The following is a 48,036-nucleotide window of genomic DNA, read 5'->3' on the forward strand; positions in this document are numbered from 1 at the left end:
ATGCTACATATGCTAAATAGAGTTTGTTGGATAGAGATGAAAGTAAATCATCGAAATTTTTTTTTATTTTATTTCGTAGATCTTGGTGCGTAAGTTTCTTTTCTTTTCTTTTGATACTCTCTAATATTGCTAATGCAAAAGAAGCTTCGATTTTTGAGCAGTATGGCATACCGGAACACCTACCTAAGTATGGTATTAGTACTTTATCTCAAGGTGATCATATTGTTGAGCACGTTCGTAAAGTCACTTCAATTAATGAGGAGGCTTCATCTTCATCTTTTTATTTAGTGCAAACAACAGATTTAAAGGGAAATATTGATTTGAGGATTAAATATTTTCAGGATCAAATTTCTCAAATCGATGGTGAACCTTCACTCTCAGAAGATGGTGGAGCGATAGACTCCATTGAATATTTGACTAAAACAGAATATCGACTTCGCGCCTACTCAGATAGTTACGATCGGTCTTCGGTTACCGTTGAAGAATTAGATGAACGTCGTGCAATTGTACGTTTTAACTATTCTAAGTATCAACTACCTCAAGATGTCGCCTATTTTCGTTTCATGCGAGTTGAGATAAGTGTTGAAGATCGCAAGCCTGTTAAAATGGTGATCACTAATTCGCAACCATTTACCTATGGTACTTATAGAATTGAGGATTATAGACAAGAAATCTTAATCAGTGAGCGTTACAATGGTCAATTTTACGTTAAAAGCAAAACCATTGTGGCAAACGGAGTAACTAGAAAAAAAGAAAAGCTTACTCTGTCATTGCTCATGACTCCCGTCGCTTTTTATGACGATGTAGATGGTGTCGAAGTTCTAGATAGTGAAAAGCTTGAAGAAGCATCAGATCCTCGTATTCGAGAAGAAAAGGTCGAGGTCAGTAGTTTTTTCCCACTGATGGGAGACTTAGTCCGTAGACAAGGTATTGATATTCCTCTTCCATACGGTTTTTCTGTCGCTTATCGCAATCAAGATATGGATCTTGGCTTTCAATCTTTTAATTTAGGTCTCGGAGCATTAGGCCTTCAGAATTTAGATAAGGACTTTGAACCGACAGAGACCTTCGCCAAAGTTAATGCTGAGAGTTTTAGTATAAGGGGAGATGTCTATATTTTGCCTTTCTGGAATGTTTACGCTTTAGCTGGAAAGATTAAAGTTAAGGCAACCATTGATGCGCAATATACATCGGAGAGTTTAAACGAAGTTAAAGATAGTTTAAACGGCATCGATCCTGGATTAGGTGATGCCTTATGTAGTGCGCTAAGCAATGAAGGACTCCCTCTGTGTAGCCCTGGTCGATTGAAGCTTCCTTTAAGTCTTGACTATGATCTGTTAGGTGTGGGTACTACACTAGCCGTCGGGTATAAAGAATTTTTCGCCACGCTTAATATGACCGCATCTCAAACACGATTAGAGGGCTCTTCGAGCTGGGGTGATACTCTGTTTGTTGCTCAACCAATGGTTGGTTATCAGCTTGTTGATTATAGAGCTCAGTTATTAATTGGTGCTGAATATCAAGGCTTAGATTCTACGTTAGCCGGTAATCTAGGTTATGTAGATGCGTTACAAGGTGAGTTCACTTATGACGTTGATGTTTCTCTAAATCAATGGGCTTATTTGATTGGTTTTAATAAGCAAATAGGTAAACACTATAATATCACAGCCCTTTATAATAAAGGTGAAACAAGAGAAGCATATACAGTTAGTTTGGGCTATCGATGGTAAATGATTGTGTTAATACTAAGCTGAAATATGGGGAGTATCCGTAGCTCAATTTATTTAACATTAATCTAACAATGTGGCCATGAAACATCTTAGTTTCTTATGGCCATTTTTTTGTTCGGGTAGCATTCTGATTTAAAGGCTCTCCGCCACTTGAAACGCAACACCTCACCCGCGAGAAGAGATGCATCAAGCACTTGCGTATTTTCATCCAAGCACATCGAAGTTGATTATAATCGAACAAGAAGGACAGTGCTCTTGGATATCTAAGCCCAGTTAACTTTAAAAAACAATATGTCGCTTATGCGTATTTCGGTGATTGCGATCGGCTGTTTCCCCCCGTGTCAGCATATGTCTAGATGAAAATCAACTTTGTGAGAGTCCGAAAGCATTTCAGCTTACTGTAAAGGATCGTGAGGCTATTCGACCTCATATGATTAATAGTGTTATTGCATAGGCGTTTTGTCTAGGGTAGTCCAGTTCATAAGCAAAGGTTCGAGGTCGTTGACTTCACAACCAAGTCTACTAGTCACAAACTTAATTAAGTGAGTATCAAGGTGATCTCAGGTCGCTTGACAGGTAAGTCACAATCTTAATCACAGATTTCCATGAAATTTGCTGTTTGGAATCAGTCCTTGTGGTCACAAACTTAATTATAAGACGACACCAGCTAACCAACAATCCACATATAGACTTTCTATTATCGTTGTTGAATATCTAAGTTTTGGTTCTATTTGTAACGCCAGTAATAAACTTATCTACTTCCGCATAGAACTTGGCCGGATCGTTTTGCACCCAGTGGTTTGCGCCCTCAAATGAAACGTTGTCTAACGTACTAATAAACTCTTTCGCACGCTCACAACCCTCTAGGCTGTCAGCACCCCAAAAATATACTTTAGGTATGGATAAGTTTTCGAAAATTTGTCCCCAGCCAACCACGCCACGGATATCTTGAGTCGCATGTTGTCCGTAGATTTCACTGGCGGTTTGACCAAGAACCTCTGGCTCACATCTTCTAACTGACGAAAGATACTTAACACCTGCTCCGTGTCCCCAAGCCATGGGAAAACGTTTTGAGAAACCTTCTCCTTTCACCCAGTTCGCAAACTCGTCAGTGCTTAGTTCAGAATATGTATCTGCAATAATCTGGGATAGGATGATGCTTTCTTCGTGCAGTCCGCCTTCAGCATTAATGAAACCACGCACGATGCCTCTCGTGTCGTATTCACAAATCAACGTCGATGTATCGCCTCCCCAAGAGTGCCCAAGTAGAAAGCAACCATGGATGCTCAATAAGTCGAGTGCTTTCAATATTCGATTTGCTTGAGTTTCTGTTGAGTGGGATATATTCGAAGCAGGAGAATAGCCATAACCACACAGGTCGAACATGACTAAGTTGTAATTCGGTAGCCAGTCAAACACATCGGCAAAACATAAATGCGACTCACCCAACCCATGAATCAACACCAGTGTTTCCTGAGACTCTTTGATATCAGTCGACAAGCAATAAAGCTGATCACCATCGATCTCTAACCACTTTTCTATCAACACATTATCCTCACACTTCTAATCGCAGACTTTGGATTTATCTTAACGAATCCAACACGATAAGAAAGGTTAATTTGGTTAAGTTTTATAAACTTATTGACCTTACTGTAAGGGGAAGGTTTAAGGTCAACTCACGAGCTCAATATAACTAGGAAACGATTATGGGATGTTGCAATAAAGCGCCAAAAGGTGGAGCCCCTCTTGGCTTACTTTTAAAAGTCACGCTTGGAATTGGGTTATTTGTGTTTCTGCTGGCATTGTGGCAATAGGAGAGTTATCCAGCACTAGATTTGAAGCTAAGACGTGGCGGTATATATCAGAGCAACTTGAACTCAATAAATCCAATGCTTGACCCTATACGGTAAGGTGTTTATATTGTCGCCCGCCCAACGGGCACATCCTAAAATACACACCGGCCATCCTGCCATCATTCGTGTATTTATATTGGTGTTGTGAACTTCCATGCTAACGAAATTTCGTCCTTTTACTCGTGAATCGGGTGCGCTTATGCATCTTTCGATTCCAATCATTTTGACTCAAATAGCTACCCAAGCCATGGGATTTGTCGATACGACAATGGCTGGCCAAGTAAGCCCTGCCGATCTCGCCGCTATTGCACTTGGCACTAGCCTTTGGATCCCAGTGTTACTGCTACTGCGTGGCGTGATTATGGCGTTAACGCCTGTTGTCGCTTACCACCGCGGCGCACGTGACTTTCAAAGTATCTCTGTTGAATTCTTCCAGATGGTTTGGTTGGCATTAATTTCTAGCGTATTACTCATCGCTTATTTGGTGAGTGCAAAACCGATCTTAGAATGGATTGGTGTAGCCGCTGAGATCATTCCAATTGGCAGTGACTATGCGTTCGCCCTAGCCTTTGGTGTACCGGGTATTGCTCTGTTCTACACCTTAAACGGCTTCTGTGAGGGTATGAACAACACCAAAGTGCCAATGATCATTTCTGTGGTTGGTTTGTTGGTAAATATTCCGGTCAACTACGTGCTTATCTACGGTAAGTTTGGTTTCCCTGAAATGGGCGCTGTAGGTTGTGGCTGGGCAACAAGTTTGGTGTATTGGCTGATGTCGGGAATGCTGTATTCCTACATTAAAGGTCATCACCACTACAAAACTATTATCAGCTTTGCAGACGCTAAGCCAAAAACCAAAGAGATGCTTCACCTTCTAAGATTAGGCTTGCCTATCGGGATGAACATTGCGGTGTGTGGCAGTATCTTTGCGGTAATCGCTCTGATGATTGGTCGTATTGGTGCAGAAAACGTGGCAGCAGCACAAATTGCACTTAACATCTCGAGCCTAACTTACGTGATTCCTATGAGTATCTCATTTGGCATTACGATTCGTGTTGGACACGCATTAGGTGAGAAAGATGAACTAGGCGCAATTGAGCGCAGTAAAGTCGGTATCTTGGTTGCTGCGTTGATTTCATTGCTTTCAGTAGCGATGTTCCTGCTGTTCCCAGAATGGATCATTAGACTTTACACCACTGACCCAGCGATAAGCGCAACAGCAGCAGTATTGTTGACCTTTACTGCGATGTACCAGTTCAGCGATGCATTACAAACGTCTGCTAACGGTGCACTGCGTGGTTATAAAGATACCAAGATCCCAATGATCTTAGCCATCGCTTCATACTGGGGCTTAGCGTTACCACTGGGTATGGTGTTGGGCTTAACAGACCACATTGTTCCAGCAATGGGTGAAGAAGGCTTTTGGATTGGTATTCTAACGGGCTTGAGTGTTTCAGCAGCTCTGATGCTACTTCGCTTACGATACGTGATTAAGAAGCGTGACTTGCCGCCAGCAGATGCAGCAATAGCAAACTAAGAAAAATCATCAAACTAATACAAAAAAAGCGCGTTATTGCTACTCGGCAATAACGCGCTTTTTTATTCTGTCTCTAAAATCTAATGATGAGTTCGCTTAACAGTTGTTGTTCACAATACGGACTGTACACTCACATCCTTCATCAGGACATTGGCTGCCATTTGTTCGGCCAAAAGAGTCATAAAGCACAAAGCAACCTTGGCGCGTCTCTAGATCCGCATCCGTTATGTTCGTGCTATCTAATTCAGCTTGGGTAAAGTCGTAGTCATACCCGATCACAGTGTGTCGATTACCAAAATCAGAGGTTAAGCTGTCATCATCTGATAAGGTCATAAAGTCGATCATCGTTAATTTGTCGCCCGACTCGCCTCTGCTCTCTGGGCAAAGGGTTCCCCAGTCGACCTCAACACTACCGATACCAAAATCGATTACATAGTTGCTCTGATCACCTGGGTTTGATGCATCGGGATTAAGCCCAGCGATAATAGCTTTAGAGGTTACTTGTGTGATCACCCCTTCCATTGCACCCGCAACACCTTCAAGCACCGCTTCTCTCGCTGATTCTTGGATATTAAGAAACCTCGGCGCTGCCGTTACAGCAATAATACCGATTATCACGATCACAACGATTAGTTCCATTAACGTAAAGCCGTTTTTCTTCATAACACCCGCATCTTTTGATAACTTAAATATTCAATAATCCAATGAATTACCTATAACTATACACCTCAAATAGGACTCATAACACTCCACGGCTATCGCTTTTTATAACGCTGGTTGTGGTATTTGTTCCCTTTAGAGGCTGAAAAGATAACTGGAAGCGCTGTCTCATAAGGTGTCAGCGGGTTTAAATTCGAACAAATACGTGGGGAAACTGAAAGTATCGATGGAAGAAGGTTTAATTGATTTATTTGAACTGAGGCACGCTGCGTATAACCAAAGTTAGACCATTTTTTGAGTCGGCCTCTCTGTTTCTCCGACTAAGAAAACAAGAAACAAAATAGAACCCATAAAAAACGCGCTACTACCATGGGTAATAGCGCGTATCTATAAATCGTTGTACGACTATCGCAACATTAGTTCACTGCTTTAACGTAAGGAAGTACTCGGAATCTATCACGTACTTTTTGGCTTGGAATATAATGGCGGAAAGCTAAGTTAAACACACCAGAGTCGTTCGCTGTTTTGATGTTGTTTACTGCATCATCACCACAACCAAAGCTTACTGTGTAAGTGCCGTCTGCATTTTTCTCAGCCGTGTTTGAGCTAACGTTCGCCACTTCACCAAACATGAAACCTTGCTTGTTGTAGACCGTTACCGACCAAAACGCTTGGTTCTTAGGATCATCAAAGGTTGCCTGATGACAAGTGTCTGCTGGGAAGTTACCAGAGACTTCGTAAATATTGTCATCTAACTGCGCGCCACCCCAACCGATAGCCGCACCCACTGCGTACTTCTCTTTGGTAAACATCTCTTTTGAAGCATCTTCAGGGCTGGTAAACATACCAAACGTCGCCTGAGCACCATCGCGTTTCAGTAGTTTCGGCATTTCCATTTTAAGGTTTTTCTCTACCTCATCGAATGATTTCTCATCCACTTGCATTGCCATAAATTTGCCGTCTGCTTTTGCATCAATGCTCATCTGATCTTGGATTTTATGAACTTCATCTTTGGTGAACGTCGCATCAGTACGAACGATGACATACACGTGGTCTCCACTATGAGTAGAAAGATCAAACGTACCAGAACCGTATTGCATTGGCTGAATGCGGTGGTCTTCTGTAATCACTTCCATCGACATGTATTTGCCTTCAGGAATCTCAGGTAGCGTAATCGTCGCGCCTTGCGAAACGTTAATCACAGCCATTGAGTAGTAAGTGTCTCGGTTCATTCGAACCACAGGCTGTTTATCGGTTGGCGTGAGTTCGCGTTTGTGTAGGAATTTATTAACGCCAACAAGCTCTTGGTTTTTCAAATATTGGCGTGACGTTTCGTACACCGCGTAATTGTCGACGGTAGTCACTTCACCATCGGCATTGAAGAACTCTGTCAGAGTTGAAACTTCTTCAGCTGCGTAAGAAGAAAGAGAAACTGCGCTTAAACCTAAAACTACTAATGCTAATTTTTTCATTGTTGACCTCTAATAAATCGATAACGCTAAATCAATACATAGTCCATTTGTTTTTGTTCAAACAGTTAGTTCGTTAACCGCTCAACTTGTGAACAATGTTATCAAGGCAGCATAAATTCACAAATGACATCGCCGTATAAGAGATATGCATGAAAGTTATGTCACCACTATCGATTTATTCTTAAGATGAACGATTACCTTCAACAGGCTCACTGCTTAACAATAGACAGGTAGGGTAATTAATCCAGTTTAGGGCTGTCGTTGAAATTGGCTGAGCGCAAACCAACTGATGATTAGAAATAATAAAGCTGGAAAGGAAGACGTCATGTTATGAATCACAGGCGCTGAAGTATCTAAACCAGATCCATATGAAAACTGGAGGTCGGTTATTGCTCTAGCTGGTTATTGCTTAGGCCAGCTCTAAAGTCCGTAGCCTTAATCAACTGTCACAAACAACGTCTTCAATCACCGACACGACTAAGTTCTTGAACCATTGATGGGCTGGGCTAGTAACAGTTCTTTTATGCTCAATTAAAAACAGCTCGAACATTAACTCGGGAACATTATCTAGAGAGAATATCGGCACTATCTTGTCGCCTATTCCCTCTAGTTCCGTCAATTTGTGGGTCGCAACCAAAATTGTATTCGAACTCTGCATCACTTCCACTAACGTAAGAAGCTGTCCGCTTTTAAAAGCAATGTCTCTTTGCATTCCATTCTTAGCTAAAAAAGAGTCTACAGGGTGTTGCAGTCCGTAATTCGAGCGAATATCGAGCGTGAGATCGACAAAACGAGATTCGAGGCACTGCTCAAGCGTGACATTTTCAGCTTGGGCTAAAGGGTGATTTTCTGAAACATAAAATACCGGATAGATCTGGCCAAGACTCACATATGGGAATTCGATTGGATTGCTCGGGGCTTCGATATGAATAGTAAAATCTACATCTCGTGATAACAGTTGACTAGTAGGCGTTTTTGCAATCGGATATTCGATAAGACTGGCGTTTGGAGCATCGTGCATGAACCGTTCAGCAAGGGGCACAGAAAGCATACGACTCATTAATGGCGGCACAGAAACAACAAAGGTTTGAACACATTCAGCAGGATCAAACGCAGATTTCGTTACTAGGCTTCTCATCGCCAATAGCAACTCGTCTAAAGGTGCTTGCAGTTCTAGCGCTTTTTGCGTGGGCACTAAGCCATTAGACTCTCGATAAAACAGTGGGTCATCAAACAACTCTCGCAAGCGACTTAACGTACGACTCATCGCAGGTTGAGACAGATACAAAGTATTAGCAGCTCGCGTTACGTTCCTCTCTTTGATTAAAACACTTAACGACACTAATAAGTTTAGATCCAGCCGAGAAAGCTGTTGTTCGATAGTCATCATAAGACATGCATTCGAGTAATATCACTCGTTAAATAATTGCACCATTGTGACTAACAAACAAGTCTCTGTTTAAACGATGGCATTTATATCCAACTAAAAAGGCGAACCTATTGGCTCGCCTTAATCATTTTGTTCGCCAGAATCGTTTAGTCGTTACGAATGGGTGATAACAACTCGGGGTTAACCACCAAGTTTCTCACACCGTGGGCGTGATCTTCGTTAAAGTCATTGCCTTCACACCAGCTACCTACTGTCGCGATATTTACTTTCGCGACTTGTGGTCTAACGCTCCATGTTACTTGGAAAGGTGAACCTTGCTCATTATAACCAGGACCCGTTGTAGAGCCTGCGTATTGGATCGCTGAGCCCGTATCTTGTGGGATGTTTGGTGCTTGGTGTAAGCCGTTCACTTTTGAATGTTTAGCGAGCGCTTCAAAGTCGGGTGCTTTGTCGTCATTCACTAATACGTAAACTTGGGTTTCTACACGCAGTTGCGGGTTGGTAATCGCATCGTTAAAACAAGCACCCAGTGTTTCACCCGGTTCAACTTGCGCCGTTGAATAAACATAGTGAACTTCAATGGTGTCACCCGAATGCAAAGAACCATGCTCGCTCGGACAAACCTTGCCCTCAAATGGTTTCAGCTCAGCAGAACTCAGCTTGCCTGTGTATTTAAAGCCACTCTGGAATCCCTTACCATCACCGTTACCAGCGTATTGAGTAAACTCTCCACCTTTATGCTCAGCATTTTTATGGAAGTGAATATTACATAAGTTCATCGCTGTTGAATCAGGGGCATCCGAGAACAGCCTAGTATTTTTACCTTCTAATGAACCCAAATCTCGTGGAGCTTGCGGTCCAAAACCTTGTCCTTGGGTATTTTCAGAAAGCTTCGCTCTTTGTTCTGCGATAACTCCATCTGATACAGACTCATGGTTCGCGTCTGATGCATTTGCATGAGCTGACAACATCACCAATGCGGCACTTAAAAACACACTCTTATTCTTCATTTTTCTTCCCTAGAATATTGATAACTAAACCCAAACCGACTTAACAGCAAACATCTTACTATGCTCATAAGTGAATATAAGACTTGTCTTTGTAAGATTAGATTTCATTGCTTACTTTGGGATGAGTATTAGAACCCTTGATGCATATAACAAGTCAAACAGGGTAAATTCGGCGCGTCCCTTCCAGAACTAATAATTTCCGACTTTGTTGACCGTCGTCTGACTCAAACGCTCAGATAAGTGAGCACGATTCTTAGGAAGAACGGTGGCCAGATTTAGAAGATCAAAAAAGGCGAACCACTTGGATCGTCTTCACGTCTCATTTTATCTATTGGTTTGCTTTCTTGGTTGACGGTTTAACCGTTACCGGTGGCAAATATCCCAAACGTCATGACGTTCAATGCATCTGTCACGCCCTCTAGTGATTTAATCACCGTCTTAGTCGGTTTATTATGACGAATAAAATAGCTTCCGATGCCTTTTTCACCGCCACTCTTAGCATCGCTTTCCGTTGTTTCTGTCGCTTCTATTTGAGAAGGCTCCACTGATTCTGGCTCTGCATTGGCGTGAGCTATCGTGTCTTTATTTGAATCAAGGTTAGTGAGTGGTTGATGATTAACGATTGAATCATGGGAAGAATCAACGCTGGTCTCAGCGTTTGTATCCTTTGAAGTCTCGAGATTACTCTCTCCCTCTATACTTTTCGACATAGCGTCTTCGTTGCTCAATGTCTCGTCGTCTAGCTGATGATTACTCGTTGAAGAACAGGCTGTTAAGAAGAACAGGCTAACGATGAATATGAGTAATTTTCTCATCATAATGATAAAGCACGAATTAATAAAACATTGTTCGATTGTATTTTATTTGGCTGACGACATCCAGTGATAAGCGGAGTAAACACGAACAGTCACGGTCTTGAAGAGTAAACAAAAGCGTACGGGTTTAGTGCTTAAGAATAATAATTCGAGAGCTCAATTAGGTTGCCCGCCGCTTATCATCTGAAAGGTGGTGTCAGTTAGGCTTGGGGATTCACACGCTATAAGCTTAATCTTTACTGGAACACAGTTCAGAGATTCGGTCACACATGGCTTGGTTGACTGCGAAGTGGGTGTTGAGGAATGCTAGTTGGGCAAGTGCCGATTCAGCGGTGCGCTCGTAGCCTTGGGTAAAGGTTGGTAGCAATTGGGCAAACTTAGGGAAGCGTGCTTCTAGCCTTCTATCCGACATAAATTCATCAACGAATTCAGGCTCAGACTGTTCAGTTTGATCCACAAGATCGATCAAACGATCGAGTGCGTAAGATTGAACGAACCGACTGCCCGACAGCTTTTCGCCTCGGTTATAACGAGACATACCCACATAAAGATTGGTTAGAGCCTCACCAATGATCCAATCTTGGGAATTAGTGTCTGTCTCCCCTTTTATTGGTGAAACACAACACTGTGTATCAAATTCATGTTGCTGCCAAACAATACGCCCTTCAGCAAACGGAATGTGCGCTAACTCGTGGGGTTCAAACACTGCAAACTCACAAAAGATTCCGTCAGCGTACAGAACTTTATAGCCATCGACGGTATTTCTCACTGCGTAGTCGATTGAGTGAATATCAGATAGCCAATGCAAACTGTCTAAGAAATACTGCTTGTGCCCTGTTTGCACTATTGCGAAAAAATCGACATCTGAATACTGATCAAGTCGTTCTGTTTCAATACCTACTGAGCCCAATCCCAGCAAAGCATGAGCCTTACCCGATGCTTCCAAAGACTCCCCAATCGCATCTAAACGCTGGAGTAATTTTTCTGGTGTGTTTATGTGTCTTGTCTGTATCACTTTGTCCGTCTGCATTGCTCAATCCCTATCAAGTTGAATGCCACTCAACCTAACTGATAGTTAGAACATCTAAGAAGCTTAATTTATAAAATGTGTGTTTTGGATAACGATCTGCGCAAGTTATTGTTTGAATTAAGGTGGGATTTAGAGGTGAGAAAGAGTGTGTACAAGCTATAAACAACACTCTTCTATCATGACTTATCTTTTTAGCAGCTCATATTTGCAACAACGTTGACGCCATGCTCACGAAGTTTGCTTTTCTTCCAAGATCTCGCGTCTGCCGACATATGAACAGAGACCGTAAAACCCAATTTGGCACTCATGATACCGATCGACATGCCTAGATTACCTGTGGAGCCTACCGCAATGCTGTATTGTTGGAAGAAGTCACGGAATTCAGGTTCGAGCAACTTACTGTAGTCATCGCTCTCACACAGTAACCCGGCTTCAATCGCAAGCTTCTCGGCATGCGCTAGTACTTCATAATACCACCGCGAGCTTTGATTGAGCCTGAAATTGGCAAATGGCTGTCTTTCTTCATCATCAAACGCCCTTTTATAGACTGCTGATAATGCGCTTCCAATACTGATTTCATAGATGGAATGTCAATAAGCTCAGACTCGATGATGCCATTGGTCGCTTGAGTTTCAGGAAACGCCTTGGCTAGATAGGGAGCAAACCTTTGTAGCCTCATGCTCGCATCGTGAATATCTTGTTCGCCTAATCCCACATAAAGCAAACCGCGCTCCAGAGTCGTCACATTTGGGTTAAACCAAACCACTTCTTCCAATGCAATCAATTGTTGAAGCAGTGGGAAGTCCGAGATGAGCTTGTCGATATTTAATACAGTCATGGGTGACTTTTCTGGCTAAGCGCGTACTGCGCAGGTTCAATCATTAGTAAACCTATTTAAACGGTATTTGTGTAATCATTCAATGATCTGTAGGCTAGCCTGTCTTCTCATAAGCAAACAGTAGAACAACCTTTGAGCGCCTCTCTTCGTAATAGCATTTTCGTGATGTTAGGGATTCTATTCCTAGCACTTAACCTTCGTGGGCCTTTTACGAGCTTGGCTCCTGTGCTTTCTCAGGTTATGGAAGGCCTCAACCTTACGTCATCGGCTGCTGGCTTCTTAACAGCTTTGCCACTGTTAACTTTTGCCTTATTCTCACCATTAGTCACCAAGATATCCCAACGAATTGGTCTAGAACCAAGCTTGCTCTTAGGCTTAGTTTTGATCACTACGGGTATTACACTGCGCTCTTTTGGAGCAATTCCAACGTTATACATCGGCACAGTAATGATTGGACTTGGTATCGCGATTGGTAACGTGTTGTTGCCCGTTGTAGTGAAAATTAGCTTCCCTACTCGTATTGCGACAGTCACTTCTTTGTACATTTTTACGATGGGCATCGGTTCGACGTTAGGCTCAAGTTTGATGGTGCCGTTTTCAAATCTAACCTTATTTACGATCACGGGTTGGCAATTAGCACTGTTAATGAACCTAATATTCCCAATATTAGCTTTGATGATCTGGTTGCCTAAAATCAGAAAACGCTCACCTTCAGCCAACAATAACAAGCAACAAGACAAACCTCTGCCGATGAAACAGATGATTAAAAGCGGCGTAGCGTGGCAAGTAACGTTAGCGCTTGGGCTTAACTCATTTACCTTCTACTCTTTGGCTGGCTGGTTGCCACAGATATTGAACGATCTTGGCTACAGCGAAATCGACGCGGGCTACATTTATGGATTTCTGCAATTTTCGACTATGGTTCCGGGGCTGCTGTTACTGCCGTTCTTAGCCAAAAGTGACAATCAACAATGGCTCATCACTCTATGTGCATCGAGTGTATTTGTTGGATTGATTGGTCTTCTGTATTTGCCTGAGTTTGCGATCTTTTGGGTGGGACTGTTCGGATTAGCCAACTGCTCGACATTTATTATCGCGCTCTCTTTTGTTGGCTTGCGTACATCGAATAGCAGCCAAGCCGCATCATTGTCGGGTATGGCTCAGGGAATCGGTTATGCGTTGGCAGCCACTGGTCCAACGCTGGTGGGTAAGCTTCATGCTCAGACAGATTCTTGGAGTGTGCCGATTCTGTTGATCGCATCTGTTGCCTTTGCGTGCACGATTTTCGCGGCATTGGCAGCACGAGATAAGAAAGTGAGCGTTTAAGCCAAACATAATGACTATGGCGTCGCGACTCTATGGCTGACGACGGTTTTGATGTATTCACTTGGCGACAAACCAAATTTGCCTTTAAAGCGCTGACTAAAACGCCCTTCCGATTGGTAACCGCAAGACTGAGCCAACATCGCCACATTCTGCTGTCCGTTTTGCATCAGATAAAGCGCGTGACTCAAGCGAACTTCAGCCAGTACCTCACGATATTGCATGCCTTCCAGTTTGAGCTTCCGAATCAATGTCCCTCGGCTCATCGCAAATCGCTCCGCCACCGACTCTAATGGATGTTTCTCATCTGGTGAATGTGCAAGGTAATGGCTGAGCTTTTGGCTAAACGAGACATTGGCACTGACAAACAATAGATGCAACACCCCTTTTTCAGCTAATTGCTGGTACAAGCCCTGCAACCAAAACTGTTGAGTCTCTTTGCTCATGCTCTGTGTATCAAAAGAGAACAGAGCATTGAGTGAGTCTTGTAAGTTTCGATCCGCTTTTACTGTAGGCAGTCCCAGATCATTCGACCGTTCCTCACTTAAATCAAGCATCGCCTGAGAAGGTTGGAATTGAAAGCTGAACACTCGCGACAAGAAGCGCCCTTTGTGGGGCATGTTCTCAAAACTTAGTGAAGCTGATGCCTCACACAACAACAGCTCAGAATGTGAGAGCTCTGCCGCTGAATCTTTCCAAAACAGGCGCTTACTGCCTGTAATAATCTGAATGATACTAGGGGATAGAATCCTCACATTACGCAGTTTTTGTAACTGCTCTGCACGAAAGATCGTCACTTGATATTGATGATTCATCTCATCCCCTTGTTTACTTATTATGTACGTGTATAAGCTTTAACGTACATAAGCTATTAACGTGTATAAGTTGCGGTCAGTTTAGCTTTGTCTAAAGCCATGCTGTTCAACGTGAATCCAACCACAGCCGACGGCGTATTTTCGTCGAGGTTAAGTTTGTCCGTTGGTAATGCCCAAACCGTGAACTGGTAACGGTGCATACCATCTTTTTCTGGAGGACAAACGCCACCGTAGCCAACTGTACCGTAATCAATGCGACCTTCTTTGCCACCGACTTTGGAGATGTCGACACCGCGAGGTAGCTCGTTCACAGTTGCAGGGATATCAAACGCAACCCAATGCCAGAAGCCACTTTCAGTCGGTGCATCTGGATCATAAGCTGTGATAGCAAAGCTTTTGGTACCTGCTGGTGCATCTTTCCACATCAATTGTGGTGATTGATTATCGCCGTCACAACCCCAACTAGAGTATTCAAAAGTCTTTGCCATTGGGTGACCTTCTTGAATATCGTTGCTGGTTAATTCGAACGCATGAGCAGAGCCTGTAGCCAAAATACTGATTGCCAATACTGATTTGATGATGAGTTTCATGATGGTTCCTCTTATTAGGTGTGAGCCCAGTATAGTCCCCTCATTTCGGCCAATAATGACAGTAAGTACACAATTATCTATTTTATTTCAAATAAATGATACTTACTGTATTTGTACTTTATTATTTAAAAGCATGACCCACTCGACAATTTGTTGTTAAAAGAACACTTGTTGACATTCAGGTTACAAATCGCGCCCAAAACTCTTTAGACTCGCCCCACGACTTTTAACGAGAATGATTGGATGCGCAGGTTTACATTAGCTCTTTGCTTGATCTTTTGGCTCCCAACCCTAGTCTATGCCCAAAGTTTGCAAGATAAGTGGCCAACTCTGTATCAACTGAGCTGGCAATCATCCCCACTCTTAGTATCTCAACAAGAGTTGGCTCAGTATCCGAAAGTTCTGCTCCATGAAAATAGCCGCTATCCTGATTTCAACCAATTCAGTTGGGACGACATCGCAGCGTTAGCGTCAATACAAGATCACTGCCAAGCGATTGAAAGCAGTAACCCTTCATTACATGAAGCCATCGAGTTCGAGCTCGCTCTGTGTCAGCAACAAACATTGGATTCGATTTGGTTTGCAGCACACTCCAAACGTCACCCTGCCGGTGGCAGCTTTGCTGGTCGTTATTTAGCCGCTTACCCAGATGTGACCGAGCAGATACGCCCATTTTTGAGTCTTACCAACCCTCAGCACCCTTTATATAACAAACTAGAAAGCCTAAGTGCACAAGGCAGAGAAGCACTGCTCAATGGATACCGCGCTTGGCAACAAGATGATGTGCTTTGGTTAAGTGGCGAACAAGGCTGGAAAGCTATTCCCTTAGATGTTTGGCAACCTATCGCAGAGCAACAAGAGGTATCTTTGGCAGGTGAAACCTGTACTTTTCGTTACAGTAACGTGTGCTTAAACGAGCCTAGCAATGACAATCTGATCATGAAAACGTTGATCTTTACATTGCTGCTAACGTTGCTTTCCGGGCTCGCTAGAGTCTTATACCTAAGAACAAAACAACGAAAAGAGAGGCAGTTCGTTTTACAGCTTCTTACTCATGAACTGCGCACGCCTATTACTAGCCTAGGCTTAACCGTCGAAATGTTTAGAAATCGCTACGATGACTTTTCTGATGAAACTCAAAGTGCGGTTTGGCGTTTAATATCTGACTATCAAAGGCTTTCTCAGCTCACCGAAAACAGCAAAGTGTACCTAAGTTCGGATCAGTCAGAGCCTTTGTTGAAGCAAAACGCTTCATTAGAAGAGTGGCTCGATCATGTCTGTGAAAAGCACAATATTTCTTATCAATGTGAAGCGCGTGAAGTTGAACTGAACCTTCCCTATTACTGGCTAACCATCTGCTTGGATAATCTAATCAAGAATGCCAAACAACATGGTAAAGGTGAGGTTTTGGTAAAGGTCGAACTCGGTGACAAGCTGACGATTGAGGTACAAGACGAGGGGCACTTCCCTTCACCGATACAACGGCTCATGTCTGGTGTCACGCCAAGTGAAACGCACGAACTGGATAACATGGGCATTGGCCTGACTATTGTCGAGCACTTGATGAAGCAAGCGAATGGCCGCCTCATTATTCTTCGTAACCCAACCCGATGTATTTTGGAAATTGCTTATGAACACCCTACTGCTGATTGAAGACGACCAACTGCTTGGACAAGGCCTCGTCAGCATCTTTGAATCCAATGGTTACCCATGCCTTTGGGCGAAGGATTCAGAGAATGCCAGTAAGAAATGGTTTCGAGCCGATCTTGTGATACTGGATCGACAGCTTGAAGATGGGGACAGCTTGCAACACCTTCCAAACTGGTTGCTCCTCAAAGCGCTGCCTGTGATTGTGTTGACCGCTAAAGTAGAAGTTCAACAACGTGTTGAAGGTTTAATGGCGGGTGCCAAAGACTATGTGACTAAACCATTTTCGAACGACGAATTACTCGCTCGAGTCATTACCTAGCTACGTCCGTTAGGTGTGAGCCTCTTAACTTACGCAAATATCCAAATCAACTTGTCGGAACGGATCGCTTATCTGGATGAAAGCCCTGTAACACTAAAACCTAAAGAGTTTCAGCTATTGGTACTGTTTGTTCAGAACCAAAGTCGTGTGTTTCACCGAGATGAATTACTCAATAAGATTTGGGGATATCAGGCTTTTCCTAGTACCCGAACTATTGATAATCACATACTGCGCTTACGCCAGAAGCTGCCAACATTGAATATAGAAACACATCGTGGCGTTGATTACCGCTTGGCCGGGGAATCATAATGAAAGTTACTTCGTTAACCGCACTGATCTACACATTGCCGCTCGCAAGTCATGCGGCATGGTTTACCGACACGCCATTGCAGCACACCTATCAATCTCTACTTGATGACCAACCTCAAGTTGCGTGGCAAGAGCTGCAAATCGCACTCGATCACAAATCACTCGATAGTGAGCTTTGGCTGCCAGTCAAACAAGAGATCCTGAGCCAGACTCAATGTGGAACCTTACTCAAACAAAGTGCTGAGCCAAAACACCACATCCAAGTCAGCTTCATTCGACGCTATGGCCTGTCGTCGCACGGTTATCAAATCAAAGTCGCTTCAGAACAACTCAGTGAAGACATGAAAACCCAAACACAACCTATCTCTCTGGTCTCCCCTAAAGGTAAAGTCCTTCTCGATGGACAACTCGCTTCCAATAATGAGTATCAAGAGATTGAAACCAATGAAATGTTCATCAAACCCGAATCTGGTGTTTATCAACTAAAGATAGGTTCAAATCACTACCCTATTATTGTCGCTTTAAATAACAGTAATCGATGGCTGACGCTCGAAAGTAAACTCAGCGAACCACATATCGTGCTCTCGCCTCCAAAGGTGATCGACAACTGCCCCGACGCTAACGTGAGTTGGCAATGGTTTGATGAAAACTACAACCTGCTGGGTTACAAAGTGCCAATCAAAACAGCGCAAGCACCCGTTCCCACAGAAAGTCCACTTGGAACCAAAGCCAAGCACTTGAGTGCTTCGGTTGAAATGTTTGAATACCAAGGCGCTATTGAAGTCCAATATGTGCAGCGCGTCGCCGTGCCTTTCTAATGGAAAACCACTAAAGCCAAACAGAAAATAGAGACATATAGGTGACAAAGCACTAGCGCTACTTAGGTGTAATAACCGTAGTTACCCTTTACGGAATCTAAATATGCTCAGCGTACGTCACCCACTCAATCTTTCTAATTTTGCCATTGTGGCTTTAACAACAGCTTGTCTGTTTTCATCCAACGCACAAGCGAGCCAAATAACGCTCACCAGTAACAACAATACCGTCGCTACCTCATCGAATACTTTAGAGGTCGATTGGAACGGCTTAAGCGTTAACAGTGCTGCTCTCACCGTTGATAGCCAACCACAGAAAGCGACCAATCTGGTCATTGGCTTTTCCGATAAAGCTGACTCAGCAAAAATCGCCACTTGGACCTTAGTACCCAGTGGAATAAACGTTAAGGCAGAGCTTAATCAAGACCAGCTCACTTTTCAGTTCAGCTTACCTTCAAATATACAGGTGAAACGAAACAAACCCATCGAATTGGCGTGGTTTGATCTTGCCGAACAACAAACTCAGACACTATTTCTTCCGTTTAGTGAAGGTATGCGCGTGCCTACTGACAACAAGCTTTGGGCAAGTTATCTCGTCGGTAACCATTCTGGAAGTAACACTACTCAAGACTTGAAGATGCCTTTTGGACAGTACAGCAAAACAATCATTTCATTAGCTATCAAATGGTTAATGCAACCAACAATCAACTGCTCTTTTCAGATGCATCCTCTAATGCTTCCTCAAATACAAAAACCAATTTCGAATACGTAAAACAGCGTGCTCAAGACATTATGAGATTCGGCAACTTCAACAGCTTGTTCTTAGATGTTGATGCAACCGCCATGGCACGTGAAGATTACCGCGTCTCTATAGACAGTAATGGCAATGGCAATACAAACGAATCAGACATGCTTTCTGCGTTCAACAACCGAATGAAGTGGCTTAGCGAGCAACCTTCGTTAGTATTAGGCTCTGAAGACGGCAACAGCCTAACAACAAAAGGCATCGCGTTTGCACACGGCTTAGAAACGGTTGGTTTTGGATGGACAGACAAAGACATGAAAGAGAACCGCCAATCTCCCTATTACTTAGGTCGTTGGTACCCAGACCACAAGCCTGACTTCTTCTTTAAGCCGGCCGAGGTTAAAGAGCCCTACAAGTCGCTACTGTTTTCGCCACAATATCGAATTCCACTTTACCAAGCCGTTTTCCATGATGAAGTAATCAGTACGCACCATTGGCATTCAGACAGCCTCAAGTTCACTAATGTACAAGCAGAACGTGACTTAACCGCCATGCTATACAACACACCACCGATGGTTCACTTGACCAGAGATGAAGCTTTATCAAGTTCAAGCCAGAGAATCAAAGCACTCAAACACTATCAAGATGGCTTTGAACCAATGCACGAACAGTTATGGGATAAACAGTTGGTCGATTTCGAATGGTTAGTTAAGAACGGCGATGTTAAACAAACGAAGTTCAGTGACGGAAGTAAGATCATTGCCAATTTTTCAGATCAAACCTTTCATCAGAGAGGCCTTAAAGTCTCGCCGAGCGCTATAAAAGCCGTATTGAGCAACGGACAAACGTTAGAGTGGAAATCAGAGCCTAACTAGTTTGAACGTGCCGTTTTTAAGCCTCACCTTATTCACTATTACGGGTTAGCAGGTAGTGTTGTTAACGAGCAAAAATCCACACCTTTGACACTCAGGTACCAATCCCAATCGACACCTAATTCTCTCTATTTTTGTACAAGAAAATTGGGTGCCGACCACAATTTCAAACACAGATGTTTTCACATAAATCTCAAAAGTGATATCAATGCTTATATTGAATGATAATAATACAAAAGAGATATTTTTGATGAAAAAGACCCTACTCACTTGCTGTGCCCTTCTTGCCTTTTCTTCTTCGGCAATCGCTAATGTTCAGTTTTCGAATCCAGAAGGAGCTTTAGGCGAACCTTCTAATTACTCTCAATACCAAAATGTTTTGTCAGTTTCTGAACTTCAAATTTCAGATCCAAACGGAAAGAAAGGCAACAAAGACTATTTTGCGCTCGATAATAACTACGACGGCATTGTGAACAACAACTTCTATGTCGACAAAGAAAGTGAAGCGCTAGTCTTTACCATGAAGAATGACCACCTGCGTAATGAGCTACGCGTTCAGGAAAACTTCCGCACAGACTTAGCAAATGAAACATACACATTAAGTTCGGAAGTGGAGATCATAAACCCTGAAGAGTCGATGAAGAACTCAGACTCTAAGCAAGACGAGATTACATTCCTACAAGTACATAACAAAGGCTTAGATGACCTTGGTACTCACAATGTCCCTCACCCTTTGCTTCGTGTTGTATGGAAACGTGACAATAATGGTATTGAAGGGCATTTCTGGGCAATCATTAAAAACAACGCTGTAATTTGTAAAGGATCGTTCGGCAAGAAAAACCAAGACAAGGAAATGTGCAAATCAGACGTAGCATATTCTCAGTATGATTTAGGCAAAGCACCACAAGGCAAACCAACAGCATTTGATTTAATCGTGGGTGATAAGAAACTTATTGTTGACGTAAACGGTGAACGTAAAGTTGAGCAGGATATTGACTACTGGCGTCACCTATTAAGCTACTTCAAAGCTGGCGTATATAACCAATTTACGAATGGACAAAGTGAAGCTCACTTCTACAAGCTAGAGTACACAGAGAAAAAGAGCTAGTTCGGTACTTAGCCTACAACTACATTAGCAATCAGAAAAAAACGAACTTGTTAACAAGTTCGTTTTTCTCTTTTCAATGTTATTGGTCATTGTCAATGAATTACAACTAATCAACAGTTAGGCAGCCGATTCCTTCTGTTGCTCCCAATACAATATGCCTTTATTTCGTTATTTGATTGGCTCTATTTTGAAAAGCAGTCAGTAGATAGTCGATAAAGACCTTCTTACGTTTCGGCATCAACTGCCTGTCTGCATACACTAGGCTTACTGAAACTTCCGGCATCTCATATTCAGGTAACAGACGAATCAGCTTACCTGTCTTAAAGTGTTCCCGACAAATGAATTCAGGAAGCACCGCCAAGCCGAGCCCATCCACACACGCTGTTAGGCATGCCGTGATGGTATTCACCCGCAACTGACACGGTAGATCGATCAAAATCGACTCTCCGCCTTCTAATTGTAAATGCCACTTGGGTAGACGCGCGGCCTTGTTCACCACCTCAATCATTCTGAATGGCGGTTCAAGATCATCGGGTGAAGAGACGTCATCGAACTGCTCTAAATACTCAGGGCTGGCTGCCAATACACGCTTTGATGTTGTGAGGTAGCGAGAAACCAAGCTCGAGTCCACTAGCTCACCAATTTGTGCGTAAAGATCGATCCCCTCCGCAATGATGTCGACTTCTCGATTCGACAGTTCTAAGTTCAAAGTCACGTTTGGGTGCTCTTTTAGGAAGCTGTGGATGTATTTAGCTAATACTTGATGCCCCAATTCGACAGGCAACACAACATTTAACTGCCCTCGGATCAAATCCTGATTGGCTGAAACCTCTAGCTCAGCTTGGTTCATGATCTCTTGCATCTGCATGCTCGACTGATAAAAGCGCTCACCCTCTGGCGTTAAGACTAAACTTCGTGTCGAACGAGTGATCAACCTCACACCTAGATGCTGTTCCAGCTCGTCTAGCTTTCGGCTGACGGTCGACTTGGTCATGTTCAATGCTTCAGCTGCGTGCGTGAAACTCCCACAATCAACAACTTGTGTAAAAACAGTCACAGCATTTAAGTCCATCGTACTTCTCCCAAAGCGCCATTAGTTAGATTTTTGCAACAGTGTTTCCCTTTTTTCCTATCTTATCAATCAATCGAATTCATTTACAATTCGTTACATCTAAATAAAAACAAAATGAGAAAGAAAAAATGACAGAGAACAACAACGCTTCGCAAACAGTAAGCACAAAAAAACGTAAAAAAGCTCCGCTTATTGCTACTGCGATCATGCTGTCATTGGGTTTAGCCGGTGCTGGATACTGGTACGGCTATGGCCAGTACTTTGAATCTACCGACAATGCCTACCTACAAGGCGACATCACGAATATTAGCCCTAAGGTCTCTGGCTATATTGTTAAGTCTTATGTGAGTGATAACCAATCGGTTAAAGAAGGTGATTTGCTGGTTCAAATCGATGACCGTGATTACCAGTCAGCACTCGCTCAAGCAAACGCCCATTTAAGCGTCGTGCAATCAGACGTCAAAAATCTAGTGGCACAACAAACGTTACAACGTAGCAAGATCAATCAAGCAGAAAGCCGCGTTGATTCTGCACAAGCTGAATACGAACGCGCGATTCAACAAGTGGTACGTTCTCGTAGCTTACTAAAGCGTAACTACGCGTCTCAAGATGAAGTCGATAGCATGGTTGCACAACAAAAAGTAACTCAGGCAGATTTAGAAGAAGCAAAAGCAAACCTCGTTGCAACCAATGACCAATTAACCGTTATCGCTAGTGAGATTGAGCAAGCAAATGCATCCGTGACCGAAGCTCAAGCCCAGAGAGATCAAGCACAGCTTAACCTTGATTACACCAAAATTTACGCGCCAGCAGATGGCGTGATTGGTAAACGCAGCGTACGTGAAGGCTTGCTGATTCAAGCAGGCGCACCACTGATGAGCTTGGTACCAAACAACCAAGTGTGGATTGAAGCCAACTTCAAAGAGACACAGCTAAGTGGTATTCACAAAGGTCAGACGGTTGAAGTAGAGCTGGATGCGTTCCCGGGGCAGCCTCTTGAAGGTGTGGTAGACAGTTTCTCCCCTGCGACTGGCGCTAAATTTGCGCTCCTACCACCAGAAAACGCGACCGGTAACTTCACTAAAATCGTTCAACGTGTACCGGTTAAAATTACTATTCCAGATCAGCAAGAGTTGAAAGGTCGACTGCTTCCTGGTTTGTCTGTGGTAGCGACCATCGATAAACGAGGCTAGACCATGAGTAACGCTGGTGTTGTCACCCAAACAAATGATGATGACGAGGTTTCGAGACGCCATTGGATCGCCCTATTTGGCGGCTTGATTGGCGCGTTTATGGCGATCTTGGATATTCAGATCACCAACTCGTCTCTCAAAGATATTCAAGGTGCGCTATCAGCCACCTTGGATGAAAGCTCGTGGATCTCTACGTCTTACCTAGTCGCAGAGATGATCGCTATCCCACTCAGTGGTTGGCTTTCTAAAGCGCTCGGTAAACGCCGTTATATCACGTGGACGACAGCCATTTTCACCATTTCATCTTTGTTGTGTTCGTTCTCTTGGAACATGACCTCGATGATCGTTTTCCGCGCGATGCAAGGCTTCAGTGGTGGTGCTCTAATCCCGCTTGCTTTCTCGCTGGTGATTCAGTTATTGCCGGTCAACAAGCGTGCTGTGGGTATGGCACTGTTTGGTGTAACCGCGACCTTTGCTCCATCGATTGGCCCTACCTTTGGTGGCTGGCTGACGGAGAACTTCTCGTGGCACTATATTTTCTACATCAATATTCCGCCAGCTTTGCTTGTGATCACCATGATCCGATATGGCTTGGACGATGAAAAGCTCGACCTTGGCACGCTGAAAAAAGCCGATTGGTTTGGTATCGCCACCATGGCATTAGGGCTAGGTTGTTTGGAAGTGGTGTTAGAAGAAGGTAACCGTGAAGAGTGGTTCAGTTCGAGCTTTATTATTGGCTTGAGTATCGTGTCGGCGGTGAGTTTGGTTTACTTCGTGATAAACGAACTCCAACACAAGAAGCCATTGGTTAACCTGCGGCTATTGCGGGATGGGCAATTTGCGATGTCTTGTATCGCCTATTTGATTCTAGGAATGGCATTGCTCGGCTCTATCTATGTTCTACCGATGTATCTCACTCAAATTCAGCAATATAACGCGATGGAAATTGGTGAAGTGCTAATGTGGATGGGTTTCCCACAGCTTCTGATATTCCCAATTGTGCCAAAGCTAACACAGATCATTAAGCCTAAGTACTTGGTTACCTTTGGCTTCGCGATGTTCGGTTTTAGTTGTTACGTAAATACACACATGACAATCGATTTTGGCGGGCAACAGCTGATTTTATCTATGGTTCTGCGTGCTATTGGTAGTCCGTTCATCATGGTTCCGCTGTCTTTGGTTGCCATGAAGAACATCAGCAAAATGGACACGCCAGACGCATCAACGTTAACCAACGTAATGCGGAACTTAGGGGGCGCTTTCAGCATCGCGATTATCGCTACGCTATTGGATAACAAAACCCGTGAGCACTTAGCACACATCAAGGAGTCGCTACCTTCAGTGAGTCAACTTGGTTGGCAGACGCTTCAGCAACAACAAGCGTTTTTCATTCAGTCAGGAAGTGATGCCGCAACTGCGATGCAACAAGCACAAGCAAGTTTGCTCGGCACAATGCAACGTGACGCAGCCATCATGGCTTACAACGATGTGTTCTTAATGATGACGGCGTTCTTGGCTCTAGCGGCAGTATTGATTCTAAACATGCGTGATTAACGCTAGAGTTTCGGTAAATAAAACTTCAAGCAAAGAACAACATTTCGAATAAAAACTCGAACAATAAAACAGAGAGGTGAGCTTATCGGCTTGCCTCTTTTTTATTTCTAAAACACGTATAACCCCACTAAAATCAGGTAAAAGTCACCTGCGTTTGAAGGCTTTCATAAATGTTATCTAATACTCTTTAATTACCAATAGTTTATTGAGTGTTTGTATGTGATATAGGCACCTTGACAATGTGCAACTTGACACCTAAATTAAAAAATAACATTTGGTATTAAGGAAAATGGATTTGACCTTACCAACAGACCTTCGAATTTTGATCGTCGACGACTCTAAAAGCGCAACAATACTTATTAAGCAGCAACTGGCTAGTTTGGGAGTTTCGCGCGACTGTATTTTTATTGCGACCGACTATCGAAAAGCCATTAAAGCGGTCGAGACACACTCTTTTCATGTACTCCTCATTGACTACCACTTAGAACAGTCTTTTACTGGCTTTGAGCTGTTGGGCATTCTGTATCGAAACCGCCTCATCGATCATACTGTGGCGACAATCTTGCTCTCTGGGGATATGCGTCAGGAAACAGTATTAACCGCCCTTTCAGGTGAAGCACACCACTTCGTTTCTAAACCGATTAATACTCAAACGTTGGGTAAAAAGATCCAAAGTGCCGTGTCCGTTTCAAAGAAACTCACCCAACTGAATGATTTGTATCCCATTGCCAGTCAAGAGAGATTAGCTCAAGCTTTGGCGATCTCCCCTAATGGTACTAGCGTTCAGTTCGAAGCGACATTGATTGAACATTTAATTGCAGGTAAGAAATGGCAGTTACTCTCTAGCGTCATTAACAACTCCAAAACCAACATGCACCCAACCAAATTGGTGGCTGAGGCGCTGATTCTCGACAGCTTAGGCAAGCCAAATTTAGCCATAGATAAGCTCCACAATTTTCTAATAGCACAGCCACTCTCATTGAGCGTGATTGACTGCTTAAGCTGTATCTATGAAAAACATAAAATGCTGCTGCCTGCTCTTAAATTAGCGATTCGTGCATTTGAGATGACTCCCAGCATCAGCCATCGTGCAATCAGGGCCATCGACTTAGCTGAGAACGCAGATAACACACATATGATCATAAAGTTAGGTGAGATGTATGCAACCCACATTTCAGCTGCTGACATTGATGTCATCCATTCCATTGGTGCGCACTTTAATTCCTTAAAAGCAACGTATCAGCGCGAGACGCAACTAAAGTACAAACGTATTTTGCTTGAGCACGCCAACCAATTCACCGAGTTGGTAAACCTGAAACTTCCGGTAAAACAACAGCAGCAAGTTTTGGCCAGCCTTGCCCTATTTCAGAGCAGCATATTGCTCATCGAAAATAGCCCTCAGATTGCCCACAAAAAAGTGATTAGAGCTTCGACACTGTTAGCGAACAATTTCCACAGCCAACCGACTTATTTGCTCACTCAGTTATTACCCATGCTCGCCCACTTTGGTGAGTACTCTCTTTATCATTTAACAGTGGAATGTCTCAAATCTCGTGGAGAAGCCATAAATCACCAACTTGAGTCCAAAAATGTCGACCCTTCAACGTGTATAAACATTGAAAATTTGGGTTCGATCCAAGAAATAAAGGACTACATTCACAGTTACCCATATTCAGTTGCCGCCAAACTTGACTATATATACGCCGTCAATAAAGCTCATATAGATGAGAAACTTAGCGACGACTATCTAGAAGAAATCTTACAGTTAGAACTTCCTCCAAAATGGAATCAATGGATTAGTGATTCATCAAGGTATGGTTTTTCCACTAAGCCGCCTAGCCCATTTTCAACATTCAGCCGACAGGAGTCCACATGCTAGACTTTGATGCTTTAAACGCCTATTTAGACAATGACAGAGACGTCATTTACGCCGTTTTGTCTACATATCAAGAAGACCATGGCAATTCGCTACAAGAGATCGAAGAGTTGGTTCAACAACAAGATTGGGGCAAGCTTCATTTTACCGTGCACACCTTAAAAGGCATTTTAGCCAGCTTTGGTGAAGAAACGGCCACAGTTGCATTGGAAAGAGTAGAACAAAACACACTCAATAAGCTTGCGCCGCAAGATGATGATCTTTCGGTTATCTACAGCGAAATGAAGATCATTAATCAGCAAATCGATGAGGTTCTTAGCACTTATTAGTCGATAGAATTAAAACGTGCATGGCGATACTTAACAGCCGACACAGCTAAAAGAGTTGAGGTGCTTGGAAACATTGAACCTCGACTCTTAACATTTTTCTCATCATTTCTCCTCTCAATTATAGTTCTAACCCACACCTATAAATTCACGTCATTTATCTAGATAAACCGATGTATAACACATGCTTTATAAACTATCCGTCTTAATGTTTTAAACGAAAAACCAACACACTTGATGAGATGCAAAATAGTTAAATATTTGTAGATCTTTTTGTGACATAAACATACGAAATTGCATTTTATTTATTGGTAAAGAAGAAATTGTTATCTACACTCTAATGAAACCAAGCGTTAATCACTTGGTGGCATAATAAAAAAACTAAAACGTTCAGTCGGCTAGATAAGGACAAGGAAATGAACAACGATAGTTTTGCTGCGTTTCAGGGGCTCACGGATGAAACACCCATTACCGAATCATTTTCTACCAGTGCAGACCCTTATGCTCATTATCTGAAAGATATTGTTGGCATTGATCTGCTGTCGCGTGAAGATGAGGTGTATTACGCAAAATTGAATCGCGCGGGTGATAAAAAAGCGCGTGATGTCATGATCGAATCAAACCTGCGCCTTGTTGTGAAAATCGCAAAGAGTTACCTAAAACGTAAAGGCAATAATTTCACCCTGCTCGACCTGATCGAGGAAGGCAACATTGGCTTGATTAAGGCCATCGACAAATACGATCCAGAACCAGGCTATCGTTTTTCAACCTATGCTGTTTGGTGGATCCGCGAAAACATTGAAGCCGCACTCATGAACACGGGTCGAACCGTTCGATTGCCAGCCCACGTGTGTAAAGAAATAAACAGCCTCGCCTCAAAAAAGCTCGATGCAAGCAAAAAAATGAGTAAAGAGGTTTCAATTTCTGAGCTATCAGACAGTTCAGGTGTAAAGGCCGAACGCGTCGATCAACTGGTGGCGTTAAGCGGGTTTATTGACGTGACGACAACGGTTGGAACTAGCCATGCGCCTATGGTGCTTGATCAATGCGAAAGTGAATATATCCCAGACCCTCAACAAGATTGTGAGGATCAATCCTTTACCCAAGCTCTAGAACAAATCATCTATACACTTCCTCCAAAATTACAAAAGGTGCTCATCCACCGTTTTGGTTTCTTTGATAACAAGGTGAAAACGCTGTCTGAGGTCGGACAAATGTTGGATGTGAATGTTTCTAATGAACGTGTTAGACAAATGCAGAAAGAAGCGGTCGAAAGAATTCAAAAACGACTCAAATTTGATGGTTGGGTGTAAGTCGTAACCCAGTTGAGAATTAGTTGAAAATAACGTTAAGCCAAAACAAAGACCTTTAGGGTGAGCCTCCAAGCTTGCCCTTTTTGTTTGCTGATTCGTTAGAAAAATAAAAAGATCGTAAGCACACGAACCCTAAGTCGCTAATCCCTAATGCCTAATGCCTAATGAAAAATGACAAATGCCACACCATTAACTTACCTTAAAGAAGTGACTCGCTCACTGCGCAAAATGAGATAATTGATATAAGTGGTTTCAAGACAATCTTGTTCCCACACTGATAAAATCCGTTTAGCCGCAAAATAATAATCTTTGTTTCTCAACAACATCCCAACGGTGCGGCTAAGCTTTTCAAATCGAACGTGATCGCTCGCAGAGATGTAGTCATCGTCACTTTCAATAATGGGCGCTAAACCATCAGCAAACCAATTATTCAATATTTCTCGCATCTCTAATTCAGACTCAGGCACATCCACACTCGACAACTCTCGATGTTGAGGCGGTGGCACTATGTACTTCGACGCTTGCGGTGAACTGACATAACGATACATGTCGTCCCTCCTGTCTAACGGACCCTTCTAATAATTAAGGACATATTTACCTGTTCTCAAGTTTATTTATCGAAACAAACAACAAAAAAATTAAAAAAAGCCATGTATCAATAACTCTACATGGCTTTAATGAGGGCAACTTTACGCTGCCCTATCTCCTTGTTGGCTTAGACTAAATGTCGGTTTAGACTAAAACTAAGCTCTCTCGATTAAATCGAGCTTTGGTCGAAGTCGTTGCCTTGATCCGTTCCAGTTTGAGAATCTGAATCGAAGCTTCCAGAGTCGTCCGTGAAGTCAACACCTTGATCTTGACCACCTGAACTTGTCCAGTCGCTGCCACCAGATTCCATACCCGCCATGTCCGGTTGCTGTTCTTGCGTAGAACCTTGCATGGTGTATTGATCATCGACCTCAACTTCAACAGAACCGCTAGCACCGTCTATTGAGCTACCCAATTCGTCGTAACCTTGGAATTGGATCTCGCTAGTACCTTCGTAACCTTCTGGGAGTTCGACAGATACAGGCTGCTCTAGGTTGCCACTGATTGTGAAGCTACCATCACCGTTATCCAGTGCATTGCTCACAGTAGCGCCCTCAGGTAGACCAGACATATCAGCGTAATCAACCGATTCGTTACCACTCACCTCATCTGGAATCGAGATAGAGATAGTATCGCCCGGTGCCGCGGTTACATCTGCTGTACTGTCTTCAGTTTCAGCATCTTGAGCTTGGTCATCAGCTTGTTGAGCCACTTCCACTTGTTGCTCTTCTGTTGCTTGAGCAGCTTGGACTTGTGGTTCATCACTTTGTACTGAATCATCTTCAACTTGGATGCTTAAGCTGTGACTTGATACTTCACCGCCGTCGTTAACTTCAACATTCATCGCTAAATTGCCATCGAAGTCTTCGTTCGGCCAGTAAGTCCACTCACCTTCACCTGATTCGGCAAAGAAGCCAGCATCGTTCGCGTCTGCAACATCAACAACTTGTGCAGAATCACTGACGCCTAACTCATCCACCAGCTGTGCATCCGTGATAGTTAGTGAACCATCATCAGCTAAGGTATAACCTTCGCTCGCCGCTGCTTCATCGCCACTTTGGATATCCACATTGAAGAAGCTTTCGATACGATTTTCGCCATCGGTCGCTATAAACCCAACTTGAACATCGCCGGTGTAGTCTTCAGCAGGAGTGAATTGATAGTTACCTTGGTTATCGCTCTCAATTACGCCCTGACCTTCCATCAAGCTTACTGACTCAATGCTCAAGCTGTCGCCTTCTGCATCGCTCAGATTCGCTAACATGTCTTCATCAGTGAACGACAAGGTGGCATCCGCTGCGATTTCCGTCGTTGTGATGCTGTTAACTTCTGGTGCTGCATTCCCTTGCGAGTCACCTTCTTTCACGACTACGCCAGTTTGCTCATCATGAAGCACGCCATCTTTATCAACTACGTACGCAATGTCTGCTTCGCCCGTGAAGCCTGGTGCTGGTGTGAACGTCCAAGTGCCATCGCCATTATCGACAATCTCACCTTGGCTGCGGTCGGCAAGATGAACCAGTTTCACTTCATCATCGCTGTCTGCATCCACATTCTCAGCCAAACCAATTAGGTCGTCCGCCGTTAGGATGATGGAATCACCCGCCACAGTTTCGAAATCACCTGAATCGATACCATCATCAAACGCTTCCGGCTCATCTCCGTAATCAACCGTTGTTGCGCTTACGGTTACGAAGAACTCACCATGGAAGTCTTCAGGCGGCGTCATTTGAATGTTTGAGATATCCCAGTCGAACAGGTCGATGTATTGACCCGGCTCGGTGATCATCACGGTATTCACACCATCTGTTACCTCGAATCCAACAGGGAAACCTGTCATCACCAAGTTACTTAGTGTTTCTGAATCATCGACTAGGCCAACGTTCAGTCCCAAGTGACCCGTTTCATCTTCGCCGAAGACTAATGGACCGTCATGGTCAGTTGAAATAACCGCGCCATCTGCGACAGGACGTACGTACACAGGAACATCGAGAACCGTTTCGAACTCACCGTCACTCACGACAACTTGTAGGTCAGAAACACCCGCAAAGTCGCCTGTTGGTGTGAATGTCCAAGTACCATCACCGTTGTCTGTAACTTCTCCGCCATCTTCACCGTCTGCGGTGATAATGCGAGAAACAACAAGGTCTGCGGTATCAATGTCACCGAACAAGTTCATCAAGTCCCCAGCATCGAAGGTGAACGCGCCATCTTCGTCTGTGGTCATCATTGCGTTGCCGACATTGAATGGTGCGTCGTTAACCGGAATGACATCCACATTCAGCGAGCCATCAACCACTTCTTCACCGTCAGTAGCTTGATAACCGAGTTCTACTAAGCCATTAAAGTCTTGAGTAGTCACTAAGTGATACATGCCGTCTGGTTGCTGAGTTAAGGTCGCATTCGCTGGTGCTCGTACTGTGATGCTCTCAATGCTGATCTCGTCGCCATCAAGGTCTGTCACTTGACCCGCGATGTAAGCAGGGTCAATCACCATGACCACATCTTCTTCGCCTTGCATCTCAATCATTGGTGCTTCAGGTGCATCATTCACTGGCGTGACATCGATGTTGCCGTCGACTGAAATTGTCTCTTGGCCATCGCTAACGTTAAACGTCATTGGCACATCGCCATTGAAGTTTTCGTTTGGTGTAAATGACCAAGTACCATCTTCGTTATCTAGCAACTCACCCAAGCTAGGGTCGATTTGTAGACCAGAAGCCGACAGCTCGTCTGCGGTGTTATCGATGTCGGTAGCTTGAGCTAACAACATGTCTTGTGTGATAAGAATGGTGCTGTCTTCGGCTGTGGTTAGTTTCACATCCTCCGACTCAGGTCCATCGTTCACGGCCAGAACTTCGATGCCTGCCGTTGTTGTAGCAGTCGCACCGTCATCATCGGTCACGACCACATCTAGGCTGATATCACCATTAAAGTTCTCGTTTGGCGTGAAGGTCACAGACCCGTTATCGTTTTGAACCAAGGTGCCGTCAGAGCCTGTGTAAGTCACACTTTCAAGCGACACTTCACCATCAACGTCAGAGCTATTAGCAATTAACTGCTCAGGGCTGATTGTAATGGTGCCATCTTCGTTCATTTGGTAAGACGTAGAACCCGCTACCGGCGCATCGTTAACATCCGTTACCGTCACACCAATATTAGCATCGACTGTCTCAGTGCCATCAGTCACTGTGAAGCCAAGGTTGACATCGCCATTGAAGTTCTCGTTCGGAGCAAAGCTATAAGTGCCGTCACCGTTGTCAGTGAACACACCCTCTGCGCCCGTGTAAGACACATCCGTGATAGAAAGGTCATCACCATCAATATCCGCAGCACCTGCTAATAGGTCAGCGTCAGTGAAGGTTAGCGTTCCATCTTCCTCAACAGTAAAGTTTTGGTCTTCTGCTGTTGGTAGGTCATTGACTGGATTAACGGTTAGGTCGACGCCAGCTTGAACAGTTTCAAGGCCATCTGACACATCGAAGCTCAAATCAATGTCACCGTTGAAATCAGCATCCGGCATGATAGTAAATGAACCATCTTCGTTCGCTGTTACAGTCGCATTGTCACCTGCAGATAGATTGCTTGCGGTTAGTGCATCACCATCAACATCCGATGCGTTAGCCAGCAACTGCTCTTGAGATAGCGTAATTGAACCATCTTCATCAACCGAGTAAGCCAGGTTTCCAGCCACTGGTGCGTCGTTAACTGCAATAACTTCAATACCAGCGGTGGTTTGAGCGGTAGCACCGTCGTCATCAATAACCGTCACATCAAGGTTGATGTCGCCGTTAAAGTTTTCGTTTGGTGCGAACGTTACCGAACCATCTTCATTTTGAACCAAGATACCGTCTGTACCTGAGTAGCTCACGCTATCAAGAGACACTTCCCCGTCCACATCGGAGCTATTAGCAATCAACTGCTCAGGGCTCAATGTGATGGTGCCATCTTCGTTCATTTGGTAAGACGTTGCGCCTGCCACAGGTGCATCGTTAACGTCTGTTACCGTTACGTCGATGTTTGCATCGACTGTCTCAGTGCCGTCAGATACTGAGAAGTCTAGACTTACGTCACCATTGAAGTTCTCGTTCGGTGCAAAGGTGTAAGTGCCATCGCCATTGTCGGTGAACACACCCTCTGCGCCAGTGTAAGACACGTCGGCAACTGAAAGCTCATCACCATCAATATCAGAAGCACCCGCTAGCAGTTGCTCGTCTGTAAAGGTAAGTGAACCGTCTTCTTCAATGGTGTAAGCGACATCTTCTACAACTGCGATGTCATTCACTGGATTCACAGTAAGGTCGGCCGTTGCGACAACCGTTTCAGTACCATCAGAAAGGTCGAAGCTTAGGTCAATATCGCCATTAAAGTCGGCATCTGGGGTAATGGTAAATGAACCATCATCGTTTGCCGTAACTGTAGCGTTATCACCCGCGGTTAGGTTGGCAGCGCTAAGATCATCGCCGTCCACATCCGATGCTTGAGCAAGCAGTTGCTCTTGGCTTAGCGTGATTGAACCATCTTCATCCACAGAGTAAGCCAAGTCACCCGATACTGGTGCGTCGTTGACTGCGATAACATCTATTCCCGCAGTCGTTTGAGCGGTTGCACCGTCTTCATCTGCAACGGTGACATCTAGGCTGACATTGCCGTTGAAGTTTTCATTTGGTGCGAAGCTGTAAGTACCATCGCCATTGTCAGTGAAGATACCGTCTGCACCTGAGTAGGAAACGTCGCTAACGGATACATCACCTTCAATATCTGAGCTGTTCGCAAGAAGCTGCGCTTCAGAGATGGTAATCACGTTATCTTCGTCAACGCTGTAGGTCGTTGAACCTGCAACTGGCAAGTCATTAACGGCAATGACGTCGATACCTGCGGTTGTTTCAGCGGTTGCGCCATCTTCATCCATAACAGAGACATCAAGACTGATGTCACCGTTAAAGTTTTCGTTTGGAGCAAAGGTGTAAGTACCATCACCATTATCAGTGAATACACCATCAGTGCCGCTGTAGCTTACATCGCTGACAAACACTTCCCCTTCAACGTCCGAGCTGTTCGCCAGAAGTTGTGCATCGCTTAGGGTAATACTGCCGTCTTCTTCAACGCTGTAAGAGGTTGTGCCTGTAACCGGTACGTCGTTGATTGGAACCACTTGAACATCAATATTCGCCGATACAACATCTGTACCATCACTCACATCGTAAGTTAGGTCGACATTACCATTGAAGTTCTCGTTTGGAGCAAAGGTATAAGTACCGTCGCCGTTATCCGTGAACACACCGTCTGTACCTTCGTAGTTAACCGACTCGACAGAAAGATCATCGCCGTCAATATCCGTTGCACCAGCCAATAGCTGTTCATCGGTAAAGGTCAGCGAACCATCTTCATTAATGGTGTAGTCGTGGTCGTAAATAACCGAAAGGTCGTTAACTGCTGTTACAGTAACGTCTAGTTCCGCAGGCGTAACCCCGCCGTTACCATCGTCCACGTTGTAACTAATCGAGAATTCACCATTGAAGTTCTCTTCCGGTGTAATGGTGTAAGTACCATCACCATTGTCAGTGATAAGAGCGTTCTCAATTGAAACATCTCCAACACTTGGTTCGTTACCACCCGTTTCACCAGAATCATCACCTTCCTCGCCGGTTAGCAATTCAGAGATATCAATGCCGTTTTCATTCGCAAGCGCTTCTTCTGCCGTTGGTAAATCAAACGCATTCTCGCTGCCTACATCTTGGCTTGGAACAATAACGCCATTCACGATATCAAATACATGCCAATGGTCACCTGATGGGTTATCAGATAAATCTGGGCTGAAGGTTTCAACCAATGTATCGCCTACAAACACCTGAACTTGTACATCTTCAACACCATCTACATCCCAACTTCTGCTGGTGTAGTTGTGTACTGAATAGTGCATGTCCGCATCTTGGTAGTTTGGAATGGTGATGGTTTCAGGGCCGCCACCATTTGTGTCATCTACATCTTGTTGAACAACGTTACCTTCACCAAGATCATGGCTCATGTCGCGATAGTAAATATGGTCTAGCTCATTGCCATTCTCTGTATCGTAGAGCCATAGGTGGTTGTCCATATCACGTGGACTGTCGCCCCATGTGACCACGATACGCATATCTGTTTCTTCAAGTACTTCCGATATTGCGGTTACGCCGCCATTCACATCTTCGCCCGCAGGGACTAGGAAGCTACTGGTAATTGAACCTTCTTGTTCAATGGTTACCGTGCCTTGGTCAACGACTGAACCTGTAACAGAGTAATTACCTGAATCATCCGTTACTGTGGTGTAGCTATTGCCAGCGCTGTCGGTCAGGGTGACTTCTGCACCAGACACTGGATTACTGGTTTCAGCGTCCAACACTGTACCGGTTACGGTTGTTTCATCGCCCTGTTCTCCAATAATTGCGGTCATGTCATCGTCTTCGATGTCAGTCGCGAATTGTAGGAGCTCTTCTTGAGTAATGGTGTATGAACCATCTTCTTCAATGGTTATCGCCACATCAGCAGAAACAATCGGTGCGTCGTTCACTGGGTCAACGGTTAAGCCTAAGTTAGCGGCAATTGGAGTGTCGCCATCGCTGATGCTGTAGGCAACATCGATGTAGCCATTGAAGTTTTCGCTTGGAGTGATTGAGAACGTGCCATCGCCATTGTCGACAATCGTTGCATCGTCACCCACTAAGGTTAAGTCGGAAGCGACAAGGTCGTCGCCCTCAATATCAGCGGCATTCGCAAGTAGCTGCTCCTGCGTGATAGTGATGACATGATCTTCATCAACGTTCGCGTAAACATCAGATGTCGTTGGCAAGTCATTGACTGGGTTTACCGTCAGATCGGCGTTCGCCACAATTGACTCAGTGCCGTCTGAAATATCAAAGCTTAGGTCGATATCGCCATTGAAGTTAGCATCTGGCGTTACCGTAAAGGTGCCATCGCCATTATCAACAACAGTTGCATTATCGCCTGCGCTTAGGTTGCTTGCGGTCAGGTCATCGCCATCCACATCAGATGCTTGAGATAGCAACTGCTCTTGAGTCAGAGTAATCGAACCATCTTCATCAATGCTGTATGCCAAGTCACCCGATACTGGTGGATCATTAATTGGAAGAACATCAATACTTGCGCTGGTGGCTACTGTCGCACCGTCTTCATCTGTCACCACTACATCGAGGCTAACATCGCCATCGAAGTTTGCGTTCGGTGCAAAGCTGAATGTGCCGTTGCCGTTGTCAGTAAAGATACCGTCAGCGCCTGTGTAAGTAACACTATCAATCGCCACTTCACCTTCAATATCAGAAGAGTTCGCCAACAGTTGCTCTGCACTGATGGTGATAACTTCATCTTCGTTGACTGAGTAACTGGTTGAGCCTGCGATTGGCGGATCGTTCACCTCAAGTACAGTGATTCCCGCGGTAGTCGCTTCTGTTGCCCCTTCTTCATCGGTAACAACAACCGCTAAACTCACATCTCCATTGAAGTTCTCGTTTGGAGAGAAGGTGTAAGTGCCGTCACCGTTGTCTTCGAACACACCATCACTGCCAGTGTAAGTCACGCTATCAATCGCAACCTCACCTTCAATATCTGAAGAGTTGGCTAATAGCTGTTCGTTACTGATCGTGATTGAGTTGTCTTCATGCACAGTGTAAGACGTGCTACCCGCCACTGGTGGATCGTTCTCAGGCGTCACGCTCACATCAATGTTGGCTTGAACCGTATCCGTGCCATCTGACACATCAAAGCTGAAGTTCACATCACCATTGAAGTTCTCGTTTGGCGCAAAGCTGTAGCTTCCGTCACCATTGTCAGTAAGCACACCATCAGCACCAGTGTATGTCACACCTTCGACTGTTAGGTCGTCACCTTCAACATCCGTTGCACCCGTTAACAGGTCTGCGTCAGTGAAGTTAAGAACCCCATCTTCACCAATAGTGAATGCTTGATCTTGTGGCTCTGGCGCATCATTGACAGGTGTTACCGTCAAGTCTAGGCCAGCCGCGACCATGTCCTCTCCATCGGTGACATCGTAACTAAATTCGATATTACCGTTGAAGTTTTCACTCGGTGTAATGGTGAAACTGCCATCGTCGTTCATTTGAACGGTCGCATTTTCATCATTGGTGGTTAGGTTGATTGCTGATAGGTCATCACCATCAATGTCGACAGCGTGCTCTAGCAACTGCTCTTGAGTTAGCGTGATGCTGTTATCTTCGGCTGTAACGGCACTAATATCACCGTCAACTTCTGGAGCATCGTTCGCAGGTGAGATGTGAATCGTCACGTCTTGCGTAGCTGTTGCGGTTGTACCGGTATCAACATCTGTTGATGTTGCATTCACAGTTAGAACCACATCACCATTGAAGTCACCTGAAGGGATAAACTCTAGCCCTTCTAGCTCGCCTGGTTGCAATGACCAAGTGCCATCACCGTTATCGGTACCTGCAGAAAGCGAGCTGCCTTCTGGCACGTCTTCAATCAAGATAGCAAGGTTTTCTGAGCCATCGGTATCTGTTAGAGCTGCATCAATATCAAGTGGTACAGGTGTGTCTTCAGTACCAATGATTTGGTAATCCGCGTCAGACACTGTGATTTCGATGTTGTCGATACCAAACGCCTCGTCACTCACACCTTGGTTCAAGGTTGAACCGAAGCCTAACTCAAGTTGGCCGTCTTCAACGGGTACCGTTAGGTTGATTTGATGTGCTTGGTCGTTCCAACCACTGAAGCCTTCACCTTGCGACACGCCGTGAACAACTTCACCGACTTCATTGCCCGCTGAATCGTACAACGTTGTAGTGCCATCTTGAGTTTGGAACGCCGAGTTATCTAACGAAGTAAGCTCTTCGCCGCCGACAAAGATTTGGAATGACTCACCATCCCAAGAATCAATTTCGTAGAAACTGAACGAGATATTAACTTCGCTCACATCACTTGGAATGTCGTAAGTTTTGCTGACAGCTTCATCGCCACCAGTTCCACCAATACGACCTAGCATGTCACCTGATTCGAAGCCTTGTGAGCTTTCAGTACCGGTATTCCAGCCGTTTGAGCCAGACTCGAAGTTGTCTGAAGCAATCACTAGGTCAGAAGCAATCGACAGCTCTGGCATATCAACCACAGATTGAACATCAATCGTCGCTTCTGCTGGTACTGTCGCTGTACCGTCATTCACGTCGAACGTCACGTTCACATTGCCGTCGAAGTTTTCATTCGGTGCGAATGTGTAAGTACCGTCGCCGTTATCAACCAAAGTACCGCTATCTGAAGCCACATTTTCAACCGATAGGTTATCGCCATCAATGTCGCCCGCATTTTGCAGCAGTTGCTCTTCTGTAAAGGTAAAGCTGGTGTCTTCTTGAGTCACAAACTGTGGCTCACCGACTGTTGGCAAGTCATTGACAGGGTTAACGGTAAGATCAGCCGTTGCTTGAAGCGTCGCATCGCCATCGGTAATGTCGAAGTTCAAATCAATGTCGCCATTGAAGTTAGCATCTGGCGTGATAGTGAAACTACCATCATCGTTTGCTGTAACTGTCGCATCACCACCAACGGTTAGGTTAGCCGCTGTTAAGTCATCGCCATCAACATCACTCGCTTGAGCAAGTAATTGCTCTTGGCTCAAGGTAATTGAGCCATCTTCGTCCACGCTGTACGCCAAGTCGCCCGATACCGGAGCATCGTTAACAGGCAGAACATCAATGCTTGCGTTGGTCGCTACGGTTGCGCCTTCTTCATCAGTAACGACAACATCAAGGCTTACGTCGCCATCGAAGTTAGCGTTAGGTGCGAAGCTGAATGTTCCGTCACCATTGTCGGTAAAGATACCGTCTGAACCTGTGTAGTTAACGCTATCAATCGCCACTTCACCTTCGATATCAGAAGCGTTTGCCAACAGTTGCTCTGAACTGATGGTGATAACTTCGTCCTCGTTGACTGAGTAGCTGGTTGAGCCTGCGATTGGTGGATCGTTCACCTCAAGTACAGTAATACCCGCGGTGGTCGCTTCAGTTGCGCCCTCTTCATCAGTTACGACAACATCAAGGCTAACTTCGCCGTTGAAGTTTTCGTTTGGTGAGAAGGTGTAAGTACCGTCACCGTTGTCTTCAAAGACACCGTCAGCGCCAGTGTAAGTCACGCTATCGACTGCCACATCACCTTCAATGTCAGAAGAGTTAGCAAGTAACTGTTCGTCGCTGATGGTAATTGAGTTGTCTTCATGAACGGTGTAAGACGTGCTACCTGCAACCGGTGGATCGTTCTCTGGTGTCACGCTGACATCAATGTTGGCTTGAACCGTATCCGTGCCATCTGACACATCAAAACTGAAGTTCACATCACCATTGAAGTTCTCGTTTGGCGCAAAGCTGTAGCTTCCGTCGCCATTGTCAGTAAGAACACCGTCGGCACCTGTGTAAGTCACGCCTTCAACCGATAGGTCATCCCCATCGATATCGGTAGCACCTGTTAGCAAGTCTTCATCTGTGAAGTTCAAGATGCCGTCTTCGCCAATGCTGAACGTTTGATCTTGTGGTTGTGGAAGGTCATTGACTGGGTTAACGGTTAGGTCAGCCGTCGCAACGAGCGTGTCTGTACCGTCGCTAATGTCGAACGTTAGGTCAATGTCACCATTGAAGTTCGCATCTGGCGTAATGGTAAAGCTGCCGTCATCGTTAGCAACAACCGTCGCGTCTCCATCAACAATCAAGTTAGAAGCAGTAAGGTCGTCTCCGTCTACATCGCTTGCTTGAGAAAGAAGCTGCTCTTGGCTCAAGGTAATCGAACCGTCTTCCTCAACACTGTATGCCAGGTCGCCTGATACTGGCACGTCGTTGATTGGTAATACATCAACCGTAATAAACGTATCAACTTGAGCGCCGTCTTCATCTTGAATGGTCACATCCAACTGCACTTGGCCGTTGAAGTTTTCATTCGGAGCGAAGCTACATGTACCGTCACCATTGATTGAGAAGATACCGTCTGGGCCATCGTAGTTGATCTCAACAAGCTCAACATCACCTTCAATATCAGAAGCGTTCAGCAGAACTTGAGACTCATTGAAAGTCAGTACTGAATCTTCATCGATGGTGTATGACGTTGGGCCAGCAACTGGCGGATCGTTCACCTCAAGGACAGTAATACCCGCAGTTGTTGCTTCGGTCGCGCCATCTTCATCCGTCACGACAACATCTAGGCTAACTTCGCCATTAAAGTTCTCGTTTGGCGAGAAGGTGTATGTACCGTCACCGTTGATTTCCAGAACACCGTCGCTACCACTGTAAGTCACGTTATCAATTGCGACTTCGCCTTCGATATCCGAAGAGTTCGCTAGCAGTTGTTCGTTACTGATTGTAATAGAGTTGTCTTCATGAACCGTGTAAGACGTACTACCCGCAACCGGAGGATCATTCTCTGGCGTCACGCTCACATCAATGTTAGCGGTTACCGTATCGGTTCCATCTGATACATTGAACGAGAAGTTGACGTCGCCATTGAAGTTTTCGTTTGGCGCGAAGCTGTATGTGCCATCGCCATTGTCGGTTAGGACACCATCTGCGCCAGTGTAAGTTACACCTTCAACACTTAGGTCGTCCCCTTCAATGTCCGTCGCACCTGTTAATAGGTCTTGGTCATTGAAGGTTAACACGCCATCTTCGCCGACTGTGAATGCCTGGTCTTGTGCTTCTGGACCATCGTTCACTGGTGAAACTGTTAGCTCTAGGTTGGTAGAGACAACATCATCACCATCAGACACATCAAACGTAAAGCTAACATCGCCATTGAAATCAGCATCTGGCGTTAATGTGTACGTACCATCACCGTTATCGGTAATCGTAACGCTCTCATCATCGGTCGCTAAATTCAGAGCCGTCAGATGGTCGCCATCGAGATCTCGAGCATTAGCTAACAAGTCTTCTTGCGTAATGGTGATAGAACCATCTTCTTCTACTGTTGCTGCAACAGGCAGCGCTTCAGGTGCGTGCTCAATGTGCGCGCCTGTCGCGTTAATGTAGATGGTTTGAGAGACCGTTTCAGAATCATCATTCGATAGCTCTGTTGCGGTTGCCGTTACATGAACTTCAAACTGTTCGTTGAAGTCTTCTGGTAACTGGATTTGTAGTGAATTTTCGATAGCCGTTGTCGGTAAGTTCACCGTACCATCAGGGCCAACCGTTACTTCACCGCTGTAGATTTGGCTGTTCACTTCACCCACATCGATTGTGAAGTTGAAATCTGTGTAGTCAGCATCACCGCCGCCATACAAATCTTCAAAGCCGTAAACCAGCTCGCCGTCTTCATTAACCGTCGTGCGAGTATGTTCGATACCATCTTGGTTTAGCTGAGAGCTTGAACCACCATGGAAGATCGCGTCACCATTCTGGCCTTGAATCACTGTCTCGGTTCCATCAGCAGCCACAAAGACAAGTTGAGGATCAACCGTATCCATGTTCGCAGGCGAACCATCCTCAGCACGGAACTCGTACTGACCGTCTTGCATCGCATCAAAGTCGTTGTGCTGATGTCCGTTTGGAATTAAGAACAGGTTAAAGCTTTCGCCTTCCTCGACTTGGAAGCTGAATTGATCTTGCCCTGGAACAAGGTCGCCGCCACCACCAACTTGTGATGCGTTTTCGTAAACAACTTCAACACCTGTGATGTTGCCGTCTTCGTCTACTTTGTAGTAACCCGCAGCGTTTTGGTAGCCAGCCGTCTCACCTTCAAACGTTACTGTGATTTCAGTGTCGTTGTAACTGGTGATACCGTTCTCTTGGTCATTCAGAACGCCTTCGTTATCGTATTGAATAACCGAACCTTCTGGCACACCATCTACTATAACAGTGAGTGTTTCAGACAAGTCTTGGTCGACAAGTGCCGCCGCAATGTTCAGTTCAACAATGCCGCCTGGCTCAACCAAAATAGCTTGGTCATCAACGTTAACGCCGTCGCCATCGGTTATCACAAGATCCGGCGCATCCGCGACTGCTTCAATATGAACGTTAAGGTCTTGTTCAACCTCATCCGTACCGTCTGTTACCGTAAAGCTGAACTGCAGATCACCACTGAAGTGCTCTTCAGGAACGAAGCTGAACGTGCCGTCACCATTGTCGGTGACTGTGCCTTCATCGCCAGAGTAATTGATGCTAGTAACGCTTAGGTCGTCGCCATCAATATCAATCGCACCACTCAACAGATCTTCTTGAGTGAACAGGATGCTGCCATCCTCTTCGATGTGGTACATGCCTGGGGCAACAATTGGAATGTCATTCACCGGATTCACGGTCAATGTCATATCATTAGACGTGCTCAGCTCACCATCGCTCACCTCATAAGTGAATGCAATATCACCGTTGAAGTTTTCAGAAGGTGTCACTGTGTACGTGCCATCACCATTGTCTACAATGCTGGCGTTCGGATCATTGGTTTCAAGCGAAGAAGCAAATAGCTCATCGCCATCTTGGTCGCTCGCGTTCTCCAACAGCATTTCTTGTGTAACGAGGATTGAACCATCTTCGTCGACATCTGCCACCATCGGTGTCGCTTCTGGCGCATCGTTGACGAACTCAACTTTTAGGTCGATGTTTGCGGCAACCACATCAGTGCCATCGCTCACATCAAACGCTAAGTCAACATTACCGAAGAAGCCTTGCTCTGGTGTTAATGTGTATGTTCCGTCACCATTGTCTGTGACTTCTACCGTGTCGCTTGCGCTCGTTACATTCACAACTGACAGTTCATCACCTTCAACGTCTGTCGCTTGTGCCAGTAATTCAGCTTCGGTAATAGTAATCGCTTGACCATCTTCCGTAGCGAAAGACATGTCAGGCACGTCTGGGGCATCATTGATTGGATTTACGGTTAGGTTGAGGTCAGCGGCAACAGTTTCGATTGCGTCAGTGACATCGTAAGTAAATTCAATCTCACCAAAGAAATCTGCACTTGGTGTAATCGTGAAGCTACCGTCTGGGTTTTCTACAACAACAGCATTTGGATCGTTGGTCGCAAAGTTAACCGCTTCAAGGTTATCGCCATCTACATCGGTTGCATTCGCTAACAGATCCTCTTGAGTAATAGTGATTGAACCATCTTCATCAACAGTGGCTTCAATTGGACCACTCACCTCAGGGCCTTCATTGACAATTTCAACGTCAATTCTTGCAGTGCTTGGTGCACTTGCTTGGCCATCACTGATATCGAAAGTCAGATTCACTTCACCGTAGAAGTCTTCTGCAGGTTCGAAGGTAAAGGTATTATCACCGTTATCCGTTAACGTACCTTGCGTTTGGTCTGCAAGTAATAGGTTTTCGACATGAAGAATGTCGCCATCAACATCGGTCGCACCAGACAATAGGTCTTTCGCTTCGATGATCATGGAGCCGTTTTCAAGCATTTGGGTGTGCAATGGTTCACCCGGAACCGGCACATCATTGACTGGTACGACCGTTAGGTCTAGATGCGTTGCAACTTCATCAGTTCCATCAAACACCTTGTAGTCGATGTCGATTTCACCATTGAAGTTTTCATTCGGCATGAAGGTAAACGTACCATCGCCGTTATCAACTAGCTCACCGTTATCACCACCGTAAGTGATGTCAGAAATAGACAGCGTATCGCCTTCCACATCTGTGGTGTTCGCTAGCAAGTCATCTGCACTGAACGTGATACCTTCATCTTCATCTGTCGATAGAACAATCGGGCCAGAAACGATTGGCGCATCATTTACTGATTCGAAATTGATATTGATGATATTGCTGTCTGTCAGCTCACCATCGGTAACTTGGTAACCAAGTTCGATTTCACCATGGAAGTTTTCATCCGGTGTTACCGTCCAAGTGCCATCACCATTATCGGTGAGTGTTGCATGCTCTGAGTTTTCACCCACTAGCTCTAGATTTTCAATATCAAGGTCGTCGCCATCAATATCAGATGCTTGCGCCAGTAGTTGCTCTTCGGTAATCACAACCGAAGCAAACTGGGCAGAACCATCGGTATCGACAGTAATATTCGGAAGATCAGCCGTTAACTCGATTTCGTTGTCACCCGCATGGATATTCAACTCAACCGTTTCAGTAATCTCTGAGCCATCTACACCAATCGATGTAAACACCGCTTCATCATGACAAGTTTGTGACACTGTCATGTTTTGAACGACGTAAGTACCATTACCTTGCACGGTACCAAGCTCAAAGTAGGACACTGGTTGATCAACCGTTAGCGTGTAATCTGTCTCGAAAGTACCACGGTCTTCTTTGTGGTAAGTCATCGAGTCAATTAGGTCGCCATCCTCATTGAACGCTTTGATTTCTACTTCTGTAAAGTGACGAGACTCTTCCATGAACCAGCCACCCAAACCATCTAGGTGGAAACTGATTTCATTGATGTCTTGACCTTCAACTGAAACCGTCAGTTTCTCATCACCACTTAAGCCTTGGCGGTCAGTATCACCGATACCATGACCAATGTGGGTGTTGCCATTCCAGGCACCAAGAGGGTCATCGTTACTTTGAACAGTTACCGTTAAGTCACCATCTGAGAACTCACGCGTATAAGGGTCAACTTCTGTACCCCAATCATCCACACTCGCGTTATCGTCAAACGTACCGATTTGTGTGGTGTGTGTACCTTCAGCAAGAGCATCTTCACTTGGAACAAAGCGCACTTCGGTATCTGCAGGAACTTCTTGTCCTACTTCCAGTACCACCCATTCGTCATTCACATTTGCTTCAATGATGCCGTTTTCTGGCGCTTGGTCTAAACGTAGTGCTGGTTCTTCACGAAGTGTCACACCAACTGTTTGGTCTTCTTGCGCTTGGATGAAGATTTCATCGCCCGCTTCTGGCGCATCGTTGACAGGGTTAACCGTCAAGTCGAGTGTCGTCAGAACTTCATTCTCACCATCACTGATGCTGTATGTGAAGTCCAACTCGCCATTGAAGTTTTCTGTGTGCGTAATAGTGAATGAACCATCGTCATTAGTAACAATTGTCGCATCTGGATCGTTGGTTTGTAGGTTAGATGCCGTTAACTCATCACCTTCAACATCGGTCGCATTAGCGAGTAACTGCTCTTGAGTAATGGTGATTGAATTATCTTCATCGACTTCAGCCTGAATGCCCGAAGTTTCAGGTCCGTCATTCACAGCGATAACATCGATGCCAGCGGTTGTGGTTGCGGTTGCACCGTCTTCGTCAACGACAACAACGTCTAGTGAAATATCACCATCGAAGTTTTCATTTGGCGTAAAGGTGTAAGTACCATTGCCATTATCAACAAAAGAGCCGTCATCACCGGAGTACGATACTCCAGACAGTGAAACATCACCTTCTACATCGGAAGAGTTTGCCAATAATTGCTCATCACTGATCGTGATTTGGCCATCTTCTTGAACTGTGTACGATGTTGAGCCCGCTACTGGTGGGTCATTCTCAGGCGTTACGCTGACATCAATAACAGCTGATGTTGAATCAGTACCGTCAGAGACATCGAATGAGAATTGAACATCACCATTGAAGTTCTCGTTTGGAGCAAAGCTATATGTGCCGTCGCCATTATCGCTAAGAACACCATCTGCACCAGTGTAGAGCACGTTTTCAATCGACAGTTCATCACCATCAATATCCGACGCACCTGCAAGCAGGTCAGCATCGGTGAAGAGTAACGTACCGTCTTCTTCAATCGTGAACTGTTGATCTTGCGCTTGTGGCAAGTCATTAACCGGATTCACGGTAATGTCTAGGCCAACTTGAACTGAACCACCATCGTTATCGATGATATCGAAGTTCAGATCTAGGTCACCGTTGTAATCTGCGTTCGGTGTGATGGTGTAGCTGCCATCATCATTGTGTTGGATGGTCGCATTTTCATCAGTAGATAGATTGATAGCTTCTAAGTTATCGCTATCGATATCACCTGCTCTTGCTAGCAATTGCTCTTGGCTTAGCGTGATGGAGCTATCTTCATTGATGGTGTAAGCCAAATCGCCCGATACTGGCGCATCATTGATTGGCAATACATCAACGTTAATGTGTGTTTCAACCGTTGCGCCATCTTCATCTTGAATGGTCACACCCAGTTGAACCTGACCATTGAAGTTTTCGTTGGGTGCAAAGCTGCATGTACCATCACCATTTACAGTGAAGATACCGTCAGAGCCATCGTAGTTAATGCCAACAAGTTCTACATCGCCTTCGATATCCGAAGCATTCACAAGAATCTGAGATTCACTGAACGTCAGAACCGAATCTTCGTCAATGGTGTATGACGTTGGACCCGCAACTGGTGGATCGTTCACTTCAAGAACGGTAATACCTGCTGTGGTTTCATCAATTGCACCTTCTTCATCTGCAACAATCACATCAAGGCTGATATCACCGCTGAAGTTTTCATTAGGAAGGAAGGTATAGCTGCCATCGCCGTTATCTTGGAACACACCATCAGTGCCACTGTAAGTCACAGTATCAACCGACACCGCACCTTCAATATCCGAAGAGTTAGCTAGCAACTGTTCATCAGAAATTGTGATGGCATTGTCTTCATTGACCATGTATGAGGTTGAACCCGCAACTGGCGGATCGTTCTCAGGAGTCACACTCACATCAATGTTAGCGCTGACTGTTTCTGTGCCATCAGACACATCGAAACTGAAGTTCACATCGCCATTGAAGTTCTCGTTTGGCGCAAAGGTATAAGTACCATCACCGTGGTCGGTCAGTACGCCATCACCACCTGTATAGCTAATACCTTCAACGGTTAAGTCGTCGCCATCAATATCGGTGGCACCGGTAAGTAAGTCGGCGTCTGTAAATTGAAGCGTACCGTCTTCTGCGATACTGAATTGTTGGTCTTGAGGAACCGGCAAGTCATTAACTGGGTTAACAGTAAGATCGGCGGTTGCTTGAACCGTGTCAGTACCGTCAGTGATGTTGAATTGAATATCAATGTCACCATTGAAGTTCGCATCTGGTGTGATGGTGAAACTGCCGTCATCGTTAGCTACAACCGTCGCATCACCACCAACTGTTAAGTCACTTGCGGTTAGATCTTCGCCTTCTACATCGGACGCTTGAGACAACAGCTGATCTTGGCTCAGTGTGATTGAACCATCTTCGTTAACGTTGTAAGCCAAATCACCAGACACTGGCGCATCATTGATTGGTAATACGTCAACATTGATGACGGTTTCCACTTCTGCACCATCTTCATCACGAATGGTGACATCAAGCTGAACTTGGCCATTAAAGTTCTCATTTGGAGCGAAGCTGCAAGTGCCGTCACCATTTACTGAGAAGATACCCTCAGGGCCATCGTAGCTAATACCAACAAGCTCAACATCCCCTTCTACATCTGAGGCGTTAAGCAACACTTGAGACTCACTGAAGGTAAGTACTGAGTCTTCATCAATGGTGTAAGACGTAGGGCCTGCAACCGGCGGATCGTTCACTTCAAGAACATTGATGCCCGCGGTCGTTGAGTCGGTCGCACCATCTTCATCAGCAACAACCACATCCAGTGCAATTTCACCGCTGAAGTTCTCATTTGGCGAGAAGGTGTAAGTGCCGTTACCATTGATTTCGAGGACACCGTCGCTACCAGAGTAAGTCACGCTGTCTATCGATACATCACCTTCAATATCTGAAGATGTTGCCAATAGTTGTGCATCAGAAATGGTAATCGAATTATCTTCATTCACCGTGTAGGACGTTGAGCCCGCAACAGGCGGATCGTTCTCAGGAGTCACGCTAACATCAATGTTTGCAGACACGGTATCGGTACCGTCTGACACATCGAAGCTAAAGCTCACATCACCATTGAAGTTTTCGTTTGGAGCAAAGCTATATGATCCCTCACCCAAGTCAGTCAGTACGCCATCAGTGCCTTCATAAGTGATGCCCTCAACCGTCAGGTTATCACCTTCAACGTCTGTCGCGCCTGTAAGCAGATCCGCGTCTGTGAACTGTAAAGTACCGTCTTCTGCAATACTGAACTGTTGGTCTTGAGGGACTGGTAAATCATTTACAGGATTAACTGTAAGGTCAGCCGAAGCTTGAACCGTATTGGTGCCATCAGAGATATCGAAGCTGATATCGATGTCACCATTGAAGTTCTCATCTGGCGTGATGGTGAAGCTGCCGTCGTCGTTAGCTACAACCGTCGCATCACCGTCGACCGTTAGGCTGCTGGCCGTCAAGTCATCGCCTTCCACATCTGATGCTTGAGAAA

The 48,036-nt window shown here is 44.9% G+C and carries 23 protein-coding genes and 3 pseudogenes; 13 read left to right on the forward strand and 13 right to left on the reverse strand.

Translation table 11 applies throughout. The features are described 5' to 3' along the window. The first annotated feature begins 26 nt into the window (after positions 1-26). Positions 27-1,730 (forward strand): hypothetical protein, encoded by a 1,704-nt coding sequence (locus AB4329_RS20050; protein ID WP_372139116.1) that lies wholly within the window; start codon positions 27-29, stop codon positions 1,728-1,730. A 714-nt stretch (positions 1,731-2,444) separates the two neighbouring features. On the opposite strand, the gene AB4329_RS20055 is transcribed toward AB4329_RS20050, so the two are convergent. Beyond that, complete coding sequence (locus AB4329_RS20055) at positions 2,445-3,278, reverse strand: alpha/beta fold hydrolase (RefSeq protein WP_017071757.1); 834 nt, start codon at positions 3,276-3,278, stop codon at positions 2,445-2,447. Positions 3,279-3,737: 459 nt separating this feature from the next. Here AB4329_RS20055 and AB4329_RS20060 point away from each other — a divergent pair, with 459 nt between their 5' ends. Next, positions 3,738-5,120 carry an MATE family efflux transporter gene (locus AB4329_RS20060; RefSeq protein ID WP_372139118.1) on the forward strand — a complete coding sequence of 461 codons (1,383 nt, stop codon included), beginning with the start codon at positions 3,738-3,740 and terminating at the stop codon, positions 5,118-5,120. 96 nt (positions 5,121-5,216) lie between these two features. Here AB4329_RS20060 and AB4329_RS20065 read toward each other — a convergent pair whose 3' ends face one another. From AB4329_RS20065 to AB4329_RS20095, 7 genes and pseudogenes are all read right to left on the reverse strand, one after another. Beyond that, the gene (locus AB4329_RS20065; protein WP_248366773.1) at positions 5,217-5,759 is read right to left on the reverse strand and encodes an MSHA biogenesis protein MshA; all 543 of its coding nucleotides are present in this window, start codon (positions 5,757-5,759) and stop codon (positions 5,217-5,219) included. 437 nt (positions 5,760-6,196) lie between these two features. Next, the gene (locus AB4329_RS20070) at positions 6,197-7,252 is read right to left on the reverse strand and encodes a DUF1254 domain-containing protein (protein WP_372139120.1); all 1,056 of its coding nucleotides are present in this window, start codon (positions 7,250-7,252) and stop codon (positions 6,197-6,199) included. A 439-nt stretch (positions 7,253-7,691) separates the two neighbouring features. Next, on the reverse strand, positions 7,692-8,642 hold the full coding sequence (locus AB4329_RS20075) for a LysR family transcriptional regulator (RefSeq protein WP_372139122.1): 951 nt from the start codon (positions 8,640-8,642) through the stop codon (positions 7,692-7,694). 146 nt (positions 8,643-8,788) lie between these two features. After that, positions 8,789-9,652 carry a delta-class carbonic anhydrase gene (locus tag AB4329_RS20080; protein ID WP_017072180.1) on the reverse strand — a complete coding sequence of 288 codons (864 nt, stop codon included), beginning with the start codon at positions 9,650-9,652 and terminating at the stop codon, positions 8,789-8,791. A 356-nt stretch (positions 9,653-10,008) separates the two neighbouring features. Then, on the reverse strand, positions 10,009-10,470 hold the full coding sequence (locus tag AB4329_RS20085; protein ID WP_102331902.1) for a lipoprotein: 462 nt from the start codon (positions 10,468-10,470) through the stop codon (positions 10,009-10,011). A 226-nt stretch (positions 10,471-10,696) separates the two neighbouring features. Continuing rightward, positions 10,697-11,497 carry a hypothetical protein gene (locus AB4329_RS20090; RefSeq protein WP_065583740.1) on the reverse strand — a complete coding sequence of 267 codons (801 nt, stop codon included), beginning with the start codon at positions 11,495-11,497 and terminating at the stop codon, positions 10,697-10,699. A 209-nt stretch (positions 11,498-11,706) separates the two neighbouring features. Next, positions 11,707-12,335: pseudogene (locus AB4329_RS20095) on the reverse strand (D-serine ammonia-lyase); the annotation flags it as partial. 132 nt (positions 12,336-12,467) lie between these two features. Here AB4329_RS20095 and AB4329_RS20100 point away from each other — a divergent pair. Continuing rightward, positions 12,468-13,661 (forward strand): CynX/NimT family MFS transporter, encoded by a 1,194-nt coding sequence (locus AB4329_RS20100; RefSeq protein ID WP_372139123.1) that lies wholly within the window; start codon positions 12,468-12,470, stop codon positions 13,659-13,661. 14 nt (positions 13,662-13,675) lie between these two features. Here AB4329_RS20100 and AB4329_RS20105 read toward each other — a convergent pair whose 3' ends face one another. Both AB4329_RS20105 and AB4329_RS20110 read right to left on the reverse strand, forming a co-directional pair. Then, on the reverse strand, positions 13,676-14,473 hold the full coding sequence (locus AB4329_RS20105; RefSeq protein ID WP_372139125.1) for a helix-turn-helix transcriptional regulator: 798 nt from the start codon (positions 14,471-14,473) through the stop codon (positions 13,676-13,678). A 56-nt stretch (positions 14,474-14,529) separates the two neighbouring features. After that, complete coding sequence (locus tag AB4329_RS20110) at positions 14,530-15,063, reverse strand: YbhB/YbcL family Raf kinase inhibitor-like protein (RefSeq protein ID WP_017060498.1); 534 nt, start codon at positions 15,061-15,063, stop codon at positions 14,530-14,532. 243 nt (positions 15,064-15,306) lie between these two features. On the opposite strand from AB4329_RS20110, the gene AB4329_RS20115 reads away from it, so the two are divergent. The 5 genes and pseudogenes from AB4329_RS20115 (at position 15,307) to AB4329_RS20135 (ending at position 20,881) form a co-directional block, all read left to right on the forward strand. Continuing rightward, positions 15,307-16,716, forward strand: a complete 1,410-nt coding sequence (locus AB4329_RS20115; RefSeq protein ID WP_372139127.1) for a DUF3404 domain-containing protein — start codon at positions 15,307-15,309, stop codon at positions 16,714-16,716. Then, positions 16,694-17,341: pseudogene (locus AB4329_RS20120) on the forward strand (response regulator transcription factor). The gene AB4329_RS20115 and the pseudogene AB4329_RS20120 overlap by 23 nt, the downstream one beginning before the upstream one ends. Continuing rightward, complete coding sequence (locus AB4329_RS20125) at positions 17,341-18,159, forward strand: DUF2861 family protein (RefSeq protein ID WP_372139128.1); 819 nt, start codon at positions 17,341-17,343, stop codon at positions 18,157-18,159. The pseudogene AB4329_RS20120 and the gene AB4329_RS20125 overlap by 1 nt, the downstream one beginning before the upstream one ends. A gap of 262 nt (positions 18,160-18,421) precedes the next feature. Further along, positions 18,422-19,776, forward strand: a pseudogene (locus AB4329_RS20130) (glycoside hydrolase); the annotation flags it as partial. Positions 19,777-20,023: 247 nt separating this feature from the next. After that, positions 20,024-20,881 (forward strand): polysaccharide lyase family 7 protein, encoded by an 858-nt coding sequence (locus AB4329_RS20135; protein WP_102556042.1) that lies wholly within the window; start codon positions 20,024-20,026, stop codon positions 20,879-20,881. A gap of 160 nt (positions 20,882-21,041) precedes the next feature. Here the strand turns inward: AB4329_RS20135 and AB4329_RS20140 are convergent, their stop codons facing one another. Beyond that, entirely contained in the window at positions 21,042-21,953 is a 912-nt protein-coding gene (locus tag AB4329_RS20140) for a LysR family transcriptional regulator (RefSeq protein ID WP_017060504.1), read from the reverse strand. A 128-nt stretch (positions 21,954-22,081) separates the two neighbouring features. Between AB4329_RS20140 and AB4329_RS20145 the strand changes: the two genes are divergently transcribed. The 5 genes from AB4329_RS20145 to AB4329_RS20165 all read left to right on the forward strand — a co-directional run bounded on the left by AB4329_RS20145 (position 22,082) and on the right by AB4329_RS20165 (position 28,215). Next, positions 22,082-23,146 carry an HlyD family secretion protein gene (locus AB4329_RS20145; RefSeq protein ID WP_017072190.1) on the forward strand — a complete coding sequence of 355 codons (1,065 nt, stop codon included), beginning with the start codon at positions 22,082-22,084 and terminating at the stop codon, positions 23,144-23,146. A 3-nt stretch (positions 23,147-23,149) separates the two neighbouring features. Then, the gene (locus AB4329_RS20150) at positions 23,150-24,700 is read left to right on the forward strand and encodes a DHA2 family efflux MFS transporter permease subunit (protein WP_017060506.1); all 1,551 of its coding nucleotides are present in this window, start codon (positions 23,150-23,152) and stop codon (positions 24,698-24,700) included. A 289-nt stretch (positions 24,701-24,989) separates the two neighbouring features. Beyond that, positions 24,990-26,579, forward strand: coding sequence for a response regulator (locus AB4329_RS20155; protein WP_017064673.1), 1,590 nt, complete (start codon positions 24,990-24,992; stop codon positions 26,577-26,579). Continuing rightward, a complete protein-coding gene (locus tag AB4329_RS20160) occupies positions 26,573-26,905 on the forward strand; it encodes an Hpt domain-containing protein (RefSeq protein WP_017060508.1) in 333 nt (110 codons plus the stop codon). The genes AB4329_RS20155 and AB4329_RS20160 overlap by 7 nt, the downstream gene beginning before the upstream one ends. 413 nt (positions 26,906-27,318) lie before the next feature. Then, the gene (locus AB4329_RS20165; protein ID WP_017060509.1) at positions 27,319-28,215 is read left to right on the forward strand and encodes an RNA polymerase sigma factor RpoD/SigA; all 897 of its coding nucleotides are present in this window, start codon (positions 27,319-27,321) and stop codon (positions 28,213-28,215) included. Between the two features lie 194 nt (positions 28,216-28,409). Here the strand turns inward: AB4329_RS20165 and AB4329_RS20170 are convergent, their stop codons facing one another. Both AB4329_RS20170 and AB4329_RS20175 read right to left on the reverse strand, forming a co-directional pair. Continuing rightward, positions 28,410-28,763 carry a hypothetical protein gene (locus tag AB4329_RS20170; protein WP_017060510.1) on the reverse strand — a complete coding sequence of 118 codons (354 nt, stop codon included), beginning with the start codon at positions 28,761-28,763 and terminating at the stop codon, positions 28,410-28,412. Positions 28,764-28,972: 209 nt separating this feature from the next. Then, positions 28,973-48,036 (reverse strand): tandem-95 repeat protein (locus AB4329_RS20175; protein WP_372139129.1); only part of this gene is annotated, 19,064 nt, incomplete at its 5' end.

Origin of the sequence: Vibrio sp. 10N.261.54.A5 (assembly GCF_041471145.1) — a bacterium.
GTDB lineage: Bacteria > Pseudomonadota > Gammaproteobacteria > Enterobacterales > Vibrionaceae > Vibrio > Vibrio crassostreae_C.

Excerpts from the sequence above, each read along its gene's own strand:
- AB4329_RS20060 (WP_372139118.1), top strand. The coding sequence starts at position 3,738 with ATGCTAACGAAATTTCGTCCTTTTACTCGTGAATCGGGTGCGCTTATG.
- AB4329_RS20065 (WP_248366773.1), bottom strand. The coding sequence starts at position 5,759 with ATGGAACTAATCGTTGTGATCGTGATAATCGGTATTATTGCTGTAACG.
- AB4329_RS20070 (WP_372139120.1), bottom strand. The coding sequence starts at position 7,252 with ATGAAAAAATTAGCATTAGTAGTTTTAGGTTTAAGCGCAGTTTCTCTT.
- AB4329_RS20075 (WP_372139122.1), bottom strand. The coding sequence starts at position 8,642 with ATGATGACTATCGAACAACAGCTTTCTCGGCTGGATCTAAACTTATTA.
- AB4329_RS20080 (WP_017072180.1), bottom strand. The coding sequence starts at position 9,652 with ATGAAGAATAAGAGTGTGTTTTTAAGTGCCGCATTGGTGATGTTGTCA.
- AB4329_RS20085 (WP_102331902.1), bottom strand. The coding sequence starts at position 10,470 with ATGATGAGAAAATTACTCATATTCATCGTTAGCCTGTTCTTCTTAACA.
- AB4329_RS20090 (WP_065583740.1), bottom strand. The coding sequence starts at position 11,497 with ATGCAGACGGACAAAGTGATACAGACAAGACACATAAACACACCAGAA.
- AB4329_RS20105 (WP_372139125.1), bottom strand. The coding sequence starts at position 14,473 with ATGAATCATCAATATCAAGTGACGATCTTTCGTGCAGAGCAGTTACAA.
- AB4329_RS20110 (WP_017060498.1), bottom strand. The coding sequence starts at position 15,063 with ATGAAACTCATCATCAAATCAGTATTGGCAATCAGTATTTTGGCTACA.
- AB4329_RS20115 (WP_372139127.1), top strand. The coding sequence starts at position 15,307 with ATGCGCAGGTTTACATTAGCTCTTTGCTTGATCTTTTGGCTCCCAACC.
- AB4329_RS20125 (WP_372139128.1), top strand. The coding sequence starts at position 17,341 with ATGAAAGTTACTTCGTTAACCGCACTGATCTACACATTGCCGCTCGCA.
- AB4329_RS20135 (WP_102556042.1), top strand. The coding sequence starts at position 20,024 with ATGAAAAAGACCCTACTCACTTGCTGTGCCCTTCTTGCCTTTTCTTCT.
- AB4329_RS20140 (WP_017060504.1), bottom strand. The coding sequence starts at position 21,953 with ATGGACTTAAATGCTGTGACTGTTTTTACACAAGTTGTTGATTGTGGG.
- AB4329_RS20145 (WP_017072190.1), top strand. The coding sequence starts at position 22,082 with ATGACAGAGAACAACAACGCTTCGCAAACAGTAAGCACAAAAAAACGT.
- AB4329_RS20150 (WP_017060506.1), top strand. The coding sequence starts at position 23,150 with ATGAGTAACGCTGGTGTTGTCACCCAAACAAATGATGATGACGAGGTT.
- AB4329_RS20155 (WP_017064673.1), top strand. The coding sequence starts at position 24,990 with ATGGATTTGACCTTACCAACAGACCTTCGAATTTTGATCGTCGACGAC.
- AB4329_RS20160 (WP_017060508.1), top strand. The coding sequence starts at position 26,573 with ATGCTAGACTTTGATGCTTTAAACGCCTATTTAGACAATGACAGAGAC.
- AB4329_RS20165 (WP_017060509.1), top strand. The coding sequence starts at position 27,319 with ATGAACAACGATAGTTTTGCTGCGTTTCAGGGGCTCACGGATGAAACA.
- AB4329_RS20170 (WP_017060510.1), bottom strand. The coding sequence starts at position 28,763 with ATGTATCGTTATGTCAGTTCACCGCAAGCGTCGAAGTACATAGTGCCA.